Annotated in this window: 56 protein-coding genes (1 of these 56 running past the window's edge); 16 read left to right on the top strand and 40 right to left on the bottom strand. The window is 71.6% G+C overall.

What is annotated here, in order from left to right:
• Positions 1–376 carry the 5' end (the start) of an FUSC family protein gene (locus VMF51_RS14505; protein WP_325475156.1) on the bottom strand. The gene continues 725 nt to the left of window position 1, outside the view, so only the first 376 of its 1,101 coding nucleotides appear in the window; its start codon is at positions 374–376; the stop codon falls past the left edge of the window.
• Positions 377–476: 100 nt separating this feature from the next.
• Positions 477–803 (bottom strand): hypothetical protein, encoded by a 327-nt coding sequence (locus VMF51_RS14500; RefSeq protein WP_325475155.1) that lies wholly within the window; start codon positions 801–803, stop codon positions 477–479.
• A gap of 229 nt (positions 804–1,032) precedes the next feature.
• Between VMF51_RS14500 and VMF51_RS14495 the strand changes: the two genes are divergently transcribed.
• A complete protein-coding gene (locus VMF51_RS14495) occupies positions 1,033–2,430 on the top strand; it encodes a wax ester/triacylglycerol synthase family O-acyltransferase (protein ID WP_325475154.1) in 1,398 nt (465 codons plus the stop codon).
• Here VMF51_RS14495 and VMF51_RS14490 read toward each other — a convergent pair.
• Both VMF51_RS14490 and VMF51_RS14485 read right to left on the bottom strand, forming a co-directional pair.
• Positions 2,399–2,641 carry a helix-turn-helix transcriptional regulator gene (locus VMF51_RS14490; protein ID WP_325475153.1) on the bottom strand — a complete coding sequence of 81 codons (243 nt, stop codon included), beginning with the start codon at positions 2,639–2,641 and terminating at the stop codon, positions 2,399–2,401. The genes VMF51_RS14495 and VMF51_RS14490 overlap by 32 nt on opposite strands.
• Complete coding sequence (locus tag VMF51_RS14485; RefSeq protein WP_325475152.1) at positions 2,641–3,120, bottom strand: DUF2975 domain-containing protein; 480 nt, start codon at positions 3,118–3,120, stop codon at positions 2,641–2,643. The genes VMF51_RS14490 and VMF51_RS14485 overlap by 1 nt, the downstream gene beginning before the upstream one ends.
• Before the next feature lie 86 nt (positions 3,121–3,206).
• Between VMF51_RS14485 and VMF51_RS14480 the strand changes: the two genes are divergently transcribed.
• Positions 3,207–3,701 carry a SigE family RNA polymerase sigma factor gene (locus VMF51_RS14480; RefSeq protein ID WP_325475151.1) on the top strand — a complete coding sequence of 165 codons (495 nt, stop codon included), beginning with the start codon at positions 3,207–3,209 and terminating at the stop codon, positions 3,699–3,701.
• On the top strand, positions 3,698–4,591 hold the full coding sequence (locus VMF51_RS14475; RefSeq protein ID WP_325475150.1) for a hypothetical protein: 894 nt from the start codon (positions 3,698–3,700) through the stop codon (positions 4,589–4,591). The genes VMF51_RS14480 and VMF51_RS14475 overlap by 4 nt, the downstream gene beginning before the upstream one ends.
• Here the strand turns inward: VMF51_RS14475 and VMF51_RS14470 are convergent.
• The 3 genes from VMF51_RS14470 to VMF51_RS14460 form a co-directional block, all read right to left on the bottom strand.
• Positions 4,572–5,771 (bottom strand): site-specific DNA-methyltransferase, encoded by a 1,200-nt coding sequence (locus VMF51_RS14470; RefSeq protein ID WP_325475149.1) that lies wholly within the window; start codon positions 5,769–5,771, stop codon positions 4,572–4,574. The two genes, VMF51_RS14475 and VMF51_RS14470, sit on opposite strands and share 20 nt — an antisense overlap.
• A 29-nt stretch (positions 5,772–5,800) precedes the next feature.
• Positions 5,801–6,229 carry a hypothetical protein gene (locus VMF51_RS14465; RefSeq protein WP_325475148.1) on the bottom strand — a complete coding sequence of 143 codons (429 nt, stop codon included), beginning with the start codon at positions 6,227–6,229 and terminating at the stop codon, positions 5,801–5,803.
• A 353-nt stretch (positions 6,230–6,582) separates the two neighbouring features.
• Entirely contained in the window at positions 6,583–7,140 is a 558-nt protein-coding gene (locus tag VMF51_RS14460) for a DUF6318 family protein (RefSeq protein WP_325475147.1), read from the bottom strand.
• A 143-nt stretch (positions 7,141–7,283) separates the two neighbouring features.
• On the opposite strand from VMF51_RS14460, the gene VMF51_RS14455 reads away from it, so the two are divergent.
• The 3 genes from VMF51_RS14455 (at position 7,284) to VMF51_RS14445 (ending at position 10,059) form a co-directional block, all read left to right on the top strand.
• The gene (locus VMF51_RS14455) at positions 7,284–8,171 is read left to right on the top strand and encodes a matrixin family metalloprotease (RefSeq protein ID WP_325475146.1); all 888 of its coding nucleotides are present in this window, start codon (positions 7,284–7,286) and stop codon (positions 8,169–8,171) included.
• A gap of 69 nt (positions 8,172–8,240) precedes the next feature.
• Positions 8,241–9,443 carry a phosphodiester glycosidase family protein gene (locus VMF51_RS14450; protein WP_325475145.1) on the top strand — a complete coding sequence of 401 codons (1,203 nt, stop codon included), beginning with the start codon at positions 8,241–8,243 and terminating at the stop codon, positions 9,441–9,443.
• Positions 9,444–9,447: 4 nt separating this feature from the next.
• Entirely contained in the window at positions 9,448–10,059 is a 612-nt protein-coding gene (locus VMF51_RS14445) for a mismatch-specific DNA-glycosylase (protein ID WP_325475144.1), read from the top strand.
• A 229-nt stretch (positions 10,060–10,288) separates the two neighbouring features.
• On the opposite strand, the gene VMF51_RS14440 is transcribed toward VMF51_RS14445, so the two are convergent.
• A complete protein-coding gene (locus tag VMF51_RS14440; protein ID WP_325475143.1) occupies positions 10,289–11,539 on the bottom strand; it encodes a glucose-1-phosphate adenylyltransferase in 1,251 nt (416 codons plus the stop codon).
• Positions 11,540–11,575: 36 nt separating this feature from the next.
• On the opposite strand from VMF51_RS14440, the gene glgA reads away from it, so the two are divergent.
• Positions 11,576–12,763: a glycogen synthase gene (gene glgA, locus VMF51_RS14435; protein WP_325475142.1), complete on the top strand. Its 1,188-nt coding sequence runs from the start codon at positions 11,576–11,578 to the stop codon at positions 12,761–12,763.
• Here glgA and VMF51_RS14430 read toward each other — a convergent pair.
• A complete protein-coding gene (locus tag VMF51_RS14430; protein ID WP_325475141.1) occupies positions 12,745–13,200 on the bottom strand; it encodes a hypothetical protein in 456 nt (151 codons plus the stop codon). The two genes, glgA and VMF51_RS14430, sit on opposite strands and share 19 nt — an antisense overlap.
• Before the next feature lie 161 nt (positions 13,201–13,361).
• Between VMF51_RS14430 and VMF51_RS14425 the strand changes: the two genes are divergently transcribed.
• Positions 13,362–14,048, top strand: coding sequence for a hypothetical protein (locus VMF51_RS14425; RefSeq protein ID WP_325475140.1), 687 nt, complete (start codon positions 13,362–13,364; stop codon positions 14,046–14,048).
• Here the strand turns inward: VMF51_RS14425 and VMF51_RS14420 are convergent.
• The 12 genes from VMF51_RS14420 to VMF51_RS14365 form a co-directional block, all read right to left on the bottom strand.
• Entirely contained in the window at positions 14,024–14,869 is an 846-nt protein-coding gene (locus VMF51_RS14420) for a hypothetical protein (RefSeq protein WP_325475139.1), read from the bottom strand. The two genes, VMF51_RS14425 and VMF51_RS14420, sit on opposite strands and share 25 nt — an antisense overlap.
• Positions 14,870–14,873: 4 nt before the next feature.
• Complete coding sequence (locus VMF51_RS14415; RefSeq protein WP_325475138.1) at positions 14,874–16,262, bottom strand: gluconate:H+ symporter; 1,389 nt, start codon at positions 16,260–16,262, stop codon at positions 14,874–14,876.
• Positions 16,259–16,720 carry a gluconokinase gene (locus VMF51_RS14410; protein ID WP_325475169.1) on the bottom strand — a complete coding sequence of 154 codons (462 nt, stop codon included), beginning with the start codon at positions 16,718–16,720 and terminating at the stop codon, positions 16,259–16,261. The genes VMF51_RS14415 and VMF51_RS14410 overlap by 4 nt, the downstream gene beginning before the upstream one ends.
• 75 nt (positions 16,721–16,795) lie before the next feature.
• On the bottom strand, positions 16,796–17,269 hold the full coding sequence (locus tag VMF51_RS14405) for a DUF4234 domain-containing protein (RefSeq protein WP_325475137.1): 474 nt from the start codon (positions 17,267–17,269) through the stop codon (positions 16,796–16,798).
• A 39-nt stretch (positions 17,270–17,308) separates the two neighbouring features.
• Entirely contained in the window at positions 17,309–17,935 is a 627-nt protein-coding gene (locus VMF51_RS14400) for an alpha/beta hydrolase (RefSeq protein WP_325475136.1), read from the bottom strand.
• A 1-nt stretch (position 17,936) separates the two neighbouring features.
• On the bottom strand, positions 17,937–18,611 hold the full coding sequence (locus tag VMF51_RS14395; RefSeq protein ID WP_325475135.1) for a hypothetical protein: 675 nt from the start codon (positions 18,609–18,611) through the stop codon (positions 17,937–17,939).
• Positions 18,612–18,652: 41 nt separating this feature from the next.
• A complete protein-coding gene (locus VMF51_RS14390) occupies positions 18,653–18,868 on the bottom strand; it encodes a DUF2945 domain-containing protein (RefSeq protein WP_325475134.1) in 216 nt (71 codons plus the stop codon).
• A 136-nt stretch (positions 18,869–19,004) separates the two neighbouring features.
• Positions 19,005–19,334, bottom strand: coding sequence for a TraR/DksA family transcriptional regulator (locus VMF51_RS14385; RefSeq protein WP_325475133.1), 330 nt, complete (start codon positions 19,332–19,334; stop codon positions 19,005–19,007).
• A complete protein-coding gene (locus tag VMF51_RS14380; protein WP_325475132.1) occupies positions 19,331–20,149 on the bottom strand; it encodes a hypothetical protein in 819 nt (272 codons plus the stop codon). The genes VMF51_RS14385 and VMF51_RS14380 overlap by 4 nt, the downstream gene beginning before the upstream one ends.
• Positions 20,150–20,236: 87 nt before the next feature.
• On the bottom strand, positions 20,237–21,673 hold the full coding sequence (locus VMF51_RS14375) for a circularly permuted type 2 ATP-grasp protein (RefSeq protein WP_325475131.1): 1,437 nt from the start codon (positions 21,671–21,673) through the stop codon (positions 20,237–20,239).
• A gap of 30 nt (positions 21,674–21,703) precedes the next feature.
• Positions 21,704–22,816, bottom strand: coding sequence for a 23S rRNA (uracil(747)-C(5))-methyltransferase RlmC (rlmC, locus tag VMF51_RS14370; RefSeq protein WP_325475130.1), 1,113 nt, complete (start codon positions 22,814–22,816; stop codon positions 21,704–21,706).
• Between the two features lie 13 nt (positions 22,817–22,829).
• The gene (locus VMF51_RS14365; protein WP_325475129.1) at positions 22,830–23,819 is read right to left on the bottom strand and encodes an aldo/keto reductase; all 990 of its coding nucleotides are present in this window, start codon (positions 23,817–23,819) and stop codon (positions 22,830–22,832) included.
• A gap of 136 nt (positions 23,820–23,955) precedes the next feature.
• On the opposite strand from VMF51_RS14365, the gene VMF51_RS14360 reads away from it, so the two are divergent.
• Positions 23,956–25,143 (top strand): ScyD/ScyE family protein, encoded by a 1,188-nt coding sequence (locus VMF51_RS14360; protein ID WP_325475128.1) that lies wholly within the window; start codon positions 23,956–23,958, stop codon positions 25,141–25,143.
• A gap of 88 nt (positions 25,144–25,231) precedes the next feature.
• Here the strand turns inward: VMF51_RS14360 and VMF51_RS14355 are convergent, their stop codons facing one another.
• Positions 25,232–25,387 carry a hypothetical protein gene (locus VMF51_RS14355; RefSeq protein WP_325475127.1) on the bottom strand — a complete coding sequence of 52 codons (156 nt, stop codon included), beginning with the start codon at positions 25,385–25,387 and terminating at the stop codon, positions 25,232–25,234.
• Positions 25,388–25,417: 30 nt separating this feature from the next.
• Here VMF51_RS14355 and VMF51_RS14350 point away from each other — a divergent pair, with 30 nt between their 5' ends.
• A complete protein-coding gene (locus VMF51_RS14350; protein ID WP_325475126.1) occupies positions 25,418–26,035 on the top strand; it encodes a hypothetical protein in 618 nt (205 codons plus the stop codon).
• A 7-nt stretch (positions 26,036–26,042) separates the two neighbouring features.
• Here the strand turns inward: VMF51_RS14350 and VMF51_RS14345 are convergent, their stop codons facing one another.
• Positions 26,043–26,369, bottom strand: coding sequence for a hypothetical protein (locus tag VMF51_RS14345; protein WP_325475125.1), 327 nt, complete (start codon positions 26,367–26,369; stop codon positions 26,043–26,045).
• 219 nt (positions 26,370–26,588) lie between these two features.
• On the opposite strand from VMF51_RS14345, the gene VMF51_RS14340 reads away from it, so the two are divergent.
• Both VMF51_RS14340 and VMF51_RS14335 read left to right on the top strand, forming a co-directional pair.
• Positions 26,589–27,047: a hypothetical protein gene (locus VMF51_RS14340; RefSeq protein WP_325475124.1), complete on the top strand. Its 459-nt coding sequence runs from the start codon at positions 26,589–26,591 to the stop codon at positions 27,045–27,047.
• Positions 27,044–27,328 carry a transcriptional regulator gene (locus VMF51_RS14335; RefSeq protein WP_325475123.1) on the top strand — a complete coding sequence of 95 codons (285 nt, stop codon included), beginning with the start codon at positions 27,044–27,046 and terminating at the stop codon, positions 27,326–27,328. The genes VMF51_RS14340 and VMF51_RS14335 overlap by 4 nt, the downstream gene beginning before the upstream one ends.
• A gap of 17 nt (positions 27,329–27,345) precedes the next feature.
• On the opposite strand, the gene VMF51_RS14330 is transcribed toward VMF51_RS14335, so the two are convergent.
• A complete protein-coding gene (locus VMF51_RS14330; RefSeq protein WP_325475122.1) occupies positions 27,346–27,477 on the bottom strand; it encodes a hypothetical protein in 132 nt (43 codons plus the stop codon).
• Positions 27,478–27,589: 112 nt separating this feature from the next.
• Complete coding sequence (locus VMF51_RS14325; protein WP_325475121.1) at positions 27,590–28,267, bottom strand: SprT-like domain-containing protein; 678 nt, start codon at positions 28,265–28,267, stop codon at positions 27,590–27,592.
• A gap of 89 nt (positions 28,268–28,356) precedes the next feature.
• On the opposite strand from VMF51_RS14325, the gene VMF51_RS14320 reads away from it, so the two are divergent.
• Positions 28,357–28,764: a VOC family protein gene (locus tag VMF51_RS14320; RefSeq protein ID WP_325475120.1), complete on the top strand. Its 408-nt coding sequence runs from the start codon at positions 28,357–28,359 to the stop codon at positions 28,762–28,764.
• A gap of 18 nt (positions 28,765–28,782) precedes the next feature.
• Here VMF51_RS14320 and VMF51_RS14315 read toward each other — a convergent pair whose 3' ends face one another.
• The 5 genes from VMF51_RS14315 to VMF51_RS14295 all read right to left on the bottom strand — a co-directional run bounded on the left by VMF51_RS14315 (position 28,783) and on the right by VMF51_RS14295 (position 36,515).
• Positions 28,783–30,285, bottom strand: coding sequence for a flotillin family protein (locus tag VMF51_RS14315; RefSeq protein ID WP_325475119.1), 1,503 nt, complete (start codon positions 30,283–30,285; stop codon positions 28,783–28,785).
• A 10-nt stretch (positions 30,286–30,295) separates the two neighbouring features.
• Positions 30,296–30,799 carry a hypothetical protein gene (locus tag VMF51_RS14310; protein ID WP_325475118.1) on the bottom strand — a complete coding sequence of 168 codons (504 nt, stop codon included), beginning with the start codon at positions 30,797–30,799 and terminating at the stop codon, positions 30,296–30,298.
• A 131-nt stretch (positions 30,800–30,930) separates the two neighbouring features.
• Positions 30,931–32,088, bottom strand: a complete 1,158-nt coding sequence (locus VMF51_RS14305) for an acyl-CoA desaturase (protein ID WP_325475117.1) — start codon at positions 32,086–32,088, stop codon at positions 30,931–30,933.
• Positions 32,089–32,171: 83 nt separating this feature from the next.
• Positions 32,172–35,918, bottom strand: a complete 3,747-nt coding sequence (locus tag VMF51_RS14300) for an HtaA domain-containing protein (protein ID WP_325475116.1) — start codon at positions 35,916–35,918, stop codon at positions 32,172–32,174.
• A gap of 141 nt (positions 35,919–36,059) precedes the next feature.
• Complete coding sequence (locus tag VMF51_RS14295; RefSeq protein WP_325475115.1) at positions 36,060–36,515, bottom strand: hypothetical protein; 456 nt, start codon at positions 36,513–36,515, stop codon at positions 36,060–36,062.
• A gap of 421 nt (positions 36,516–36,936) precedes the next feature.
• Between VMF51_RS14295 and VMF51_RS14290 the strand changes: the two genes are divergently transcribed.
• On the top strand, positions 36,937–37,341 hold the full coding sequence (locus VMF51_RS14290; RefSeq protein WP_325475114.1) for a hypothetical protein: 405 nt from the start codon (positions 36,937–36,939) through the stop codon (positions 37,339–37,341).
• 1 nt (position 37,342) lies between these two features.
• On the opposite strand, the gene VMF51_RS14285 is transcribed toward VMF51_RS14290, so the two are convergent.
• From VMF51_RS14285 to VMF51_RS14275, 3 genes are all read right to left on the bottom strand, one after another.
• The gene (locus VMF51_RS14285) at positions 37,343–40,615 is read right to left on the bottom strand and encodes a DEAD/DEAH box helicase (RefSeq protein WP_325475113.1); all 3,273 of its coding nucleotides are present in this window, start codon (positions 40,613–40,615) and stop codon (positions 37,343–37,345) included.
• A gap of 69 nt (positions 40,616–40,684) precedes the next feature.
• The gene (locus tag VMF51_RS14280) at positions 40,685–41,149 is read right to left on the bottom strand and encodes a TspO/MBR family protein (protein ID WP_325475112.1); all 465 of its coding nucleotides are present in this window, start codon (positions 41,147–41,149) and stop codon (positions 40,685–40,687) included.
• 1 nt (position 41,150) lies between these two features.
• A complete protein-coding gene (locus VMF51_RS14275) occupies positions 41,151–41,717 on the bottom strand; it encodes a hypothetical protein (RefSeq protein WP_325475111.1) in 567 nt (188 codons plus the stop codon).
• Between the two features lie 52 nt (positions 41,718–41,769).
• Between VMF51_RS14275 and VMF51_RS14270 the strand changes: the two genes are divergently transcribed.
• Positions 41,770–42,159 (top strand): DUF2237 family protein, encoded by a 390-nt coding sequence (locus VMF51_RS14270; RefSeq protein ID WP_325475110.1) that lies wholly within the window; start codon positions 41,770–41,772, stop codon positions 42,157–42,159.
• A 282-nt stretch (positions 42,160–42,441) separates the two neighbouring features.
• On the opposite strand, the gene VMF51_RS14265 is transcribed toward VMF51_RS14270, so the two are convergent.
• Together VMF51_RS14265 and VMF51_RS14260 are read right to left on the bottom strand one after the other, a co-directional pair.
• Entirely contained in the window at positions 42,442–42,981 is a 540-nt protein-coding gene (locus VMF51_RS14265; protein ID WP_325475109.1) for a C40 family peptidase, read from the bottom strand.
• A gap of 284 nt (positions 42,982–43,265) precedes the next feature.
• Entirely contained in the window at positions 43,266–43,937 is a 672-nt protein-coding gene (locus VMF51_RS14260; protein ID WP_325475108.1) for a maleylpyruvate isomerase family mycothiol-dependent enzyme, read from the bottom strand.
• 71 nt (positions 43,938–44,008) lie between these two features.
• Here VMF51_RS14260 and VMF51_RS14255 point away from each other — a divergent pair, with 71 nt between their 5' ends.
• Positions 44,009–44,455, top strand: a complete 447-nt coding sequence (locus VMF51_RS14255) for a MarR family winged helix-turn-helix transcriptional regulator (protein ID WP_325475107.1) — start codon at positions 44,009–44,011, stop codon at positions 44,453–44,455.
• Between the two features lie 308 nt (positions 44,456–44,763).
• Here the strand turns inward: VMF51_RS14255 and VMF51_RS14250 are convergent, their stop codons facing one another.
• The 5 genes from VMF51_RS14250 to VMF51_RS14230 all read right to left on the bottom strand — a co-directional run bounded on the left by VMF51_RS14250 (position 44,764) and on the right by VMF51_RS14230 (position 55,717).
• A complete protein-coding gene (locus tag VMF51_RS14250) occupies positions 44,764–46,881 on the bottom strand; it encodes a hypothetical protein (RefSeq protein ID WP_325475106.1) in 2,118 nt (705 codons plus the stop codon).
• Between the two features lie 388 nt (positions 46,882–47,269).
• Entirely contained in the window at positions 47,270–48,553 is a 1,284-nt protein-coding gene (locus VMF51_RS14245) for a TIGR02679 family protein (protein ID WP_325475105.1), read from the bottom strand.
• A complete protein-coding gene (locus VMF51_RS14240; protein ID WP_325475104.1) occupies positions 48,550–52,797 on the bottom strand; it encodes a TIGR02680 family protein in 4,248 nt (1,415 codons plus the stop codon). Before VMF51_RS14240 ends, VMF51_RS14245 begins: the two co-directional genes overlap by 4 nt.
• Positions 52,794–54,098: a TIGR02678 family protein gene (locus VMF51_RS14235; RefSeq protein WP_325475103.1), complete on the bottom strand. Its 1,305-nt coding sequence runs from the start codon at positions 54,096–54,098 to the stop codon at positions 52,794–52,796. The genes VMF51_RS14240 and VMF51_RS14235 overlap by 4 nt, the downstream gene beginning before the upstream one ends.
• Positions 54,095–55,717 carry a DUF2397 domain-containing protein gene (locus VMF51_RS14230; RefSeq protein WP_325475102.1) on the bottom strand — a complete coding sequence of 541 codons (1,623 nt, stop codon included), beginning with the start codon at positions 55,715–55,717 and terminating at the stop codon, positions 54,095–54,097. Before VMF51_RS14230 ends, VMF51_RS14235 begins: the two co-directional genes overlap by 4 nt.
• Positions 55,718–56,153 lie beyond the last annotated feature (436 nt).

Genomic DNA, 56,153 nt, shown 5'->3' with positions numbered 1-56,153 from the left:
TGACCAGCAGCTGGCCGCCGTCGAGCAGGAAGGCGCTCGACATCGCGAGCGCGACGATCAGGGCGATCTGCCACCCGCCGGTGCCGAGCTCCAGGACCAGCAGGTCGGCGATGAACACCCCGACCGCGACCCCCACGGTGATCTCGGCGACCCGGCGCAGCCGCTGGCCGTAGGACGTCCCGAGGGCCACCACGGCGGCGACCGGCGCGAAGAACGGCGTCGGGTGGTCGAACAGGTCCGCCGCGATCACCCACGCGACGCCTGCCGCCACCGCGCACTGGGCGATCTGCCAGCGCTTGGAGCTGAGCCGGGCGATGCGCGCCCGCATGGACAACCGGCCGCGACTCCACATCCTGTCGAACGGCCCGGCCTCCATGGACCGATCGTGCCAGAGGTGGTGGTGGGGGCTGCTGCTCGGCTCTCGGGGTTTCGAGGCTCGCTTCGCTCGCACCTCAACCAGCGTCAGTCAGCGCCGGTCACGGGTGAGCGTGCGCCCACTCGAGGGCCTGGCGGAGGTGGCCGAGGTCGCGGTACCAGGTGCGGACCTCGGTGCGGCAGCGCACGCGGGCGACGCGGGTGTCGTACTCGCCGCACTCGGCGCGGGCCTCGGAGTCGGTGGGCGGGTAGAGGGCGGAGCCGTCGTAGTAGTGGATCTCGAAGCCGTTGGCGGCGTCGCCGGTGACCTCGACGATCGTGTCGGGCGCGGGCGCCTGGGTGGTGGTGCTGCTGGCGGACAGGCTGCTGCCGAGCAGGAGCAGCAGGGCGGCTCCGGCCGCGACGGCCAGGGCGAGGAGCTTGGGCATGGGTGGACCTCCGAGAGGGTCGGTGCGCCGGCGAGTTCCGGCGTACCGACGACGCTAGGAACGGCCGGGGACGGTCGGCCGCGACCGCGGTGTGCCTGGGGAGAACCCGTGCGCGAACCGGCCCTGCGGACGGAAGAGGGCCCGTCGCCCCTTGTGGCCGACCTCACCATTGGCGATAGTCGCCATGCGTCGCCCCGCGTCCCCGACAGCCGCCAGCGAAAGGCCCTCCGTGGTCACTCCGATCGACCCCACCTCGGCCGGGTTCCTGCTCGCCGAGAACCGCAGCCAGCCCATGCACGTCGGAGGCCTGCAGCTGTTCGAGAACCCGGAGGGGGCGGGTCGGGGCTACACGCGGCGGATGTACGAGGCGATGACCGACGTGGCGGAGGTCCGCCCGCTGTTCCTCAAGCACCCGTACCGATCGCTGTCCACGGCCGGCCAGCTGGTGTGGCGCGAGGACGAGCAGTTCGACCTCGAGCACCACGTCATGCACAGCGCGCTGCCGAAGCCGGGGCGGATCCGCGAGCTCCTCGACCTCTGCGGACGGCTGCACAGCACCCGGCTGGCCTGGGAGCGGCCGCTGTGGGAGTCGACGGTGATCGAGGGGCTGCGCGACGGCCGGGTGGCGCTGTACACGAAGACGCACCACGCGCTGCTCGACGGCATCTCGGCGATGCGCCTGATGCAGAGCGTGCTCAGCACCGACCCCGACCAGCGCGACATGCCGGCGCCGTGGGGCGTCCGCCCCGAGCCGGGCGAGCGGCAGGACGCCGTCGACGACGTACCGGCCGAGCTGTTCCGCCACGCGCTCTCCACCGGCCTGGGCCTCACCGCGGAGGCGGCCGGACTGCCCGCCGCCCTGATCCGGACCCTGAACGCCGGCATCCGCAACGAGACGTCGGCGGTCTCCTTCCACGCGCCCCGCACCATCTTCAACGAGCGGATCACCGGCTCGCGGCGCTTCGCCGCGCAGGACTGGCCGATCGAGCGGCTGCGCGCGATCGGCAAGGCGAGCGGCGCGACGATCAACGACGTCGTCCTGGCGATGTGCTCGGGCGCGGTGCGGCAGTACCTCCTCGAGCTCGGCGCACTCCCCCAGGCGCCGCTGGTCGCCATGGTCCCGGTCGGGCTGAACGCGAAGCAGTCGCACCTCGCCTCCGCCGACGGCGGGAATGCCATCGGGGCCGTCATGTGCAAGCTCGGCACCGACCTCGACGACCCGGCCGACCGGCTCGCGACCATCCACCGCTCCATGGACGAGGGCAAGGTCGCGCTCTCCAGCATGACCCCGCTGCAGATCGTCGCGATGAGCGCGCTCGGCCAGGCGCCGGCGATCCTGCCGCCGCTGCTGCGGATGCAGGGCATCGTGCGGTCGCCGTACAACCTGGTGATCAGCAACGTGCCCGGCCCGCGCACGACGCACTACTGGAACGGCGCCAAGATGGTCGGCACCTACCCCCTGTCGATCCCGATCAACGGGATGGCGCTCAACATCACCTGCACGTCGTACGACGGGAAGATGGGCTTCGGACTGACCGGCTGCCGACGGACGGTCCCGCACCTGCAGCGCCTGCTCGGGCACCTCGACGACGCTGTCACGGCGCTGGAGAGGGCCGCCGGGGTGTAGCGGCGTCGTCGTCGACCCACTCCAGGAGGTCGCCCGGCTGGCAGTCCAGGACCCGGCACATCGCCTCGAGGGTGCTGAACCGGACCGCCTTGGCGCGGCCGTTCTTGAGCACGGCGACATTGGCCGGGGTCAGCCCGACCTGGTCGGCGAAGTCACCCACCGACAGCTTCCGCTTCGCGAGCTGGACGTCGATGCGCACCACGATCGGCATCAGATGACCCCGTCGAGGTCGAGCCGCAGCGCCGTGGCCTGGTGGAGCAGGGCGCGCATCACGACCATCACCAGCAGTGCCACTCCGGCGGCGAGCGTCATGCCGATCAGCAGGATCGGCGTGCCGGGTTCGTCGGACCTGGCGATGACGTACGCCGCGAAGCTCGCGAACAGCGCCCAGCCGGCCGCGAGCGCCGCCACGATCCCGTCGACCCAGCGGAACGCCTCCTCGCTGAAGATCCGGTCGGCCCGCACCAGGGAGAGCAGCCGCCAGGTGCACACGACCACGACCTGCACCGCGAGGACCTCCAGGATCGACCAGACCGTCAGCGGCCAGCGCAGGTACGCCAGGTCCGGTTCCTCGCTGGCCAGGTGGGCGAACTGTCCCGGCAGGCTCACCACCTGACCGAAGACGAGTCCGACGAAGAACACCACCAGCAGGACGCGAAGCGGGAGCATGACGCGATCGAGCAGTTTCATGCATCGAATTTCGCTCGAGAACTATCGATTGTCAATAGATTCATCGTCGTGCGAACCCGCGGGGTGTCAGGAGGCGTAGCAGAGGTGTGACGAGACGCGACCGACGCGAGCCGGAGTTCACCGAGTTCTTCGGCGCGCACGCAGCGGGACTGCGGCGTACGGCGTACCTGGTCGTCCGCGACTGGCACCTCGCCGAGGACCTGACCCAGCAGGCGATGGCCAAGCTGTACGCCGCGTGGGGGCGCACCCGGCCGGCGACGCGGCTGGCCTACGCCCGCCGCATCGTGGTCAACGAGTGCCTCAGCCACCTGCGCCGCCGCCGGCCGGAGACCGCGTTCGAGACGGTGCCCGACCTGGCGGCACCGACCGCGGGCGACTCTCCGCTCGACCTCGGCCGGGCGCTCGAGCTGCTGCCGCCGCGGCAGCGGGCGATCGTCGCGCTGCGCTTCCTCGAGGACCTGCCCGTCGACGAGGTCGCGCGGGTGCTCGGCGTCGCGAGCGGCACGGTCAAGAGCCAGACGTCCCGCGCGCTCGACACACTGCGCCGTCACCTGCCCGATCTCGCCGAGGAGCTGTCATGACCGAACGCGACCTGACCACGCTGCTGCACGACCACGTCACCCACGACGAGCCGCCCACTCCCCTGCCCACGCGCGCGATCGCCGACGGCCGCCGCCGGATCCGTCGCCGCCGACTCGGTCTGGCCGGCGGGGCGCTGGCCGCGATCGCGCTCGCCGGGGCGGTCGTCGTACCGCTGCGATCCGGGGACGAGCCCCGAGAGTCCGTCATGGACCCGGCCTCCGTCGACGCCCTCGCGGAGTACGACGCCCTCCGGATGCCCGAGCTGATGGACGAGCACGTGCGCCGGGTGCTGGAACGCAGCGTGCCCGACCTGGGGCCGTCGACGTTCATCGCGCGCGACGACCAGTGGACGCCCATCCCCCGTCGGCACTGGGACAAGGCGAGTCGGCTGTCCGTCTCCTACGGATCGCGCGAGCACGAGTGGGAGGTGTCGATCAGCCACGCGCGAGGTGAGGCGGAGGGCGGCGCGGAGACCTACTGCGCGAGCGAGCTCGCCGGCGGCTTCGCCCTGGAGTGCACGGTGGAGCGCACCGACGACGGGGACGTCGTGATCAAGCAGCTGCAGGCGCTCACGCTGCACCGGACGTTCGGGAGATTGGACCCCAACATGCCCTGGGGTGTCGTCCGCGCCGAGCGGATCGCGTCGACACGGCTGGACGAGCTCTGGTTCGAGCGCCACGTCAAGGTGATCAAGTCCGCGACGTTGCTGACCTACGTCGAGGAGAGGGTCAAGGTGACCGACCGGGACCCGGAGGCGGCGCCGTTCCGGACGTCGTACGACGACCTCGTCGAGATCGGGACCGACCCGACGATGGTGATGCCGCGCCCGCCGGACGAGAACGGCTGCGGGTGGACCTGGAAGATGGAGGTCAGGTGCATCCGGCGCTGAGCTCCTGGTAGCCGCCGCCCACGGTGTCGGCCACCGCCTGCAGCCGCGCCCGGGTGATGTCGGCGACGGTCGCGTAGCCGGCCACCTGGGCGTTGGAGCCGACCCGCGTGGGCTCGGCGGAGTTGATGCTGACGCAGCGGCGGGTGCCGCCGTCGGCGGCGTTCTGGAGGGCGACGGCGTGGCCCGTCGTACCGCTGCCAGCGAAGAAGTCGAGCACCCGCGCGTCGTCGGGCATCGTGCCGAGCAGCCGGCGCAGCAGGCCGGTGGGCTTGGGCGACTCGAAGACGTGGCCGACGATCTGCTTCAGCTCAGCGACCGCCGTGTCGGTCGAGCCCACCTCGGCGGCGAGCCAGATGGTGGTGAGCTTCTTGCGGCGGCCGCCGGTCTCGTCGCGATGCAGCCAGTCGCGCTGGAAGATGTCGACCCGCTCCCCCGCCCGGCCCTTGATCCGGCGGCAGACGAGGTCGTCGGGACGCTCGTCGATCCGGGGGCGGCTCCAGCGCCAGACCGCCGGGGTGCCGTCGCCGAAGACCGGTGCGACCTCCACCGCGGCGCCGAAGGGCTCTCCTCGAACCTCACCCGTCTCGGGGTCGCCCCAGACGCTGAAGTGGAGGGTCGGGGCGGTGACGGGGTTGAACTTCTTGTTGGTGTTGCGCAGCGGGAGGTGGCGGAACCGCCGGCCGTCCGGGGCGGTCTGCGGGAAGTCCCGCTCGTCGACGGTCTCGGCGCTGCTGGCGTCGAGCACGCAGCGGCGGGCGTCCTTCGCGTAGACGAGGAGGTACTCGTGACTGGTCGCGAACCCCTTCCCCAGCTGGCGTCCCTTGGGGTTGAGGTTGACGACGACCTGGGCCAGCCGCTGCCCCTCGCCGTACACCTCGTCCATGAGCAGGCGCAGGTGGGCGGCCTCGTTGTCGTCGATGCTGACTGCGATCGCGCCGGTGTCCGCGAGCAGCTCGCGGGCGTGCTCGAGCCGGGGGCGCATCATCTCCACCCAGGCCTGGTGGCGGGTCGTGGTCGCGTCGCCGCGGATGTCGTCGCGGTAGGCGAAGTCGTTGCCGGTGTTGTACGGCGGGTCGATGTAGACGAGGTCGTACGCCACCTGCTCGCCCGTGATCTGCGCCAGGCGAGGCAGCACGTCGAGGTTGTCGCCCTCGACGAACGTGTTCCACGGCTCGGCCACGCGCCGACCCTAACCGGGCGCTCCTCCGGTCAGCGGTACCCGACCAGCGTCGGGCTCGCCGTCCGCACCTGCAGCGCGACCGGCTCTCCCACCATCGTCACCGTGCCGACCACCGGCTCCCACGCACCGCCGTTGACCCGGAACTCCGCGCTGTAGGTCGTGTCGACGCTCGGTCCGACCTGCCCCGCGCGGGTGTACTCGTGCGTGACGTCCAACGCTGGGTACGCCGCCCCCGGGCTCGTCGTGGTCGTTGCCGCGCCGTCGCCGAAGCTCCACGCGAAGCCGCTCGGCCGGATCCGCAGGTCCACCCGCTGCCCCACCAGCGTCACCGAGCGCTCGAACGGCGCCGCCTCGGTGTAGAAGTTCGTCGCGAAGTTCACCAGCGTCTCGCCGCCCGGGGGTTGGACGACCAGCTCCGAGGCCGGGAGTGGGATGCGCTTGAAGGCGCGGGCGACCATGGCGTTGGTGATCGCAGGGGGCGCTGCTGGTTCTGACTCTGTTGGGCACACGAATCCCAGCTCCGTGATGGATCCGTCGTTGTTCTCAAGCCAAGCTTCAACCATTTGAGATCCATCGGAGCAATAGCGAACCTCCGTGCATGTGGCAGATCCACCGAAGCTGCATACAGGATTCTCGTGATATACCCCTGGCGTCCCGTCGGCGGTTGAAACGGAGTCGGTTGTTTGACTGGCACTGTTCTGGACATCAACGACGTATTGGCTCGGTTCGGGTCGTACGTCGCTATCGGCCAATGCCTTCGACGGAACGAACGCGACCGCAGCTGAAGCGACGATTAGTCGAGCCAACGATCTCACTGGTCGACATCCAGACGCATGACGGACCAAATCCCATCCTGGTTACGCACGATGAACTGGAACTGAACTGGCCCGCCTGCGAACCTTCGGGGCTCCTCGTTTGGTTCCGATATCTGTTGAGGGCTCACCTCGGTGGACACTTGGACGGTGAAGGCTCTGCCTTCACGCGATGTGACTTGCTCGGCCCTCGCACTAGAAACGCTTACGTCACCGCCCTCGATGCTGCCGCCGGCGCTGTGGACTTCCTCAATGCCTTTGAGGCCCGCGAGGCAGGCTTCGCATGTCTCGGAGGCAACTTCGCGCAGGGCACCAACGTCACCTGTCGCCTGCGCGTAATTAACCAGGTCCCAGTAGAACCGCACGAACGCCTCAGCAGCGGCGGCGTCATCCCCCTCAGCCTCAGCGGGAAGCGTGGGCTCGACCGGACCGGTCGGAGTGGGCGTAGGCGTGACGGAAGAACTCTCCGTGGGCGACACCTTCGGCTCGGGATCGGCATCGCTCCGACAACCCGCGAGCAGCACGGATCCGACCACCATGCCGACCACCAGGGTCACGGTGACGAGTCGTCTCATATGAGTCCTTCCCGAGAGCCGCGGCATCCAGACCCGAGACGCCAAACCGGAAACTACCCACATCCTCGGAGGTCACGCACCACCGAAAGTGAAGCCTGTGGACAGCGACCAGGAACAATGGAGGCGTGAGCTTCGCCGACCGACGTGCGCAGCGTCGGTGGCGACGCGAGATGGAACGACGCCTGCGCGAGCTCGACCGGCTCGACGACCGGCATCTCCACCAGCACCAGGTGCACCGCCCGCTGGGCTCCCCCGGACCGACGACGTCGCGACGACGAGAGCGCAAGCAGCGCGGGCCCGTCGTACCCGGCCTGCTCGTCGTGCTGGTCATCATGGTCGGCGTCTTCCTCGTCGACCCGTCGGACTCCGGGCGGCGGCTGCGGGAGTTGGCCGGGTTCGACGGGCGGTTGGGCGAGCTGGTGGGGGTGCCGGAGGAAGGTGGCGAGTACGCGTTCGTGACGACCCAGCCCGGCAGCGACGAGCCGGTGAGCTGGAACCCCTGTCGCCCGATCCGGTACGTCGTCAATCCCGACAGCGCGCCCGACGGCTGGGAGGACCTGGTCACCGAGGCGACGTCGGACATCGCGGACGCGACCGGGTTCCGGTTCGAGGACGAGGGCACCACCGACGACCGCGACTTCGAGGACCGCATCGACGGGCTGAACCGCGCGAAGCCGGTGCTCATCGGCTGGGCCGACGACACCGAGGTGCCACGCCTGGCGGGTGACGTGGCGGGCCTCGGCGGGAGCACGTACGTGGAACGCCAGGGGCGCCGTACCTACATCACCGGCTCCATCGCCCTCGACACCGACCTGTTCGCCGAGCTGGACGACAAGCGGGGCGGCGACGACCTGATGCGCGCGATCATCACCCACGAGCTCGGCCACGTCATCGGCCTCGACCACGTCGAGGACCGCAGCGAGCTGATGTACGAGGGCAACATCGGGCAGACCGAGCTCGGCCCGGGAGACCGCGAGGGCCTGGCGAGGCTGGGCTCCGTCGAGTGCGGCTGAGCGCCTCCGAAGCGGACACACGAACCCGCCTGGCCGAACGGGGCCGCGCGCCCGTTTAACCTTGCGCAGGTGACCAAGCGCCGACTGACCCTGACCGCCGGCCTGCTGGGTGGTGCCCTGATGATCCCCGGCACCGCGTTCGCCGATTCCACGGGGCAGCCGTACCCCCGGCACTCCTCCGACGGGGTCCGCGGACCGATCGCGCGCGACCTGCCGTCGTACGCCCGCAGCGCGGCACCGCGGAGCACGACGCCGACCGGGTACACCGTCGCGCCGGGAGTGACGTACTCCTCCTGGTCCGAGACCAACGCGCGCGGCCCGATCAAGGCCCACCTGCTGCGGATCAACTACAAGCAGCCGGGGCTCCGGCTCAACTACGCGAACCCGGGCCGGATCGCGAACACCCAGCGCGTCCGCGGGATGCTCGACCGCAAGGCCGTCGCCGCAGTGAACGGCGACTTCTTCGACATCGGCGACTCCGGCGCCCCGTTCGGCATCGGCGCGGAGCGGGCGAAGGGGTTCCTGCACGGACCGAGCCCGTCGTGGAGCGCCGGCTTCACGGTCAGCAAGAGCAAGAAGCCGTTCATCGGCCCGATCCAGGTCCGCACGCGCATCAAGCAGCACCGCGACTGGCCGCTGACCAACATCAACTCCCCCAGCATCCCCGACGGCGGCATCGGCCTCTACAACGCCCGCTGGGGATCGACGCCCGGGTACGGCGTCACCGACGGCCAGAAGAGCCGCGTCGTCCAGGTCCAGGTCGTCAACGGGAAGGTCGTGCGGAAGAAGGCCCGGCTCCGCGCCGGTCACCGGATCAAGGGCTTCATGCTGGTCGGGCGCGGCTCCGGTGCGCGGCTGCTGCGTCAGCTGAAGTTCGGCGACCGGATCAGCATCGCTCGCGGCATCACCGGCCGTCCCGGGATGGCGATCACCAGCAACAGCTTCCTGGTGCGCAACGGCGTACGCACCGTCACCGACGACCGCGAGATGCACCCCCGCACCGCCATCGGGATCAGCCACGACACGTCCGAGATCCTGATGCTGGTCGTCGACGGGCGGCAGGCCGCGAGCCGTGGCTACACCATGGTGGAGCTCGCCGACATGATGCTCCGCCTCGGCGCCGAGGAGGCGCTGAACCTGGACGGCGGTGGCTCCTCCACCCTCGTCGCCCGCCGGCCCAACGGGGTGAACCGGGTGCTCAACAAGCCCTCGGACGGCCGTCCGCGCAAGGTCGCGAACGCCATCCAGGTGCTCTACTCCGCGCCGCGGTAGCCGCATGACGACCGACGCCCCGCGCCGTACCTTCACGCGCGCCGAGCTCGAGTCCTTCCGCGACGCGGAGGTGCCCGACCTGCTCCCGGGACCCGACGACCCGCCGCTGCGGCTGCTCTTCGTCGGGATCAACCCGGGGTTGTGGACGGCCGCGACCCGCACCCACTTCGCGCACCCGGGCAACCGCTTCTACCCCGCGCTGCTGCGCGCCGGCATCGTCACCCGGCCGATCGACCCCGCTGCCGGGATGACCGACGAGGACCGCGACCACCTCCGCGCCCGCGGGATCGGGATCACCAACGTCGTACGGCGCGCCACGGCCAAGGCGTCCGAGCTCAGCGTGGAGGAGTACCGCACCGGCGGCGCCGCGCTGGTCGAGACGGTACGACGGGTCCGGCCGGCCGTCGTCGCGATCGCGGGCATCACGGCGTACCGCGCCGCCTTCGGCCTCCCCAAGGCCGTCCCGGGTCGCCAACCGGAACCGCTCGCGGACGCCGAGCTCTGGGTCGTCCCCAACCCCAGCGGCCTGAACGCCCACGAGACCGTCGCCTCCCTCGCCGACGCCTACGCCGCCGCGGCCCGCGCCGCGGGCGTCCTGCCGCCAGACGCTGGTTGAGGTGCGAAGGACGAACAGCCGCCGCACGCTGGTTAAGGTGCGAAGGACGAACAGCCGCCGCACGCTGGTTGAGGTGCGAAGGACGAAGTCCTGAGCCTCGAAACCCGGTGACCCGAAAGACGGCGTCAGTCACCGCCGCTTCTCGGCAAGACAGGTTTCGAGGCTCGCTCCGCTCGCACCTCAACCAGCGTCACGAAAGCTCCGCTCGCACCTCAACCAGCGTCAGGCCTCAACCAGCGTCGGGGAAGGACTGGTCCTTGCCGAGCACGGTGAGGCCGTCCTCGACGAGGAAGCCGTTCGCGCGGTCGGCGTCGTGGTCGACGCCGATCTGGGCGCCGGGCGGGACGATGACGTTCTTGTCGAGGATCGCGTTGCGGACGATCGCGCCGGCGCCGACGCGGACCCCGCTCATCAGGACCGATCCCTCGACCACCGCGCCGGGGCCGACGCCGACCGCGGGCGAGAGCACGGAGCGGGTCACGACGCCGCCGCTGACGACGACGCCCGGCGAGAGGACGGCCTCGTCGACGCGGGAGTCGATGCCCTCGCCACCCTGCACGACCTTGGCCGGCGGCTGCGGGCCGTACGACGTGTAGATCGGCCAGTCGAAGTTGTAGAGGTTGAAGACCGGCAGCGGCGAGACGACGTCCATGTGGGCCGCGTAGTACGACGACAGCGTCCCGACGTCGCGCCAGTAGCCCCGGTCGCGGTCGGTCGCGCCGGGCACGACGTTGTCCTTGTAGTCGTAGACGCCGGCCTGCGAGCGACGTACGAACGACGGCACGATGTCGCCGCCCATGTCGTGCTTGGACCCGGTGGTCGTCGAGTCGCGGGTCACCGCCTCGACCAGCGCGTCGGCGTCGAAGACGTAGTTGCCCATCGAGGCCAGCACCTCGCCGGGGCTGTCGGGCAGGCCGACGGGGTCGGTGGGCTTCTCCAGGAACTCCCGGATCCGCCGCGGCTCCTCGGGGTGGACGTCGATGACGCCGAACTGGTCGGCCAGCCCGATCGGCTGCCGGATCGCGGCGACCGTGCACGCCGCGCCGCTCTCGACGTGCTGCTCGACCATCTGGGCGAAGTCCATCCGATAGACGTGGTCCGCGCCCACGACCACGACGATGTCGGGCTCCTCGTCGCGGATCAGGTTGAGCGACTGGTAGATCGCGTCGCCGCTGCCGAGGTACCAGTGCTTGCCGACCCGCTGCTGCGCGGGCACCGGCGCGACGTAGTTGCCGAGCATGCTCGACATCCGCCAGGTCTGGGTGACGTGCCGGTCCAGGCTGTGCGACTTGTACTGGGTCAGCACGACGACCTGCAGGTAGCCGGAGTTCACGACGTTCGACAGCGCGAAGTCGATCAGCCGGTAGATCCCCGCGAACGGCACCGCCGGCTTGGCCCGGTCGGCGGTCAGCGGCATCAGCCGCTTGCCCTCCCCACCCGCGAGGACGATGGCCAGGACCTTCTTGCGGGCGGCGCTCATGAAGGCAACCTAGCGCGGCCGGAGTAGGTTGCGGACGTGCGAGTCGACGTGCTGAGCAGGGAGTACCCGCCCGAGGTGTACGGCGGTGCCGGGGTGCACGTCGCCGAGCTGGTGCGGGCACTGAGATCCCGCGGCGACCTCGACGCCCGCGTGCACGCGTTCGGCGCGCCTCGGGCCGAGGCCGGCACGTCGTCGTACGCCGATCTCGCCGAGCTCGCGGGCGCCAACCCGGCGCTGCGGACCCTCGGCGTCGACCTCGCGATCGCGGACGCGTGCGGCGGCACCGACCTCGTGCACTCGCACACCTGGTACGCGAACATGGCCGGCCACCTCGCGAGCCTGCTCCACGGCGTCCCGCACGTCGTGAGCGCCCACTCGCTGGAGCCGCTGCGGCCGTGGAAGGCCGAGCAGCTCGGCGGCGGGTACGCCGTCTCCTCGTGGGCCGAGCGGACCGCGTACGAGTCGGCCGCGGCCGTCATCGCGGTGTCCGAGGCGATGGGCCGCGACGTGCTGGCGTCGTACCCCGCGGTCGACCCGGCGCGGGTGCACGTCGTCCACAACGGCATCGACACCGAGGACTGGCAGCCGATCGTCGCGCCGGACCGGGTCCGCGAACTGGGCGTCGACCCGGACCGTCCGTCGGTGGTGTTCGTCGGCCGGATCACCCGGCAGAAGGGGCTGCCGCTGTTCCTGCGCGCCTGCGCGCAGCTGCCGCCGGAGGTGCAGGTCGTGCTCTGCGCCGGAGCCCCCGACACCCCGGAGATCATGGCCGAGGTCGAGGGCCTCGTCGACGACCTCCGCGCGACCCGCACCGGCGTGGTGTGGATCGCCGAGATGCTCCCCCGCCCCGACGTCGTGGCTCTGCTGACGGCGGCCACCGCCTTCGCCTGCCCGTCGATCTACGAGCCGCTCGGCATCGTCAACCTCGAGGCGATGGCCTGCGAGACGGCCGTCGTCGCGACCGCCACCGGCGGCATCCCCGAGGTCGTCCAGGACGGCGTGACCGGGCGGCTGGTGCCCATCGAGCAGGCCACCGACGGCACCGGCACGCCGCTGGCTCCCGAGCAGTACGTCGCCGACTTCGCCGCGGCCCTGAACGAGGTCGTCGGCGACCCGGACCGGGCGGCCGCGATGGGACGGGCCGGACGACAGCGGGCCATCGAGGCGTTCAGCTGGGCGGCGATCGCCGAACGGACCGTGGAGGTCTACCGCTCGGTGCGGTGAGCCCGGTCGGTCCGCAGCTCGACCACCTCGCCCGGGCCGGCGCGGCGCCGGTCCTCGGCGGCGAAAAGCTCGTCGTCGAGCCGCGTCGTGCTGACCCGGCTCGCCCGGACGGCGATCAGCACCGGCGCCGGGAGCTCGACCAGGATCCGCCCGTCGACCCGGTGCTCGTGCAGCCCCACACCGGCGGCGCGCTCGCGCGCGACCCGGGCGCGCGGGCTGAGCAGCTCCCGCAGCAGGAAGCGCAGCCAGTCCTCGGCGTCTCCCGCGCACGCGCCCTCGACGAGCTCGAGGCAGCAGCCGTCGGCGCACAGCGCCCACGGCGAGCGGGACCGCGGGCGGCCCGGCCACAGGGCGAGCGAGGCGAAGAGCTCGCGCTCGGAGTCGTCCAGGGGCGGGCTCACCACGAGCCGTTGCGGCAGCGCGAACGGGTCCGACACGACAAGCACCTCCGGTCCGAGAAAGCGGGATGGCACTCGTCACTCTTCCGGACGCGCTCCGCGTCCGTCACCCGGGGTCGCCGTACCTGTGGAGAAGGCCGGCCACCCTGTCAGTGGGATCCCGCTCGCCGCGGGCGGCGCGGCGACCTAGGTTCCGACCCATGCACACCGCGTCGACCGGCAAGCTGATGTTCGCCCTGTGGGGTCCCGACCACTCCGCGCTGCGCGACGGTGCCCTGCACGCCGCGCTCGCCCAGGCCGGGGTACGCCGCCTGCAGCTCAACCTCGACGACGCCGACGTCGCGCCCGCGCTGCGCATCCCGACCGGGGAGCCGATCGGCGCCGTCGTCAGCCTCTGGACCGACGGCCCGGCCTCGACTGCCGGGCTCCTCGACGCGACCGCCGCCCGGGTCGCGGGATGGCGCGTCGACGAGCACCGCCGCCTCGACCCGCCGGAGGTGGCGGACGGCGTCCGGGCCGACGCGCTGGCCAACGTGGCGGTGCTGCGCAAGCCGGCCGACCTGGAGACGGCCGAGTGGCTGCGCCGCTGGATGGTCGAGCACACCCCGGTGGCGATCCGGACCCAGGCGACCTTCGGCTACGTCCAGAACGTCGTCACCGAGCCGGTCACCGCCGACGCGCCGTACGTCAGCGCGTTCGTCGAGGAGCTCTTCCCCAGCGCGGCGCTGAGCGACGTGCACGCCTTCTACGGCAGTGGTGGGGACGACGCCGAGCTCGGCCGCCGGGTCCAGACGTTGATGGCGAGCGTCGCTCGGATCGGCGCGGACCGCGACCTCGACCTGGTGCCGTCGAGCCGCTACACCTACGGGCTGGGGTCCGAGCGGTAGACGACGGTCCCGTCGGCGGTCGCGCTCACGTACGCCGACTCGCCGTACTCGTTGCTGGCGTAGACCTGGAAGACCGCCCCGTCGTCCTCGTCCGGCGCGTGCACGATGGCGTACCAGGAGGTGGGGTCCTCCACCCGCCGGCGCACCTGGCCGACCAGGTCGACGACGACGGCGTGGTCGATCGCGGCGAGGTCGAAGCGCGGGTCGTCGCTGGTGCCCTTGGAGCCCGGCTCGTCGAGGTCGCCGTCCCAGTAGTACGACTGCTTGCGGTGGGTGCGGTCGTCGACCGGCACGTCGAGAGAGGCGTACGTCGGGTACAGCACCGCCTGGAACAGCTCGGTGCCGCCGATGCCGTCCTCCAGGTCGGCCAGCAGGTCGCGGAAGTCATCGCGTCCGAAGAGGTCGACCTCGCCCTCCGCGGGTTCGCCCGAAGGCTCGACGGTCGCGGTGGCCACGTCGTCGTCACCGCCGATCGCGCTGACCAGGCCGCCGACCGCCACCAGCATGACCACCAGCGCCCCGATCGCGACGCCCACCGGGAACCGGGATCTCGCCACCGCCGGGCGGGAGGGTGCCCCGCTCTCCGGACGCGCCGGGCTGCCGGGGCTCGCGGCGGGCACGGGGTCGTACGACGGCGCCCGGAGCCCGTGCACGACCAGCCGGATCTCGCCGAGCGTCTCGGCCCGTCGCAGCTGGTCCACGCGCAGGTCGCGATCGGCCTCCACGATCTGACCGGCCGCCCAGGCGCTCTCCACCTGCCGGATGGCGACCTCGCGGTCGCGCCGGGTCGCGGGCCGGGCGGGTTCGTCCACGGCCGTCATCTGATCAGACGAACAGCGAGAGCACCAACACGAACCCGAGACCGCTGACCGACAGCACCGTTTCCATCAGCGACCAGCTCTTGACGGTCTGGCCGACGCTGAGCTTGAAGTACTCCTTGACCAGCCAGAAGCCGGCGTCGTTGACGTGGGAGAAGAACACCGAGCCCGCGCCGACGGCGAGGACCACCAGCGAGGTCTCCGCGGTGGACATGCCCTCGACGAGGCCGACCATCAGCGAGGAGGCGGTGATGGTGGCGACGGTCGCCGACCCCGTGGCCAGCCGGATCAGCACGGCCATCACCCAGGCGAGCACGTAGACCGAGAAGTCGGCGTCCTTGGCCCAGTCCGCGAGCAGGGTGCCGACGCCTGTGCGGACCAGGACCTCCTTGAACCCGCCACCCGCCGCCACGATGAGCAGGATCCCGGCGATGCCCGGCAGCGCGGACTCGACGGTGCCGCTGATCTCCTTCAGCCCCATCCCGGACCCGCGCCCGAAGGTGAACATCGCGACCAGGACGGCGATCAGCAGGGCGACCATCGGCTCGCCGATCACCACCATCACCTGCTGGAGGCGGCTGTCCTCGTCGTCGACGACGATCTCGGTGACCGCGCGGCCCAGCATCAGCACGACCGGCAGCAGGACCGTGGCCAGGGTGACCACGAACGAGGGCCGCGGCCCGGAGTCCTCCTGCTCACGGCCCTGGAACGTGTCGGGAGCGGGTACGTCGACCCACCGGCCGGCGAGCGCTCCGAAGAGCGGACCGGCCACGACGATGGTCGGGACGGCGACCAGCAGGCCCAGGCCGAGGGTGATGCCGAGATCGGCGCCGAGGGTGCCGATCGCCACCACCGGTCCGGGGTGCGGCGGCACGAAGCCGTGCATGGCCGACAGGCCGGCCAGCGCGGGGATGCCGACGGTGATCAGCGAGACCTGTGCCCGCCGGGCGACCAGGTAGATCACCGGCATCAGCATCACCAGGCCGATCTCGAAGAACATCGGCAGGCCGATGATCGCTCCCACCAGGGCCATCGCCCACGGGAGGGCGCGCGTCGACGCCCGGCCGACGATGGTGTCGACGATCTGGTCCGCGCCGCCCGAGTCGGCGAGCAGCTTCGCGAACATCGCCCCCAGGGCGATCAGGATGCCGACGCCGGCGGTGGTGCTGCCGAAGCCCTCGGTGAAGGTGGTGAGCACGTCGCCGACGTTCTGCCCGGCCAGGATGCCGACGGTCAGGCCGCCGAGGATCAGGGCGAGGAAGGGGTGCAGCTTGACGGCGGTGATCAGCAGGACCAGCAGCGCGATGGCGCTGAGGGCCGCGACGACCAGCTGCCAGCCCGGCGCGACCGGCTCGTAGATGTCACCCGTGGCCAGCGGCAGGACGGCGAAGGTCATGCCCGGACGTACCCCTCCACGATCTCGTCGACACTCTGGTTCACGTCGAGCACCAGTCCGCCCTCGTCGGGCTCGAGCGGCTCGAGGGTCGCGAGCTGCGAGGTGAGCAGCGACGCGGGCATGAAGTGGCCGGGGCGCGAGGCCTGCCGGCGCTCGATCACCTCACGGTTGCCGGCGAGCAGCACGAACTCGGTGCCGGGCGCGTGGTGGCGCAGCTGGTCGCGGTACTTGCGCTTGAGCGCCGAGCAGCTCATCACGCCACCGTCGGGGTGCTCGGCGAGCCAGGCCCCGACCCGTTCCAGCCACGGGTACCGGTCGTGGTCGTCCAGGGCCTCCCCCCGGCTCATCTTGGCGATGTTGGCCTCGGGGTGGAGGTCGTCGGCGTCGGCGAAGGGCACCCGGAGCCGCTGCGCGAGCGCGGCCCCCACGGTGGACTTGCCGGAGCCCGAGACCCCCATGACGACGATGGGGTGGTGGGTCACCCCGACACCGTAGACGACCGGTGCCGAGGTGACCCGGGGGTCAGGCTCGGTTCAGGCGGTGGCGCCCTGCGAGACCCAGTAGTCGTTGAGCGCGCCGTTGGTCTTGACGAACCAGATGATCGGGCCGACCAGGATGAACATGCCCGGGAAGAACCACAGGCCGGTCGCGCCGCTGACCCGCTGCTCCTGACCGCGCAGACGGCGTACGTTCCCGACCTCGGCCGAGAGGAGGTACGGGTTCACGATGTTGATGAAGATCGCCAGGATCAGCGCCACCACGCCGCCGATGCCCTGGCCGGTGTGCTGCTTCAGCTCCTCGTGGGTCTTGTAGTAGTAGTACCAGCTGTAGATGCCGAGGGTGACGATGTACAGCAGGATGCAGATGCCGGTGCTGCGGACCTTGCCGACGGATCCGGTGACGGGCACGCCGCCGTAGGCCGGCGGCGGGGCGGCGGCATAGGCCGGTGGCGGGGCGGCCGCGTACGGCGGGTCGGCCTGGGGGTCGGGCTGCGGGGACTCGGTCATGCCTGCTCCATGGGATCGCGGGTTCGAGACGGCCCGAACCTAGGGCACCCGACCCCCCAGCAGCACCCCCACCACGAAATCGGCTGCGGCGCGCTCGAAGTCCGCGCCGTGGCGCAGCATCGCGTGCTTGCCGCCGGGCACCGTGCGCCACTCGACCTCCGTGGTCCTCGAGAGCCGCCGTGCCACCTGCTGTGCCCGGCTCGGCACGGCGACCCGGTCGGCGTCGCCGTGCACGATCAGCACCCGGCGGCCCGAGAGGTCAGCGCCGTCGGTCGGGTAGACCCACGGGTTGAGCGCCACCACGCCCACGACGTCGGGCTCGGTGCCGGCGAGCAGCGCGGCCCGTCCCCCGAGGGAGTGACCGACCAGGCAGGTCGGAAGCCGCCGCCCCTGGCGGTCGCGGACGCGGTCGAGCGCCCAGGTCGTGTCCTTGACCGGGGTGTGCTCGGTGTCCCAGCCGCGACGGGAGTTCAGCAGGCGGTAGACCGCGACCCGGCCACGCGTGGCGCGGGCGATCCGCCGGGCGACGGGGATCATCCGGAGCACCGAGAGCTGGGTGGGCCGGACCATCGGGTTGCCGGGCCGGGACGCACCCCCGTGCAGCACCAGGACGACGCCCTCCGGACGGCGGGGCTCGGCGACGGGGACCAGCCGGGGCTCGGTCATCTCAGCCCCGGCCGCGGTCGGCGCGGGCCTCGTCGTACGCCGGCTCGCGGAGCCGCTCGACCCAGCCGTACTGGTCGAGACCGGGCAGCCGGTTGAGCACCGGGTCGAAGGAGATGTCGGCGTCGCCCTCGGCGTACTCCTGCGCGTCCTTCCCGGAGAGCCGCAGGTCGGCGAAGCGGCGCCACGCCCCGTCGCGCACCGAGCAGGACAGCTCGATCGTGTCGTGCCCGTTCGTGCGAGCGCCGAGCACGACCGGGCCGGCGGCGGTGCGGTAGGGCAGCAGCGTGGTCATCGGCCGGCCGTACGTCGACCGGCTCGCGGTCAGCACGAACCGGCTGACCCGGCCCCATCCGGTGGTGGCGAGGAGCAGGTCGCCGTGGCTGCCGTCGGCGTTCGGGACCCGGATCGCCAACCCGTGGATGTCGGGCAGCGCGTGCGGGAGCCCGATAGCGCGCGACTCGCGGACCACCACCTCGTCGATGCCCGCGGCGTCGAGGAACTCCACGCCGATCGCCGGGTCGACGCCGGTGCGGTAGAGGCAGGCCCGGCGTACGCCGCCGCGCGGGTGCAGCGGCTTCGCGGCCGGGCGGATCGCGGACGTGGCCCGGGTCGCCGTCGCGAGCAGCGACCCCCCGAGCGTGGCGGCACCGTGACGGACCGGGGCGAGGAGCGACATGCGGTGTCGGTACCCACTCGGCTGCCGGTCAGGAGGCGCGCTCAGGAGCGCTTCCGCAGGGCCTCGGGCTTGTGGACGGCGGTTCCGCCGGAAGTGTCGCTGCGGACGAGGTACTGCGGCTGGTCCTCGCTCGCGACCACCTTGCGGCCGCCCGCGTGGGTCTCGGTGGTGATCTTCTCCTCGACCCGCCCGACGGCGGTGCCGCCGTGGCTGTCCCACTCGACGCGGTCGCCCTTGCGGAAGCTCTGGGTGCTCATGGGGGCCGGTACCCCTGGCTGCTGCTTCATCACGGTATGCAGACGAACTGGCACCTCCCACGGTGGGTACGCCGTGGGAGGGCGAACTCGTCTGCATACCGTGATGAACCTGGGGCGCCCGTGACGACCACACCCCTCACGAGCACCCCACGCACGCGGCGGCGGTGGGGCGGGCGGCCAGTCGCTCGGGCGGGATGGGCCGGCCGCAGACCACGCAGGTGCCGTAGCTGCCGTCCGCGAGCCGCGCGAGGGCGGCGTCGACCTCGGCGAGCCGGGTCTCGGCCTGCCGGATCAGGGTGTCGAGCTGGGAGCGCTCGAAGGCGATCGTGTGCCCCTCGGGGTCGTGCTCGTCGTCGGCGTTCGAGTCGCGGGAGGCCTCGACCATCCCGCTGAAGTCTCCGCGCAGCGCCGCGAGGCGTCGTACGACGACCGCACGCGCCTCCCGGAGTCGCTCCGCGTCGCTCACCCGGCGGGCGCGCTCGCGGGGTCGGACGGAGCGGCGGGCGGCGGCTCGGTGGTGCTGCCCGGGTTCTCGGTCGGCGCCTGCGACGGAGTCTCGGAGGGCGTCGGCGACGGGCTGGGGGTCTCGCTGGGCTGCTGGGTGGGCTCGCCCGACGGGCTGGGTGCCGGGTCGTCCTGCTGATCCCGGTCGTCCTGCTGCTTCTTCCCGTCGTCGGAGTCGCGGTCAGGGGCGCGGTCGCGGTCGTCCGACTGGTCCCCGGTGCCGCCCGAGCCGCCGAGCCGGCTGATCGACGTACCGCCGCTCCCCGAGGTGCCGCCGGTGTACGACGAGACCGGCTTCCCGCCGATCGCCTCGAAGGCGAGCAGGACTACCATCGCGGCGACGAAGGTGCCGCCCGCGAGCAGGGCGACCCGCCGCCAGGGCAGCGTCCGCCACGGGCGGGCGGCCGGCTGCTGGTCGAGTTCCTCCTGGGCCTCGGCCAGCTGCTCGTCGGCGTGCTCGAGGTGCGCGTCGAGGGCCGCGGTGTCGTCGCTGCGGCGGACCGCGCGGCGTACCTCGGCCTGGGCGACGCCGACCTTCAGCAGCGCGTTGTCCTTCGCGACCTTGGCGACCTTCTGCCGGCTGGTCGCGAGGCCCTGGCTGTAGAGCGCGGTCGCGATGGTGGCGGCCACGCTGCCGACGGCGGCGCCGATGAGCGTCCCGGCCGCGCCGAGGGTCGAGAGGAGCACGGCGGTCGTGACCGCCGCGAGCGCGCCGGCGAGCGTCTTGAGCCAGTCGATGTCGAGCTTGGGCTGCGGGTCGGGTGGGGCGTCAGTCATCCCTCTCGACGGTACCGACCCGCTCCCCCGTTTCCCGAACCCGAGCGACGTCATCCTCGTCACCCTGGGCTGCCCGAGACCCGCGGATCAGCCGACCCAGGTCGCCTTGGCCCCGCCCCGGCGCGAGGAGTTGACCACCATCGAGCCCTCGTCCAGGGCGACCCGCGTCAGGCCGCCGAGGGGTACGACGACGTCCCGGCCGTCGAAGACCCCGAACGGACGCAGGTCGCAGTGCCGGGGGGCCAGCCTCCCGTCGGTCACCACCGGGACGGTCGAGAGCGCGACGAGCTCCTGGACGATCCAGTCCTCGGGCGCGGCGCGGAGACCGGCGACGGCGCTGTCGAGCTCCGCCGGGGAGGCGGTCGGCCCGACGACGACGCCCTGCCCGCCGGAGCCGTCGCGCGGCTTGAGCACCAGCTCGCCGGCCCGTTCGAGAGCAGCGGCGTGCTGGCGGGGATCGCGCAGGTCGTACGTCGGGACCGCGGGCAGCACCGGCTCCTCACCCGGCAGGTGCCGCACGACCTCGTCGACGAAGGCGTAGACGAACTTGTCGTCGGCGACGCCGGCGCCGAACCAGTTCGCGAGCCCGACCGACCCGGCTCGCAGCGGCTCCAGCAGCAGCTCGGCGACAGGCGTGAGCGCGCCCGACGAGGTCCGCACCCGGTCGTCGTCGGTGCGCCGGTAGACCGAGCGCACCGGCCGGCCGTCGGTGAGCAGCAGCCGGTCCCCGGAACGGCGCAGGTCGGCGGGGGTGACGAGCACCAGGCCGGCCAGCTCGGCCAGCCGCCCGTGCTCGTACGAGGCGGAGTTGGAGGTGCCGTCGGTCAGCAGCACCAGCTCGCCGTCCAGGGCGGGAGCCGCGGCCTCCAGCGCCCGGCTGAGCGCGGCGCCGAGCTCGCTGCGGACGTCCTCGCGGGCCGGGCGGACGCCGAGCACCTCGGCCACCGCGTCGGAGGCGGCCATCGCGTAGCCGAGTCCGGACGGCGTCCGCACGTTGTCCTCCAGGACCCGGAAGCCACCGTCGGAGCCGCGCACCAGATCCAGTCCGGCCACGCTGATCCAGGCGCCGCCGACCGGCCGCATCCCGATCACGTCCTCCTCGAAGTACGACGACCCGGTCAGCACCGCCTCGGGCAGCACCCCGTCGGCGACGAGCCGCCGCTCGCCGTACGCGTCGGCCACCAGGGCGTCGAGCGCCCGCACCCGCTGCGCGACCCCGGCCTCGATCCGCGCCCACTCCTCGCCGCTGAGCACCCGGGGCAGCGGGTCGACGCGGAACTCGTGCCCCTCCTCCCCGCCGAACCGCACGCCGCGCTCGGCCAGCAGCGCGTTGACCTCGACGGTGAGCGCGTCGAGGTCGGCACCGTCGAGCCGGTCCAGCAGCCGCCGGTACGCCGGCCGGGGCGTCCGGCCGTCGAAGGCCTCGTCGTAGGACTCGGCGTAGGACTCGGCGTGGGAATCGGCGTCGGGACGCTCGGAGGTCTGGGGCGTGGTCTGCTGACGGGATCGTGTGTCGTCCTGCACCGTTCGTTCGGTAACCGGACGTGCGACCGGCTACTCGCGGGCCAGCAGCGTGACGACCTCGAAGTGGGCGGTCTGCGGGAACATGTCGAGCAACCGCGCGGTGACAGGCCGGTACGACGGCATCGCGGCCAGGTCGCGCGCCAGCGTGACGGCGTTGCAGCTGGAGTACAGGACGTGCGGGACGCCCGACGACTCCAGCCAGCCGGCCAGGTCGGGGCCGATCCCGCGTCGGGGCGGGTTGACCACGACCAGCTCCGGCGGCGCGGGCTGCTCGGGCGCCCAGGTCGTCGCGTCGGCGGCCACGAACGAGACGTCCGGGAGCCCGACCGCACTCCGCCGGGCGCTGGCGATCGCCTCCTCGCTCACCTCCACGCCGACGACCGTCCGTCCGGGCGCGGCGAGGTGCAGGGCGAAGCCGCCGACCCCGCAGTACAGGTCCCACACCGAGGCGGGCGCGAGCTCCGCCACCCAGGCGGCCGCCTGGCGGTAGAGCTCGGCGCCGACGTGCCCGTTGGTCTGGAAGAAGCTCTGTGGACGCAGGTGCAGCACCACGTCGCCGGTGCGCATCGGCAGGGTGTCGCCGAGCAGCACCTCCTCGCGCTCGCCCTCCAGCACCGCCTTGTGCGCGGGCTGGAGGTTGACCGACACCACCGCCAGCGGCAGCCGCTCGGCGAGCCAGGGCAGGTGCTTGCGGATCCGGGCGACCGACTCGGTCGAGCGGAGCACGAGCCGCACCAGCAGCTCACCGTCCGGCGAGACCGTCACGATCAGGTGCTTGAGCTCACCGCGCCGCTGCGGGACGTCGTACGGCGTGAGCGCGGCGCGGGTCACGAACTCCGCGAGGACCGGCAGCGCGTCGGCCAGGTGCGGGTCGTGCAGCCCGCATCCGCGCAGGTCGACCCCGCCCCCGGCCGGGTCGAGGATGCCCAGCGTGGGCGCCTCCACCGTGCCGGCGACGACCATCTTGGCCTTGTTGCGGAAGCCCGACTCCGGGCTGGTGACCGGCGGCAGCCACGCGATCCCCGGCCAGGGCGCCAGCAGCGCCGCGCACCGCACCTGCTTCGCCGCGAGCTGCTCGTCGTACGCCTGGCCCATCCACGTGCACGAGCGGCACACCCCGGCGTCGAAGTAGTCACACTGCATGCTCAGCGCCCGCTCACCACCGGTCGTGGACCGCCTCGCGGAAGGTGGCGTCGTACAGCCGGACGATCCCGTCCAGCAGCTCGGGCGCGAGCGGCGGGAGCGAGCCCGCGGCCGCGTTCGCGCGTGCCTGCTCGGCGTTGCGGGCGCCGGGGATCACGGTGCTGACGCCGTCGAGCTGCGCCACCCAGGCCAGCGCGACCTGCGCGGGCGTCGCGCCGGACGGCCCGTGCTCGGCGACCAGCCGGGAGAACTCGCGGGCCGCGGCCACGCCGGTCGCGTAGTCGACCCCGGAGAAGGTCTCCCCCACGTCGAAGGCGCTGCCGTCGCGGTTGTAGGTGCGGTGGTCGTCGGCCGCGAAGGTCGTGCGCTCGTCGTACCGCCCGCTCAGCAGGCCGGAGGCCAGCGGCACCCGCGCGACGATGCCGACGCCCGCCTCCCGCGCGGCCGGGAGCACGGCGTCGAGCGGCTTGAGCCGGAAGGCGTTCAGGATGATCTGGATGCTCGCGACGTGAGGCCGGGCGATCGCGCTGAGCGCCTGGTCAGCGGTCTCGACGGAGACGCCGTACGCCGCGATCGCCCCCTCGGACACCAGCGTGTCGAGGGCGTCGTACGTCGCGTCGTCGTCGATCGTCGCGCTCGGCGGGCAGTGCAGCTGGACCAGGTCGAGGGTGTCGACGCCGAGGTTGCGGCGCGAGCGGTCGGTCCAGGCCCGAAAGTTGTCCAGCACGTAGTTGGCCGGGACCTGCTCCATCCGTCGGCCCATCTTGGTGGCGACGGTGATGTCGCGGCGGCCCGCGACGAAGCGGCCGATGACCTGCTCGCTGCGGCCGTCGCCGTACACGTCGGCGGTGTCGAAGAAGGTCACGCCCTCCTCGACACTCGCGGCCAGCACGGCGCCGGCCTCGTCCTCGGTGACCGCGCCCCAGTCGGCGCCCAGCTGCCAGGTCCCGAGTCCGATGACCGAGACGTCACGGCCGGTGCGGCCGAGGGTCCTGCTCTCCATGGGTTCGTCGCTTTCGTCGGGGGGACACCATTGTCACCGCTCGGGTAGGGACTGGTCACAAGTGGTGATGACGAACCGGTTCGCCCGGGCTTTCGTGGGAGGCGGCCCTGTCCCCCGACCCCGGAAGGTCCCCCTCATGCACCGCAAACTCGCAGTGATCGCCCCCGCGGCCGCGGTCGCGCTCGTGCTCTCCACCCTGGCCCCCGCGACCGCCGGTGGCGGGCACGGCCACCACGGTCACCACGGCCACTCGTCCGGCCTGAAGACCGTCACCGCACTCGACGGCCCGCGCGGCGTCGACGCCCTCGGCGACGGCCGGACCCTGGTCGCCGAGTCCGACGGCAGCTTCAGCCTCGTCGTGGAGCGCCGGCACAAGCCGGCCAAGGTCATCCCGCTCGGCAGCGTGGCCGGAGGGTTCGCGCCCGCGGTCGCCGCCGGCAAGAACGGCACCGTCTACATCGTCACCGGTGCGGGCGGCGAGCCCGGCGGTCCGCCCACCCCGGGCGCCGCCACGCTCTACAAGTGGCGTTGGGGGTACGACGCCCCGAAGGTCGTCGCCGACATCGCGGCCTACCAGGCCACCGACCCGGACCCGTACGACCTCGAGGGTCTGCCCGCCGAGAGCAACCCGTTCGGCCTCGCCGTGCTGCGCAACGGGTCGATCCTGGTCGCCGACGCCGCCGGCAACGACGTGCTGAAGGTCTCGAAGGACGGCAAGCGCATCACCACCGTCGCGCGGCTCAAGCCCCGCACCGTGGAAGTGCCGGAGGGCCTGCCGGCCACCGACCCCGAGGGCAACCCGACCGAGTTCCCGCCGGCCGGCACCCCGATCCCGTCGGAGGCCGTGGCGACCTCGGTCGCCGTCGGTAAGGACGGCTCGATCTACATCGGTGAGCTGCGCGGCTTCCCGGCCACTCCGGGCACCTCGCAGATCTGGCGGGTCAAGCCGGGCGCGACCGGTGCCCTGTGCGACCCGGAGGCGCCGTACTCGGGCTCCTGCAAGCGCTGGGCGGACGGCCAGACCTCGATCGTCGACCTCGCCGTGGACAAGAAGGACACGGTCTACGCGCTGTCGCTGTCGAAGCTCAGCTGGTTCGCCTTCGAGCTGGGCGTGCCCGGCGCCGAGGTCGGCTCCCTGACCGCGCTCACCCGCTCGTGGCACGGCGTGAAGTCCAAGGAGCTGGCCCGCGGCAAGCTCATCAGCCCCGGAGGCGTCGACGTCGTCGACCACACGGCGTACCTCACCGGCCCGGTCTTCGGCCCCGGCTCGCTCAGCAAGCTGGCGCTCGACCACCACCACCGCAAGGGGCACCACCGCCGGTAGCGGCGAGCCGGGTGGACCAGCGGAGGTAGCGGCGTCCCACCGCTCCCCGCTGGTCCACCCGGCCGGTCCCCGCTCGATGGTCGTCCGCTCAGCGCTCCCGCGGCTCGGCGAGCCGCTCCTGCAACCGCGCCCGGACCTCGTCCGGCGTGACCTCCGCGCGTTGACGCTGCCCGCGCGCGATGATGGCACCGGTGGCGGCGACCCCCGCCACCCCCGCGACCCCCAGCACCTTCCACAGCTTCACCAGGAGACTCCCTTCGATGCACGAGCGCCCGTGACCGACCTGTCCCTCGACGAGGCCGTCGACCTGACGCGGACCGGCGATCTGTGGCTGTTCCGGGGCCGTTCCGCTGCCGACCACGCTATCCGGGTGCTGACCAACGCGCCGGTCAACCACGTCGGCATGGCCATCGTGCTCGACGACCTGCCCCCGCTGATGTGGCACGCCGAGCTCGGCAAGGGACTGCTCGACGTGTGGACCGGCAGCCACCACCGCGGCGCCCAGCTGCACGACCTGCGCGAGGCGGTGGTGCAGTGGACCGGCCGCTACGAGCAGCGCGGCTGGCTGCGCCAGCTCGACGTGCCGCCGACCGGCGAGGTCACCCGCGAGATGGAGGACGCCGCACTGCGGAGCGTCGCGCGCCTGAACGGCACGCCGTTCCCGCCCACGGCCGCGCTCGCCGGTCGCTGGCTGCGCGGGCGCGCTCACCTGATGGCGTCGGCGGAGACGACCTACTGCGCCGAGGTCGTGGCGGCGGCGTACGCCGCCATGGGGCTCCTCGACGACTGGCCCCCCACGAACTCCTACGACCCGGGCCGGTTCTGGTCAGGTGACGACCTGGACCTGCGACGGGGTGCTCGGCTCGGCGCGGAGCTCCGGGTGCGGACCTGAGCCGAGCTCAGTCCGGCGGGAGGACCGTGCTCCGGCCCAGGGCGCTGAGCCGCCAGACGCCGGGGGCCGTCTCGAGCAGCCCGTCGTCCATCAGCGACTTCCGCGCGCGGCGGGCGGCGGCGCGCCAGCGCAGCTCGCCCTGCGGGTTGGTCTCGCGGTCCCCCGGGCGCAGCCGGTCGCCGATGCGCACCTCGAGGTGCACGAAGATCTCGTCGGCCTCGAGCTCGCCGTCCGCGTCCTGCAGCGCACTCAGGATGGCCGGGCGCAGCTCCTCGGGCGAGGTCCACTTGCGCGGCGCGCTGCGCTTCACGGTCGGCGTGCTGCTGCCGGGCACGCGAGGCGGCGCCTTCACCCGGGGCGTCCGCGGAGCCGGCGCGGGTGGCGGCGGGGGAACCGGTTCGGGTCGCCCGTGCACGCACTGGCTCAACGGGAGGTCACACAGCTCGCAATAGTCCGCATCAGCCACGAGGACGACGGTACGACGTCACCGGAGCGGGCGCGCCAGCAGGTCCGTCACTTGCCACGATGGAAAGTGACGAGTTAGGTTTCCGGCATGGAAAGCGATCGACTCGACCCCCGCGAGGCCCGCCGGATCGCCGAGCGCGCCGAGGCCGCGCCGTTCGTCGACTACCCGCCGACGCCCTGGTGGTACGCCCCGGCCGCCGGGCTGTGGGCCGGGTCGTTCACCCTGCTCGCCGGCGTCCGGGAGCACGGTCTGGCGGTCCTCGGGCTTCTCGCCCTGGTCGCGGTGGAGTCGGCCTTCCTGGCCTGGTACTCCCGCTACCACGGCGCCTTCCCCTCGCTGCGGCGCGCGCCGCGCGAGTTCCGTCCCGCCTTCGCACGGTACTTCGTCGGCCTGGCGCTCGTGCTGCTCCTCGTGGTCGGCGCATGGGTGGCGTGGGGGGTGTTCGTCGCCGCGGTCGTCGCGGCCGTGTCCGTCGCGGCCGGTCTCGCCCTCTACGAGCGGACCTACGCGCGGGCCGCGGCGCGCACCCGGGACCGGCTCGCGTGATCGACGACCTCGACCCGGTCATCCACGCGCCGAAGCGGCTCGCGGCGATGGCCGTGCTGTCGAGCGCGACGACCGTGACGTTCCCGTTCCTGCGCGAGCACCTCGGCGTCTCCGACTCCGACCTCTCCAAGCAGATGGCCACCCTGGAGAAGGCCGGCTACGTGGCCGTCAGCAAGTCCGGCCGCGGCCGGGGCGCGACCACGACGTACCGGATCACCCGCACCGGCCGGACGGCGTACGCGCAGCACCGCCGGGCGCTGGCGGCGATCCTGGGCGACTGAGCCGGGACTGGGCCGGGTCAGCGCAGGCTGCGCGCGTCGCGCTCGAGCTCGACCTGGTAGCGACGCCGCAGGTCGGCCAGACGCTGCGCCTTCTCCTCGGAGGTGAGGGCATGCGTGGCCCGGCGACGGACCGTGCGCTGCTGCTTCATCTCGATGACCTCCGGGAGCTGACTGACCGTCACAACCGTAGGGATCGGCCGCCCCTTCCCGCATCCGACTTTTGTCTGGACCAGACCTGCTGGGAGGTGTCTTTCGGCGGGGTCAGCCGACCCGTTCGACGAGCGCGAACGGCACCGTGAGGATCCCCTCGGGGATGCGGAGGTGGTAGCGGGTGCGCCCACGCTTGACCAACGTCCCGACCGTGCCGTGGTAGCGGCCCTGCGCCAGCACCCGCGCCCGCTCCCCCGGGCTGAGCACGACCGGGGCTCCGGCCGCCGGGCGCGCCCGGATCCGGCGCAGCTGGGTCTCGTACGCCGCGGACATCGGCACGGTGCGCCCGTGGTGGGTCCAGGTCAGCAGGTGGGCGAGGTCGAACGACGGCCCGCACTGCCGGCACGCGGCCGGCCGGTCGGGCCGGCGGTGTCGAGTGACCCGGTGGCCGGCGGCGCACTCCCCGACCCACGCACCCTCCAGCTCGGGCGCCTCCCGGCTGACGCAGCGCTCGCCGCTGCAGCCGATCCGCCTGGCGGTGGCGCGCCAGACCGCGTCGTGTCCGTGCCGGGCGCCCACCAGGGCGTGGGCGATCTCGTGGAGCACCGTGTCGCGCACGTCGGCCTCGTCGTGCAGCAGGGTCAGCGGCGCGCTCAGGCCGATCTGGCGCCGGTCGTAGCGACAGATCCCGGCGCGGCGCTTCGCCCGGTCGAAGACCAGGGTCCAGTCGCGCAGGCCGTGGGCGGCCATCAGTGCCCGGGCCATCCGGGCCGCCTCGTCGAGATCCACGCCCCGACGTTAGCCGCGGTCGCCGACATCCGGCCGACCCGTCGGACCGGGGGCGATGAGTTCACGCCGTACCGGCGGTCTGAGCTGCCATGACGACGATCCTGAACCCCTACCTGCACTTCGACGGCACCGCGCGCGAGGCGCTGACCTTCTACCACTCGCTGTTCGGCGGCGAGCTCAGCATCATGACCTACGGCGACATGGGCATGGAGGGCGAGCAGGCCGCCCAGGTGATGCACGGGAGCATCACCAACCCCGGCGGCATCACCCTGATGGCCTCCGACGGCGCCCCCGGCGAGAAGCTCGTCCGCGGGAACGCCTCGAACCTCAGCCTCAGCGGCGAGGACGACGCCGGGCTGCGCGGCTGGTTCGAGGCGCTCTCCGACGGCGGAGAGGTGCACGTCCCCCTGGAGAAGCAGATGTGGGGCGACGTCTTCGGTCAGGTGCAGGACCGATTCGGCGTCATCTGGCTGGTCAACATCACCCAGCCGGCCTGAGCCTGACGGCCGCGGGGCTCACTCGGTGGCCGGGACCTCCGGCTGCGTCCCGTTGCCCCGGCCGATCGCGCCCTTCACCAGCGCCTCGAGGTCCAGCCCGGTCGAGGTCTTCAGCATCGACAGCGTCTGCACGATGTTGTCGTTGACCTGACGCGGGAGCGCACCGGCGCCGTCGGGCGAGATGACCGTGAGCTGCTCGATGGCGGAGATCGGGGCGGCGACCTCCCGCGCGATCTGCGGCAGCATCTCGATCAGCATCTGCAGCACCGCGGCGTCGTTGTAGTTGGCGAACGCCTCGGCGCGCTTGTCCATCGCCTCCGCCTCGGCCTGGCCGACGGCGAGCGTCGCGGCCGCCTGGGCCTCGCCCTCGGCGCGGGTGGCGTCGGCCTCCGCGGTACGACGGGCCTTCTCCGCCTCACCGCGCTTGGCGCCCTCGATCGCCTCCGCCTCGGCGAGCGCCGCGCGGCGGGACTTCTCCGCCTCACCGGACAGGCGGACCTGCTGCGCCTCCGCCTCGGCGGCGGCGATGGTGGCGGCCTTGCGCGCGTCGGCGGCCGCGATCTCTGCCGAGCGCTTGGCCTCGGCCTCCTGCTCGACCCGGTAGCGCTCGGCGTCCGCCGGCTTGCGCACCTCGGTCTCCAGCGTGCGCTCGGTCAGCGCGGCCTGGCGTACGGCGACCTTCTCCTGCTCGGTCAGGATCGCCTGGTCCCGGTCGGCCTGGGCGAGCGGGCCGGCGGCCGCCGCCTGCGCGGACGCGGCGTCGGTCTCGGCCTTGATCTCGGCCTGCTTCAGCGCCAGCGTCCGCTGGGCGACGGCGATCTCCTGCTCGGCGGCGATCTGGGCCTGCTCGGCGGCCTGCCGGGCGTTGGCCTCGGCGATCCGTGCGGTCTGGCTGACCCGTGCGGCCTCCGGGCGACCGAGGTCGGCGAGGTAGCTGCCGTCGTCGGTGACGTCCTGGATCTGGAAGGTGTCGAGGATCAGGCCCTGACCGGTCAGCGAGTTCTCGGACTCGTCGGCGACCCGCTGGGCGAAGGCCGCCCGGTCCCGGATGATCTGCTCGACGGTCAGCCCGCCGACGATGGAGCGCAGCGCACCCGCGAGCACCTCCTGGGTGAAGGGCTCGACATCCTGCTGCTGGCTCAGGAACCGCTGGGCGGCGAGCCGGATCTGGTCGGCGTTGCCGCCCACCTTGACGATCGCGACGCCCTCGACGTTCAGCTTGATGCCCTGGCCGGAGACCGCGCCCCGGATCTGCACCGAGATCCGCCGCGAGGAGAGGTCCATGGTGGCGAGCTTCTGGACGAACGGGATGACGAAGACGCCGCCGCCGAGCACGACCTTCTGCCCCGACAGGTCCGTGCTGAGCTCACCGGTCTCGGGGTTGAGCACCGCCTTGCCCTTGCGGCCGGTGACGATGAACGCCTGGTTGGGTCCGGCCACCTTGTAGCGGCTGGTGACCAGCAGGACCAGCAGGACGAACAGCAGGACGAGTCCGCCGATGGGGATCAGCAGGTCGGGCATGAGGTGCCTTTCAGGAGAGAGGTCGCCACACGGGCGCGACCTCGACGGCCGTCGGTGAGAGGACGGTGGTGACGAAGACCTCGGCGCCGGCCTCCAGGGACTGCTCGGCGCGGGCGTTGAGCCGGATCCGGTTGCCCCCGACGAGGACGGCGACGACGCCCAGCCCGTCGGCCGGGATCGCGGTGACGACCCGTCCACTCTGGCCGACGGTGTGGTCGGCGGACGGCGTCGCGTCGCTGCCGCCGTCGCGGATCAGCCGGGTCAGCCAGGCGGCGAACCAGCCGAACACCACGCCGGCGACGAGGCCCACGGGCAGCGACACCGCCAGCGGGGCGCCCGCCGCCTCGGCGGTCGCGCCGCCGAAGCCGGTCGCGGCGACGAACGCACCGATCACCGCGGTGGAGAAGACGTCACCGGGGAGGATGTCGGCGAATCCGTCGAGCAGGTCGCCGAGCACGAGGCCCACGGCGAGGAGCACCAGACCCAGCACCCCGATCACGAGGAAGGTGGTCACGCTGGGATCTTCTCCTGCCGCCGACGTACCCGGCGCCCCGGGGTGGACCCGGATCATGTCCCAAGAGGCGTGCTTGAAACACCCGCGGTCTAGTCCGTACCGCCAGGTGAGCCGGTACGGCGAGCGCGCGACTATGCGGGCGCGGCCGCCAGCCGACGCAGCTGGGGCAGCAGGTTGCGCCGATGGGTCTGGGCCAGCCAGCCGTTCGGCAGCGAGAGCCGGACCACCTTGTGCCAGGCGCTGGCGACCTGCCGCACCAGCGGGCGGGAGCAGTAGTCGAGCCCGAACTTGTCGAAGACCTCGCGCACCCGCGGTGCGATCTCGCCGTACCGGTTGCTGGGAAGGTCGGGGAAGAGGTGGTGCTCGATCTGGTGCGAGAGGTTGCCCGCGAGCAGGTGCAGCACCGGCGGACCGGCGATGTTGGCCGAGCCGAGCATCTGGCGGAGGTACCACTCGCCGCGGGACTCGTCCGGGTCGAGCTCGGGCAGCTCGAACGCCTCGACGCCCTCCGGGAAGTGACCGCACATGATCACCGAGTGGCTCCACACGTTGCGGACCAGGACCGCGGTGGCGTCGGCGGCGAGCGTCGCCCGCCAGCCCGGGCCGGAGAGGGCGGGCCAGACCACGAAGTCCTTGGCCGCCTGGCGCAGCGCCCGCTTCAGCGTCACCATCGCCTCGGCCCGTTTCTCCGGCGACAGCGTGCGTCCGGACCTGATGTGGTCACCGAGGTCGAGGTCGTACATCGCGATGCCGTACTCGAAGATGCACGCGGTCACCGCGTTCCACAGCGGCTGGACCAGGTAGCGCGGCTTCCACGGCTGCGCCTCGTCGACGCGCATGATCCCGTACCCGAGGTCGTTGTCCATCCCGATGATGTTCGTGTACGTGTGGTGCACCTGGTTGTGCGCGCGCTGCCACTGCTCCGGCGGGGTCGCGTGGTCCCACTGCCAGGTCGAGGAGTGGATCTTCGGGTCGCGCATCCAGTCCCACTGGCCGTGCAGGACGTTGTGCCCGATCTCCATGTTGTCGAGGATCTTGGCCAGGCTGAGCGCCGCCGTACCGGCCACCCAGGCGACCTTGTTGCGCCCCGCCAGCAGCACCACCCGGCCGCCGAGCTCCAGCCCGCGCTGCACGCGGATCAGTCGGCGGATGTACGCCGCGTCGCGGCCACCGCGGTCGTCGAGGACGTCCTGGCGGATGGTGTCGAGCTCCTGTCCGAGCAGCTCGACCTCGGCCGCCGTCAGCCCGCCCGGGCGGAGGTCGCCGGCCGGCGTCGCCGTGGTCGTCATGTCCCCACTGTGCCGGGTGTCCATGACCTCCCGGTGCCCGGGGCGTGACGAATCAGTCGTCGTCACACCCCGGGCCGCGGCACTCACCGCCGGACGCGGACGCTCACGATCTCGCTGACGGCCCGACGGGTGTGGGCGGTCGGGTTGGCGATCGCGGTCAGGAAGTGGGTTCCGGGACGGAGCCTGCCGATGTCCCTCTTGCCCAGCCTGATCGTCCCCTTGCCCTGCCGCACCTTGCCCACGGCCAGGATCCGGCCGCCGTCCTTCAGCACGACCTGGCCGGCGAACTTCGCTCCGCTGCGCCCGGGGATGGTCACGACGACCTTCGCCCGGACCCGCGTGGCGCTCTTCCCCCGCCCGATCGTCGACGGGACCTTCAGCCGCACCGACGGCGCGGTCTTCGTCACCGTCAGCGTGGTCCGGCCGCTGCCGGCGTTCACCCGGCCGTCACCCGCGTAGGTGACGACGACCGGGTGCCGGGCGACCGGGAGGTTCGCCGGCAGGGTCACGCTCGCCGTACCGCGCACCAGGGCCGCGCCGAGGGTTCTGGTGCCGACCTTCACGTCGACCCGACCTGTCGGAACGGTGCCGGGTGCGGTCACCCTGACCGTCGCCGACGTCGCGGTCCCGAAGGCCACGCTGGTGTCGCCCAGGACCACCGACACAGCGGGGTCGACGCTCACCGGAGTCTCGACCTCGACCGCGTCGGTGAAGTCGATCGTCATCGGCGCGGCGGGCTTCACCGAGTCCGCGGCACCGCCCGAGGAGTACCAGTACGACGACAGGCCGGTCGCGATGTGGAAGTCCACGAACTCCTGCGGCCACGCGCCCCACCCGGCGGCGGTGCGGTTCTGCGGGGTGTACCCAGCGGGCACCTCCACCTCGACCCCCGCGTAGTCCGGGGTGATCGCGAACCGGCCGGTGGGGTCGATCTCGACCGCTTCGAAGGTGCCGATCGGGACGTCCTCGACCAGGTCCAGGGGGGTCCTGTTGTTCGGGTTGCCCATCGACGCCCCGTAGCCGTCCAGGTCGGCGGTCAGCTCCGCCGTACCGTCGGCCGCGACCGTCAGGACCGGGTCGGAGAACCAGAACGGCACCAGCCCGTCGTAGAAGTTCACGCTCCACGCGCCGTCCCACTCGACCGTGGCGGAACCGTCCGCCGCGACCTCGGCGTCGCCGCCCGCGAACCGGACCCGCTGCTCGACCCCACCCTGGGTCTGCGCGCCTCGCGTCGCGTAGCTGGGCGCCGACACCGAGCCATCGGCGACGTGGACGACCGAGACGTCGCCGTCGGTGACCCGGTACGTCGCCTCCTTGCCGTCCGAGATCCCGGCCGAGAAGTAGTTCGACGAGCCGAACGGCGGCCTCGCCTGCATCTCCCCCGAGCCCGCCCACTCCAGGACGACACCGTCCAGGTCCAGGCCGCCGTCGGGGATGGTCCCGCTCGGCGTGACCGTCAGCTCGGCGGTCGCGGTGGAGACGCTGCCGAGCTCGTTGGCGAACCTGGCCCGGAACAGCGACCCGGACTGGTCGACGTTCGTGTCGGTCACCGTCAGCGAGGACGACGCGCCGTCCGCGGCGACCGTGAAGTTCTCGTCGTCGGGCGCGATGTTCTGCCAGTAGCCGCTCACCCGGCGCTGCCAGGTGACCGACGGGACCGGGCTGCCGGCACCGGCCGTGGTGAAGGTGACGTCCGTGCCCTCGACAGTCGTGACGTCCCGCAGGTCCGACTGCACCACCGGCCGGTAGCGGACGGTCAACGTCGCCGGCTCCGAAGCCACGTCACCGGCGGCGTTCGAGGCGATGACCCGGTACTGCGACCCGTGGTCGCTCGGCCTCGCGTCGACGGACAGCGTCGCGTCCGTCGCGCCGGCCAGGTCGACGAACCTGGTCGCGCTCGGCGTCCGCACCTGCCACCGGTAGGTGGGCGCCGGCGAGCCGTCGGCCGCTGCGGCGAAGCTCGCCCGAGCCGGCGTGGTCGCGTTCGCGAGCTCGACAGTCACGGGCTCCGGGTGCGTCGTCAGCGTCGGCGCCACCCCGAGCAGGTCGTAGCGGCGCAGCACCACCTCGCCGGAGTCGCCGGCTACCTGCGTGATCAGGTCGCCGTCGCGGGCGACGGAGAACGGGAACAGCCGGGTGTCGCTCGGCCGGAGCTCCGGCATGGGGATGCTCGCGAGGGCGGCGGGGCCGCGAAGGACGTGGACCCTCGCCTGGGTGGCGTTCACGGCGTAGTCGAGGCCCAGGGAGGCGTCGGCGGCGACGTCGTGAACGGGGGACGGCTCGCCGCCCGCCGTGACGGGGATCAGGTCCGCAGCGACCTGGCCGTCGACGACGTCGACGACGGCGACCCGCCCGGAGTCTGTTCCTCCGTCGCCGTACCCCAGCAACGACCCGTCGGCCGTCACGGAGATCCTGCCGAACGACTTGGTCGCTCCCGAGTCGGGGTGGACCGCGACCGTGTCGTCGACGAAGGCAGCGGTCCACGCGCCGCCGGCACCGCGCACCATCCGCATCAGCGGATTCTCGTACCGCACGTTGTCGCCGTCGGTGTGCTGGGCGCCCGAGGCGAAGACGTAGCTGCCGTCGCGCGCCACCGCGACGTTGGCGGTCGTGAGCCCGCCCGTCGCGTTGCCGAAGGCGTTGACCGTGCGGCCGGCCGCCGTGGTCGCGAAGATCGCGGGCAGGGCGACGGGCCGGACGTCGTGCGTCCAGCCGTCCTCGGCGGGCGTCAGGGTGTGGACCTGGTGAGCGGTCCGCTCGTCGGGACGCACCGTCACCCACAGCAGCTCGCCGGCCACGGCGTTCCAGGTGAGCGCCGCGGAGTGCGGCGTGCGGTTGTCCGTCGGGTTCGCGCTCACGGACGCCACCTGCTGCGACTCGAACTCCGAGGTGGCGGGGTTCCACGACGCGGCATGGAGGACGACCCGCCGCACACCGTCGACCACCTCGTCGGACAGGGAGAAGATGGTGTCGCTCTCGGGGTCGAACGCGGTCGCCAGGTAGCGGGTGGTCCCCTGGAGGAACTCGGTGGCCCCGACCGGCTCGAGCGTCTGAGCGTCGAGGGCGGTGAAGGTGTAACGCTGCCTGCCCTCGCTCGGGCCGGGCATCTCGACGAGGTAGACCAGGTCGTCGTTCTCGGCGATGTAGACCCGGCGGAACTGCTCCGTTCCGGTCGTGACCGGCCGTTCCGCAGCGGGTGCGAACGCGGGCAGGCCCTCAACGGCCCACCGCTCGCTCAGGTCCGGCTTCCCACCGGGGCCGGCGTAGGAGATCGTCACCGGGTCGATGGGCGTGCCCGGCGCGTAGATCGCCAGGTAGTCGCCGGCGACGCTCGGCACCCCGGTCCAGGTCGTCGTCCCGCCGGCGACCTCCGGGTCCGAGTCGCCGAGGTCGAAAACGGCGAGGACGGCGTCCTCGAAGCGCTCCATCGGACTACCGGGGTCGTTGCGCGGACGACCGACGTAGGTGCCGCGGATCACCTGCTGCTCGGCGCTGATCTCGACGCTCAGGTCCTCGAAGGTGGAGTCGAGCTGGCAGAAGCCCGGGGCGTCGCAGTAGATCGCGTAGTGGATGGATCCCGCCAGGTCGAGCCGCAGTGCTCCGGTCTCCTCGTCGAAGGTGCCCTGCTCGACGGGCCAGCGGTAGCGGCCGTCGGCGAGCTGCTCGACTCCGCCGGAGAGCGTGCCGCCGCCGGTGTAGGTGCGCCACGACTCCTTGATCCCCCAGACGACGTGGCCGTCCGTGATCGTGGTGGCGTCGGCTCCGTCCGCCGCATGGGCCGGTCCGGTCGGCGCCAGGAGGGCCAGGGCGAGGGCGACGACGACACTCACGTGCCGCCAGCGGGGATTCCTCCGAGGGAGGAGTGTCTGTGGGGACTGCATTCGGGTGTGACCTGCGTTCTGGGTGCGTGAGACGGGATCGGGAAGCGAGGGTGGGGGCGGAGGCCTGGCGGCCTCCGCCCCCGTGAGCTGCTAGCGCAGGGGCTCGGACTCGACGGTCACGGAGCTCGAGCCGCTGTGCCGGGTGATGACCACCACGCAGTCCGTCGGGTCGTCGCAGTCGAAGTCCGTCGGCTGGCCCGGCGGCATCCCGGGTACGCCGAAGTGCGCGTTGACGTTGCCGAACTCGTAGACGGCGGGGGTGACGACTCCGGTCAGCTGGCCGCCCGCGAAGCCGGGCACGTTGGTCTGCGCCCCGCACGCGGGAACGCCGCTGAAGGTGGCCACCGTGCAGACGCCGACGCGGTAGGTGCCCGCCGGCAGGGTGGTGCTGGTGGAGGTCACCGTGATCGGGTTGCCGTCCGTGAACGGGTCGGGGCTGTAGGTCAGCGCGCTGGCGGCGACCGAGGTGCCGACCACGAGGCCGGCCGCCCCGAGGGTCACGCCCGCCGTGGCGAGGGCGCTCCTGAGCTTCGTCGAGATCGTCATGCTTTCTCACTCTCCTTTAGAGTGTGGCGAGGCCGTTTCCGGCTTCGCCGTCTGTGGATGCACGCGACGTCTGTCGCGTGCCCCTGAGGCCGAGCGGCCTGGCCGAGATGACTCATTGACGTGGCTCATCTCGGCCCCCTCCGCCACGGCCGTGCCGCGGTGGAGAGAGCCCGGCGCCCAAGACTGTGGATGGGTTCCGTCGTGCCCGGGCTTCCCCGGGGATGCCGGTCTGCTGGTGGCGACCGGCACTAAAGTTAAGGTTAGGCTTGCCTAATTCGAGATGGTTTTAGCAGAGCGCACGTTTCAAGGGCAAGCACCCTGCCCGCCAGTTGGTCGATCACCTCGACGCCCCTGCCCCTCTCACAGGGAGTCCACAGTCCGGACATGCCCGGCTCCCAGTCACTCGGCCCACCGTGGTGCCATGACCCAGAACCCGTCCCTACCGCCGACATCGCCCGCACCGCCCGCACCGCCCGCACCGCCTGAGCCGTCCGCCGACGACACGACCGCTCCCCGACGCACCCACCCGCTGCGCAGGGTGCCCCGGGCCGCGTGGCTCTCCGCCGCCGCGGTCGTCGTCGTCCTGGGCGTCGGCCTGGGTGGCTTCTTCGTGGGCCGGGCCACCGCGCCCGACGACCCCCGTCCTCCCTTCGACCGCGGGCAGTTCCCGGGCTTCCCGAACGACCGGGGCCAGGGCGGACCCGGACAGGGCGGACCCGGACAGGGCGGTCAGGCGCCGGCGCAGCCGGGCGACAGCACCGAGGGCAGCACGCAGGGCAGCTCGGCGGACACGACCGCCTGGTACGTCGTACCGCGGGCGGCGTGAGTCAGCCGCCGAGCAGCGCTCGCACGTCGTCGGCGGTGACGGCCGTCGCCATCGCGCCGTCACCGTCGACGACCTGGGCGAAGAGCGCGGCCTTGCGGGCCTTCAGCTCCATCACCTTCTCCTCGATGGTGTCGGTCGCGACCAGGCGGTAGACCATCACCGGCTGGTGCTGGCCGATCCGGTGCGCCCGGTCGACCGCCTGCGCCTCGGCCGCCGGGTTCCACCACGGGTCGAGGACGAAGACGTAGCTGGCCTCGGTGAGCGTGAGCCCGACCCCGCCGGCCTTCAGGCTGATCAGGAACGCCGGAGCGTCGCCGTGGCGGAACTCCGAGATCGCGGCGTCGCGGTCGCGAGTGCGCCCGTCGAGGTAGGCGTGGCCGATCCCCTCGGCGTCGAGGCGGCGGCGTACGCGAGCGAGGAAGCTGGTGAACTGGCTGAAGACCAGCGCCCGGTGCCCCTCCGCGGCGAGCTCGCGCAGGTGGTCGACCAGGACGTCGATCTTGGCCGACCCGAGCGTCTCGTGCTCGGCGTCGACCAGGGCCGCGTCGAGGCTGAGCTGGCGCAGCTTGGTCAGCGACCGGAAGATCGCGACCCGGTTGGCGTCGAAGTCGCCGATCAGACCGAGGATGTGCTGGCGCTCGCGCTGCAGGTGGGTGTCGTAGACCCGCCGGTGCTTGGGGGTCAGCGCGACGTCGAGCACCTGCTCCTGCTTGGGCGGCAGGTCGGAGGCGACCAGCTCCTTGGTGCGGCGCAGCAGGAACGGTCGGATCCGGGTGCGGAACCGGGCCAGCGCCCGCTCGTCGCCCTGCTTCTCGACCGGCGTCGCCACCAGCTCGGCGAACTTCCGCGGCCACGGGTAGAGCCCGGGCGCGACGATCGACAGCAGCGACCACAGCTCCATCAGCCGGTTCTCGAACGGGGTGCCCGTGAGGGCGAGCCGGAACGGCGCCTCGATCCGTCGGACCGCCTGGTACGTCTTGCCCTGGTGGTTCTTCACCTGCTGGGCCTCGTCGAGCACCAGACCGCCCCAGGGCAGCGCGACGTAGTCGTCGGCCTCGAGCCGCAGCAGGGTGTACGACGTCACCACGACGTCGGAGCCCCGGGCCAGCTCGGCGAGACTCGTCCCGCGCCGGCTCCGGCCAGCGGACACCGACCGGACCACGAGCCCCGGCGCGTGCTGGGCGGCCTCGCGGACCCATCCCGGCACCACGCTCGTCGGCGCGACGACCAGGAAGGGGCCGGCACCGCCACGGCGGGCGTGGGTGATCAGCGCCAGCGCCTGGAGGGTCTTGCCGAGGCCCATGTCGTCGGCCAGGATCCCGCCGAGCCCGGCGTCGTGCAGGAAGGCGAGCCAGCGGAACCCCTCCAGCTGGTAGTCGCGCAGTCCGGTCGCCACGCCGACCGGATCGGCCTGCGGCAGCTCGGTCAGGCCGCTGAGCTGCCGGGCGGCGGTGACCCAGCGCGATGCCTGCTGGTCGACGAGCCCGATCTCGGCGAGCTCCGCCCACACCCCGAGGTCGTGGGTGCCGACCCGCAGGCCGCCGTCGTCGTCCTGGTCGCTCAGCTCGGAGGCCGCCCGGACCGCGTCCGCGAGCCGGGCGAGCGCCGGGTGGTCGGCGGGGAGGTAGCGGCCGCTGGGCAGGAACACCTGCTCCTGGTCGCGGGTCAGCGACTCGAGGACGTAGGCGAGCGGGACCTCCTCGCCGTCGACGTCGATGACCACGCGCAGGTTGAGCCAGTCGACCGGGCCGGCGGCGTCGTCGGCGTCGTCGTCGGGCAGCTCGAAGCGGATCTCGGGGGCGCTCTCGGCCGGGCGGTAGTCGAGCTGCACGCCGACCTCGTCGACCTCGACCAGCGGGTCCTCGCGCAGGCCGGGCAGCACCTCCCCGACGAACTTGAGCAGCCGGTCGCCGCGGAGCTCCTGGTGGGCGCGCAGCCCGCCGGTCTCGTCGCGCAGCAGCCGGTCGCCGTCCTCGCCGAGCCGGAGCCGGTCGAGGTGGGCGCGCTCCCGCTCGGGACGGCGCAGGTCGCCCCGGGTCCCGCTCAGCTCGTAGGAGTGCGCGTCCTCGCCGACGCGGTAGCGCCAGGACCACGTGACCTCGGCGATGCCCGGTCCCTTCCAGCCGACGGTCAGCACCAGTGCCGGCAGCTGCTCCTGAGGCAGCGGCACCGACCCGTCGGCGGACCGGACGGCCAGGTGGCGCCGCAGCCGCGGGAGGTAGTCGCGCACGAACTGCTCGCCCTGACCGGCGGGGATCCGCAGCGGCTCGGCCCCCTCCACGAGCCGACGCACGGGCTCGGCGATGATCCGGTCGAGCGGCGCGAGCACCAGCTCCCCGGAGCCGGCGTCGAGGAGCGCGACGCCGTGCCCCTGACGACCGACGACGATCAGGTCCGGGCCCGCCCACCAGCGGCCGTCGTGGTCGACACCCACCTCCAGCCGGGCGGCACCGTCGGCATCGGCGCGCAGCTCCGCCCGCAGGGCGAGCGGCTCGTCCTCCAGCCGCACGGACGCGACCTCGGCTCCGCCGATCAGCTCGACGCCGGCCTCCCGGGCCCGGGCCAGCATCGACCACACGCCCGACCCGAGGTCGTCGAGCGGGGTCTCGCCCCGGTAGTAGTGCGGCGAGCGACGAGCGGCCGCGAGCTCGGAGAGCGCGGCGAGCTGGGCCGGGTCGTGGCTGTGGGAGTACGCCGCGCGCGGCAGCTCGTCCCAGCCGATGCCGCGCTTGATCCAGGTGCCCTTGCGACCGGTCGTGACCGGGGTGATCCGCACCGTGGGCTGCATCGCCCGTACCTGCCAGGACGGCACCCGGCGCGCGCCGTCGCCGTCCGCGCCCGGCCGGTCGATGCTCACCTCCAGGGCGAGCGGCTTGAGGGTCTCCGGTTCGGCGGCCCGGCCGAGCTCGTCGAGCACCTCGTCGAGGCGCTTGCCCCAGTCGGGCTCGTCGTCGTCGACCACCCCGGCCTGCCCGGCGAGCAGGACGGCCGCGGCGTGCTTGCAGCTGCGTCCGACGAAGCACGAGCAGCGGCTGCGCACCAGGACCGTGCGTGCCGAGCGGACGAGCGTCACGGTGACCGAGTACGGGTCGGGCTCGCCGCCCTGGACCTCTCCCTCGAGGATCACCTGGTCCCGGCCCGAGCTGACCACGTCGACCCACTCGACCCGGCCGTCCGCGACGTACGCCTGGGCGCGGCCCAGAGTGCCGGTGTCGAAGGACAGCCCGAGGGCGGCGTCGTCGAGCAGACGCAGCAGCGGCGAGGAGTCGGGCATCCCCCGATCATGCCGTGCGCCGGGGACGCTCACGCGGGTGCGTCGGCCGTACCTGTGGAGGAGGCGGTCTCAGCGGGCGCGGTTGCGCCACCAGATCGAGGCGTTGAGCGCGGTCGCGAACCCCGTCCACACGACGTACGGCGTCAGCGCCGCGGCCGCGACCCGGTCGTGCCGGGCCGCCTCGCGCACCAGCGCGACGTTCAGGACGTCGAGGACCGCGATGACACCGAGCCCGGCCGCGGGCGACTCCTTGGCGAAGAACGCCCAGCACCAGCCGGCGTTGGCGGCCAGGTCGGCCGTGGTGAGGGCGAGCATCCGCGCGTCGCCATCCGGGCCGGCCCGCTCGGCGGCCCGGCCCGTGCCCCAGGCGATCAGTCCGTAGAGCGGCGTCCACACGAGCGGGAACGCCGCGGCCGGCGGCTCCCACGGCGGCTTCTCGATCGAGCGGTACCACGGACTGTCGGGGCGGGTCCCGACGAAGCCGGCCCCCGCGGCCGCCGCCGTGAGCGCACCGGTGAGGACCGTGCGGCGCACCTCAGGCCCCGGGGCCGGACGGCGCGTAGGAGAGGACCCGCCGGGTGAACCGCTCGGGGCGCGGCGCCCAGTCGGCCGCCGACGCGGGGTCGCCCTGGCGGAAGGATCGCGCCGCCACCGCGAAGGCGCGCGACGGCCCCAGGCAGTCGGGGCGGAACCGCACGATCGCGTTCCGCTTGCGCATCGTCAGCGAGAAGCACTGCTTGTCGCTGATGTCCCGGCCGTGCCGCTTGAAGGACCGGGCGCGGAAGACGACGTACTCGGAGTAGGCCATGCCGGTCAGGTAGACGTCGGGCACCCGGTCGTTGTCGAGGTCGAACCACAGGTCGATGCCGTCCCCGGCGCGGACCCGGCGGTCGTGGGTCACGACGACCCGCGCCTTGCGGCCCGCCTTCGGCGCCGACGAGAGGACGGTCCGCACGATGTCGTACGACGCCCCCGCGTCCACCGGGTCGACCACGGTCCGCTCCCGTGGTGGCGCGGCACTCGCCTCGGGGGCGGCTGCCACGAGGGCGAGCGCGGCGGTGGTGGCGACTCCGGCGGCGAGCAGGCGGCGTGAGGTCATCATGTGGCCTTCCGAGCGAGGTCAGTGGGTCCACCTGTACCCCTATCCTCGAATCGTGACCGAGCGCAACGTCCTGGGCGGCGCCCTCGAGCCGTGCGGCACGGACCCGCTGACCGGGTTCTACCGCGACGGCAGCTGCTCCTGCGGCCCGGACGACGTGGGCCTGCACGCCATCTGCGCGATCGTGACGCGGGAGTTCCTGGACCACCAGGCCTCGGTCGGCAACGACCTGACGGCGCCACGACCGGAGTACGGCTTCGCCGGCCTGCACCCGGGCGACCCGTGGTGCGTCGTCGCGGCGCGCTGGCGGCAGTCCTACGAGGCGGGCGCGGCGGCTCCGGTGGTGCTCGCGGCAACGAACTACCGGGCGTTGGAGATCGTGCCGATCGAGGTGCTGCGCGAGTACGCCGTCGACGTACCGCCCGACCTCAGCGGCCTGGACTGAGCACCGCCCGGGAAGGTTGCCCGGAAATAGAGTGACCCCGCTGGCGTCTCGGGTCACCAGCGGGGTCGAGTAGAACTTTAGGGCGCCGGAACCCCGGCGCGGAAGCGAAATCGGGGTTCTTGCGGAAGCCTTGAGGAAACGTTGAGGATTCACCCATCCGGGTGGTCCGTGCACGCGGCGCCCGCCCTGCCGTACGGCCGGCCGCAATTGCAGCCGTACGGCAGGCTCAGCCGACGTTTCCACGTCCGGAGGCCGCAATTGCGGCCGGAGGGCGGGCCTGGGTCAGCGGACCCGGCCGAAGAAGACCGAGCCGGTCCAGATCTTGGCCTTGCTGACGCTCTTGCCCGAGCCGGGGGCGTGCCAGACCTGATTGCCGCCGGCGTAGATGGCGACGTGGTAGACGCCACCGCCGCCGGTGAAGAAGACCAGGTCACCGGGCTTGGCCGCGCCCCGGCTGATCCGCTTGGTGGCGCCGGCCTGGGCGCCGCTGGTGCGCGGCAGGCTCTTGCCCGTGGCCTTCTGGTAGACGTACTTGGTCAGGCCCGAGCAGTCGAAGCGGTTCGGGCCGGTGCCACCCCAGGCGTACGGGTCGCCGGCCTGCGCACGCACGGTGCGCATGACCCGCTCGCCACGCGACGGGAGGGGCTTGGCGTTCATCTGCTCGACCTGCCGGCCCTCGTGGCGCTTGCCGACAGCGGCGTCGGCCGTGGCGGTCGGGGCGAGGGGGCTGATCCCGAGAGCGAGACCGAGAGCGAGCACGCCGGTGGCGGCTCCGCGCGTGATGCGGGCGCGCAGCGGCGCGCCGGGAGAGGCGTGGTTCAACGGTGTTTCCTCGGCGATCGCCTGCGAAGGATGACCTGTCGGATTCGGACGCCGTGCCCGGCCGAGCTCTGCTCGGCTTCACCCCTAGCCCTGACGGGCGTACTGCTGGGTCCCCCGTGCCCGTCTCTGCTTCCTGATGTCGATGACCACCTGGCGACGTGACGGGCCTCGGCGCGGTCCAGGCTCTTCGTATGTGCGCCGATCGGGCGAGGGCCACGACCGGATCCTTTCCACCGTCGCACAGGAAACGGCGAGCACCAAAAGCCCGCACGGGGTGACGATGGTCACCCCGCGCGCGGCTCGCGGCGTACGTCGAGGCGGTCGGCGAGCCGGGCGACCCCGGGGCCGTGCAGCATCGGGAGGGCCGCGGCGGTGCGTCCGGTCATCAGCAGAGCGAGCGCGGCGGGCGTGCCTCGGACCTCGGGCCCCTCCCCCGCCGCCCAGCCTGCCGGCGTCTCCGGAGCGGCTCGGAAACGCACCCCGGCGAGGCGCCGTCGCGCATGGAAGGGCCAGCCCATCGACCAGATCCGCTCGAGGGTGAAGGCCGCGGCCGCGGCAGGCACGGGCCGGTCGACCCCGAGGGGCACCGCGACGTCCTGGCCGTGCACCACGAGGTCGAGAAGGATGTTGGCGTCGTTGACGAAGAGCGGCTTCCGTCGCGAGTCCGCGGACCGCTCCAGTGACGCCACCAGCTCCGCGGTGGGGCGGCGCGCATAGTCGCGCGCGACGTCGCGGCCGGCGCACCACAGGTGGCCGCGCGCCCGCACCAGCGCGACGGCCATCGGCCACGGCCGGGGCTCCCCCGCCGGGGTCATGGCGAGGTGCGCGACCACGTCACGCACCGTCCACTCCGCACACAGCGAGGGCGTCGCCCACTGCTCGGCGGTCAGCGGGGCGAGCATGCGCGCCAGGGACAGGCGTTCTTCGCGGATCCGTTCCCAGATGTTCTCGTCCACGAGAGACTCCAAGGTAGTAAAAGTCTCTGACTATCTTCGCGCGCACTCCCGCGCCTGACAAGGGGGTCCCCGTGACCGACGAGCCCGCGGGCACGCCGATCAGCATCGGCGTCCTGCTCCTGATTCCCTACCGGCACATGGAACAGCGGATCCTGGCCGCCGTGAACGCCGGTGGCTACCCCGTCACCCTCGCCCAGGCACGGGTCTTCCAGCGGCTGGACCCGGACGGCTCGCGCCTCACGGACCTGGCGGCGGCCGCGCAGATGAGCAAGCAGGCGGCGGCGTTCCTGGTCGACGAGCTGGAGCGTGGCGGCTACGTCACCCGCTCCTCCGACCCCCGCGACGGTCGCGCCCGCCTGATCCGGATCAGCGACCGGGGCCGGGAGGCGATCGCCGTCGCCCTGACCGAGCAGCGCCTCATCGAGGCCGAGTGGGAGGCCCATCTCGGGCGTGCTCGCCTGGCCGAGCTCCAGCAGTCGCTCGAGGTGCTCCGCGAGATCACCGATCCCTGGCGGTGAAGGTGGCCGAGACGCACGAAGGGACCGGGATCCTTCGGATCCCGGTCCCTTCAGGCATGCGTTAGGCGATGACCTCGATCAGCTGTGAACGGTCATCCAATGTCCGTCCAACGGTCACCCGGACATTCTGCGTGCCAACGCAGATTCTCGCTCACCCGGATCGCAAGGCTCGGCGAAGGGGCCGGATCGGCCATCGGATCGCGCTGGATGTGTACACGACCAGCGCTGGAAACGTCGACATCAACATGAGCCAGTCAGCAGGTGCCAGTCCCCACGTGGGTCCAACCGACGACTGACCGCGGCAACGGTCAGTTCGTCTGCTCGGTCGTCAGGTGCGGCCCGATGTAGCCGACGTACACGTTGCCGGTGCCGGACGTGTCGTCGTGTAGGTGCATCCGCGGCGACACGATTCCGAGCGTCCCGAGTTTGAAGTGCGCCTCCATCAAGACGGTCCCGTCGGGGCACACGGCAGGGGGGACGTCGAAACGGCGTTCCTCCCCGAACTTGTTCATCGTCGAAGTCGACTCCTTCGAAGCGAACTTGTTCCGCGAGACGACCGAGTAGCCGGCCGGAGCATCAGTCAGGTAGCCGTGCAGGCCCAAGGTGCAGGCACCGTCCTTCTTCGCTTGGACGTATCCGGCGAGTGCCGTGAGGCACTCCCAAGTGGAGCGGACAAGGCGCCCTGTGCTGTCTTGAGCGTCCAATCCGCTGACCACGTCACCGTCGCCAGTAAAGATAACGCCGCGTGCTTCGAGTTCATCGTTCATGCGTCCGAGAAGATCTTCGAACGACTCCGGATACGTGCCGAACGCCTCTTCGGGCACGGCCCCGTAGGCCACGTCGTACTGATGGGCAGCGGCCAATTGCTTGCGGAGGTACTGCGCTTCTTCAGCGGCGCGACGGGCACGGATCTCGGCTTCGTCGCGTTGCTCGTCGGCGAGGAAGGCGTACTCCCTATGGAACAGGACGTCGTCCTCGAGCTGCTCGACCTTCTCCTGTTGCTGCTCAAGACGAGCGCGCGCGAGCTCGGCCATTTCGGTGGCATACGCGGCCTTGATGGTCGCGTTCGCGGCGGCCTCGTCGAGCCGACTGCGACTGGCGGCGAGCGTCTCGGTAGTCACTTCCTCGAGCTGCAGGGCTGAGCGGACGAGGTCCAACTGCTCCTCGAGCTCGAGAACTCGCGCCGAAAGGCTGTCGACGTCAACACGTGTAAGAGCTTCCTCGAGGACGGAGGACGAGGCAGCATCTTCCTCGACGAGTGCGGGATCCTCAGTCCCGACCGTGTCGACGGTCTCGACGACTGACGCGGCCTCGGGCGGGTTGGTGACCCTGTCGGGAACCTGGGTTTCGATGTCGGGCATCGCGGTAGCGACGGTCGAGGTGGGAGTCCGCAGATCGTCACGCTCGGGCATCGCGAAGATGCCGTCGAGAATGAGACGGTCGGTGGCGCGTCTGAGGTCTCGGTCGGCGCTAGCGACCGAAGTCGGCAGCCGACGGTCGGCGGCGTGCGCACGGGCTGAGAAGCCGAGGATGCGCCCGATTTCTCGATCGTGGGTCGCACGCAGCCGCGCAGCGGAGAAGATTCGGTGCCGGCGCGCGTCGGCGCCCCACGCGGGGTCGGGTTCGGGCGCGTAGGTGCGGATGGTCCACGGGTCGACGCCGTGCGTTGCGCCGATGCCTTCGTTGAAGGCGGCGGTGGCGAGCGGATCGAGGACCACAACCTGGCCGAGCCCGACGACGTCGCGCGACCAGACCGCTGCGCGCTTCTGGAACTCGGCGAAGGTGGGACCTCCTGCCGGAACCACATCAGCGGTCCCAACGACGAACATGAGTCCGTGGCGCTCGGCTCCGCAGATGGCCTCAAGGAGGTCGTCGACGTCAGGAGTGGGAGTGGTCGTTGCTTCGCTGTACAGATGCAGGGGACCGTCGTAGGCATCGACCACGTCGAGAATGCGGCGGACAAGGCGTGGCGGGGCCGCAACGATGCCCTGGTCGTTCGAGACGTGAATGGCCAACCAGCCGGCATCACGCTCGGGCATGTGCATCGTGACTTCGGTTTCCCAGGTACCCGTGTTCGTGTTGGGTTCCGTCAGCAGGAGCCGCAGGTCGTGACAGTGGGAGGAGCGTCGATGAACGACGGTCAAGATTCGGCCGCCCGCGGCGTGGATACGTGACTCGTCGAGTGATACGTCGAAATTCTTCTCGCGCAACCACCGATTCGTCTGTTCGAGGACGAGGTCCAGGGCGTCCGGGGAGTTGTCGAAGGTGAGGAATGATCGGTACTCGCCACGCCTTCGCGCGCGTCGGCTTCCCGGTGCGTCGCCGTCCGCCGGCGGGCCGTGAGGGTCCTCCGATGTTTCTCCCTCGGCACCGCCTCGGGGCCGCCGCCGCGCGGTCAACTCAGCAACGACCGCGGGCGTGGTCATCGCGTCACCGTGCCCCGCCGCGTGTGATCGCGCTTGCGCGGATGCCGGTCGCCCGACACCTGAATCTGCGCGTAGTGATGGGCATGAGCGTGATGACCCGGCATCGCATCCCCCTTGGACGTCGCGGCTGAGAAGAGCAGTCTGCAACGAGCCACCGACGCACGTCCGACGAACTGTGGGACGAGTGCGGACGGCCACCGTGACGACGTCCGCACCCGCGGGCTTTCGGCGTCATCCTTCCCAGCGCCCGACTACAGCGCTCTTCGACGCGAGTCGTGGCACGACGCCTCCTAGTGGCTTCGTCCTGGACGACGTCCAGGTTCTTGGGACGGTCCGGGGCCCCTGACACGGTCTGTCAACGTCACGAACGTCAGCTAGGGGTCCACCGTTAGAGGTCGGCGAGCAACACGCCGAGGAGGGCTTCCTCGTGTACCGCAACTCCGAGACGCGACATCTTCGCCGCCAGTTGCCGGTCCCAAGGGGTCGGGACCGGGCTACCAGCGAGCGGAAGTGTTTCGGTCGACCTGGCCGACGCGACAGCGTCCTCGTAGTCGCCGGCGCTCATCCGCCACGGCTGAACCCCCGAGGCCAGGATGCGGCCGGCGATCGCGACGCCGGGCCAGTCGAAGTCTCCGTGGTAGCGGACTATTGCACCTTGCTTGACCAGGCCACGAATGAGCACCCACCCGACGCTTGCGGGGTTGCCCGACGTGCACATCAAGACTCCGGCCTTCCCTGCCCTTGCGGCCGCTTGGAGGACCTGCGGGTTCTCGCAGACCGACACTGTCGTCCCGGCGGCTGACCAGGCAGCGGTCGCCGCAGCGCCGTGCAACTCGTGCAACGTCAGATGAGTGACCAACCCGAGGTCGGCTCGAGTCCGCATCATCACCGACCAGGGGTCGTCGTCCGGTGGCCGTAGCGACCAGACCAGCACCGTTCCGGAAAGCTCATCAGGCACCACGCCGAGGAGCGTCCACAGATTCCGCACCTCGGCCGCCGACTCAGGCGGACGGAGATCGTGCGCGGCGGCCGCAGCGCGCAGTACAAGGGCCGCTGCGACTCGTCCTGAGTCGAGACCGTGTGCGTCGCCGGTGCACCGGGTCGCCAGTTCGGCCAGGCCCCATCCGGATGTCCGTTGGGGGGTCCTGGTTGGGTCCAGCGCGCCGGTTGCAGCGAGCTCGGACAGGACGGCGCCGGCATGCCCGACAGCAGTGGCGGCGCCGTCTCCGGCCTTGGTGAGGATGCCGGCGAGCCGGGCTCGTTCTACGAACCTCGGCACCCACTCCTGGTCACCGATTCCTGCGTCGGCGAGAGCGGCGTCCAGCAGCGCGCCTCTGCTCGTCCGCGCCTCCGTCCGAGCCGCACGGGCGGCCCTGCGGTCCACGAGCGGACCATGGAGCGCCTCGATGACCGTGACCAGGCCCGTCGCCGCGGCGGACCGTCTCAGCGCCGCGTCCACGTCTGTGAGCCGCACCCGAGCGGGGCTCGTGGCCCGTCGGCCGAGGAGCCCACTGAGCCGGTCTGCGCCTTGCTCTTCTAAAAGAACAGTCACGATGCCAGTGACCTGGATGCCGTTTCGTTCGAGCCTGCCGCGAACGGCATCCCACAGAGGTGCCAGGTCAGGGTGGAGCAGGTAGTCGCGCGTCGCCGGCGGGAGGACAGGTTCGGTCATCGAGGCGCTGCCCGGAGGTGTCGGGTGTGTCCGTCCCAACGGACGTGGGTCGTCACAGCGGCCGAGCCTTCGACTCGGCGGACTTCGTAACAGTCCAGCGCCGGCACCTGCGGGTAGTCGCCCCATAAGGCGTGCCCGGTCATCGCGAAGTCGACGTCTAGCCGTACCAGCAGTCCCATGAGCTCACCGATGGTGCGGTTGTCGACCTTGGCGAACGCGTCGTCCAGTAGCAGCAGCCGCAGCGCGCGGCCGGTGTCGGGCAGTCCGGACAGATACGCGTCGATGGCAGCGAACAAGGCCACGTACGACACGAATCGCGTCTCGCCCTGTGAGAGTCGCGCCTTGCGGCTAATGCGTCGCTCCTGGCCCGGCTTCGGACCGAGAATGATTACCTCGACTGTGTGCCAGGACCGATAGTCCAGTGCGTCACTCAGGTGTGTTGCGTAGCCCGCGGACTCGTCGAGCTCGAACGCGTCGTTGACTCGATCCTTGAGAAGCTCGGTCAGTTCGACCGTCTGGTCGGCAGACCTCACCGCACCGGCGGTGGACACAAGTTCCTTGATGCGCACGACGGTCGGGTCGGAACTCTCCGACACCCTCCACCGCAGCTTGACACCGATGCCGTGCGAGGTGCGAATGGTTGCCAGCGAGGCGTTCATCGCGGCGATGAGCTCGTCGGCCTGGTCCAGTCGACGGCGCAGCTCTTCGGCGACGCCACCGAGGACGAACTCGGTGAAGACGCTCCGCTCACGCTCACTGAGCGCGTTCCGGCCCTCATCGACCGTCCGGGCGAGCTCGGCGGCAGCCTCGGCGAGGCTGCGGCGGCCGGTCGCGTCCGACAGTTCGACGAGGCGGACACCGTCCCGGATCTCGGTGATGACGTCGTAGGAGCCCGACAGGTCCCGCTCCAGGGTGCGCTGCGGACCGAGCAGCGTGTTCTCATCGGCGCCCTGGCTGTGGCGGCGCAGGCCGGCGGCCGTGCGGGTCACCGCCTTACGCACGGCCGCCGGGGTGACCTCGGCGAGCTCGATAGTCTCCGGCGGCTCGGCGAATGCTGCGGCTGCGATGCCTGGCATGGCCAGCCGTCGGCGGAACTCGTCGAAGGCGGCAACAAGGTCCCCGTGGTTTGTTGTGACTCGTTCGGCCGCGGCCCGAGCCTCAGCTTCGGCGGTGCCGACCTCCACACCAAGGCGTGAGTCCAGTGTCCGTGCCCTGTCCAGCTCGTCCTCCAGGGTCTTACGGCTGGTTTCGCACTCGCGCAGTTCAGCCTTCGCTGCCGCCGCCTCCTGCCCGATGCTGGAACGGACCGACTCGAGCTCGGATGCCTCACGGTGCCAGGTCGTCCACTCCTTCCCGGCGCGCGACTCGTCCTCGACCCGTTCGCCGGTGCGGTCGCTGGCCTTTATGACGGCGTCGGCATGGTCGGCGACCGCGGTGATGAGCTGGTCGAGCAGGTTGCTGAGGTCTCGACATGTCGTTTCCGCTTCGCCGGTTGCTTGGCGGACGACTTGGAGGTCGTCGGCGCTGTGCGGAAGGCTGAACTCGGAGCAGATCGCGCGGTGTTCACTGACGTCACGGAACCAGGTCGTGCGCAGCTCAGTTGCTTCCTTCGCAACTTCGTAGGCTCGCGACCGTTCCTTCGCGGCTCGGCCAGTCGCGTCGGCGGCGCGGACCCTTGCTGAGGAGACTGCCTGCGTTCGCGGAGCGTTGCGTGTCACGGCGCCGAGCCGGTCTCGGGCAGCACGCGCCTCGGCCCGGGCAGTGGCACGGACTTCGGAAGCGTCCTTGAGTTCGGCGAGCTCGACCTCGATGGCTGCCAGTCGCACCCGCCGCGCTTCTGCGCGGGCGGTAGCACCAATGTGGCTGGCCACGGCCGGCATGTGTCGACCGGTCAGCGGACCTGAGCCCCACGACCCGTCTGGGGCCACCCACACCCCGGCGGGAGTCGTGGCAGCGCCTCCGCGGCGGTCGCCGAACCCGATGCGCGCAAGGACCGCTTCCACAACCTCGACAGGCATCGGGCTTGCCGGGTCGGCGACCAGCCTGTCGGTCACAGGGGTCTCGTCTAGCGGACCGGTCGGGGTGAGGAGCAGCTGTCCGTCCTCGGCGCGCAGGGTCCCGTCACGGTGGAGGTCGGCAAGGAGGAGTCCAGACGCCAGGAGCGCACCTTCGAGGCCAGCGCGGTCAGTCGCGGCGAGGTCTTCGCCGAAGTCGATGGCTCGCCACAGCGGGACGGAGTCGACGACGCTTGACCGGACCCAGGTCGGCATGGTCGGGCTCGGGTCGACCGCGGACTCCAGCTGGGTACGCTCGGCCTCCAGGCTGTCGCGGAGCGCGTTGTCGACCTGCTCAGCGGCGTCGAGTTCAGCGAGGGTGCGCGTGTGTCGTTCGCGCACGGGCTCGGCGAGCGACCCTGCGACGTGGTCCAGCTCGGTCAGGTCATCTTCGCTGAGATCGCCGATGACAACAGGGGCTTCGGCAAGCACCGCATCGATGCCCGTGCCGGTCAGGTCGGGCTCGGCGCCGAACGCAGCGACCGTCGCGTCGGACGACACCCAGTCGCGCCACCTGGAGGCGTACGTGTCGGCGGCCGTCATGAGCTCGACCTGACACTCAAGCTCGACGTCTTCGGCCTCCCGTGCCCGCTGGTCGGCTTCCTCAGCCCGTCGCTCCGCGCTATCGACGTTCCCGCGCTGCACGTCGAGCTCCTTCGCCTTGCCCAGACGCCCGCCAGCCTGGCGGCCACGCTCGGATGCGCTCACCTGCACCAGACGCACCTGCTCGACCGCACCGCCGAGGTCGTCTGGGGTGACGGACAGCTGGACCGGAACAGGGCGGTCCAACGGGGTGGGGTCTCCGTCCCGGGTGAGGCGAACCGGCTCAGTAAGGGCACCCGCTGGAGCGGTCGTAGCGGCGACGCTCGCCGGTAGCGCACCAGCGACGCCAGCGGCCTCGATCTTCGCGCGGGCCTTCTCGACGGCTGCTGCGGCACGCCCACTCGTGCTGACAACCTTGGCGGCTGCCTCGTCGGCGGCGCGGACCTCACGATCCTCGGCGCCGCGTGTGCGTTCTGCGGTGCCAAGCGCAGCGTCGGCGGCTGCGCCGAGAGCCTCGACCTTCTTCTCACGCTCGTCGAGGTCGCGGGCGTCGGCATACGCGGAGGACTGCTTGATGCCGGCGATGGTCCCGCTGAGGTCGGCGAGGGACTCGTCGACTTCGCCCATGCGTGCCTTGTTCTCGCCACGTGCCTTGTCGAGGTCGGCGTGAACTCGTGCGCGGTCCTTGGCGTCCTTGACCGCTGCCTCGGCGGCCGACGCAGCCTTCGTGGTGTTGTCGGCGCTCTCGGCGACCGCGGTCGCCGCGTAGCGACGGTAGGTGCCGAAGAACGTGTTCACGTGACCCAGGGCGGCTTCGAGCCGGGCCTGTGCGAAGCGGGTTTCGGACAGTCCGTCGAGCTGCTCGCCGGCCGCGTTGAGGGCTCGTTCATCCAACGGCGGGAGCGCATCGGACAAGATCTGGGGAAGGCGACCTTCCTCGATGCGGTTACCGACGTCGGGTGAACGCAGCGTGTGTAGCAGTTGGAGCAGCCCGGCGTACCGTTCAGCACCTGAGTCGCCGGTGAGGGTGAAGACCGTCGCGCGGACTCGGTCGCGGTGGGTTCCCGGTGACGGCGTGATGCGCTCGGCGCCGATGAGGTCGGCGAGTTTGTCTCGCGGAAGCGTCTCCCGTGTCGGGGACAGGAGCTTGAGGTCATACCCGACACGCAGGTCGGTCGTGAAGTAGTGGACCTTCGCTTCTCCGGTCGAACGGGAGAACCGGATATGTGCGCCGATGGTGGTGTACTGCTCCGTCGTTCCGGACTCGTGAAGCTCGGCATCTGCGGGGTCGGTGCGGTCGACGGTGCGGGCTAGTTCGAGCCACACGTAGCCGGCCCTCGTGGTGCGGTCCTCTGCGCCCGCCTTCATGAGCTCGACGAGGCTGACCTTGCCGGACCCGGTTGCGTCCATCTTGCGGCGGTCAGCGTCGAGGACGAACGGCAGGAGGAGCTCGAGGGCGCGGCTCTTGCCGGATCCGTTTGTTCCGCGCAGGACGAGCCGGCCGCCGGAGAGGTCGAACTCGGCGTCGTAGTAGTACCAGACGTCAACCAGCCCAGCGCGGTTCATGCGCCACCGGTACGGATGGTGCTTTGGCGGTGTCTGGTCCGCGGTCTCGATGCCCTCGGTGGGGGTTTGCGCGAGTGTCACGACTGCTCCTGGTTGTGCCGATCTGCGTCGGTGTCTGCTTCGGCGGAGAGGGGTCCGTCTGCGGCGTCAATGGGCAAGTCGTCGTCGGCGAGTCGGCGTTGGGCTCGCGTCCGGGTCGCTGTGCGGACAGGTTCGGGCCGGTAGCGGCTGCAGGCGGGATGGAGAACAAGCCCATCATCGGTGGGGGTCGCGAGCGATACCGCCCACAGGACCTGAGCCACTTCGTCGGTCAGCCTGCCCAGGTCGCCCGCTACCTCAGCACGCCAGGCCTTCGAGTTCTGATCGCAGAGAAGTTCGACGTTCTCGGCTACCACGTCCCACGACGCGAGGACACCAGGGACCGGGGCGCCGTCGACCAGCACGGTCGTGCCGGCAGTGGGGTTCAACGTGTCCACCAGTGCGTCCAACAGCAGAAGAGCGGCCTGGCGGACTGTGCCCTGCCCTGGGAACTCGACGTCGGTGAGCTCGTCATCCGGGTCGTAGGCCAGAGCACCCTCGAGCCGAACTTCGAGCGCGAGGCCGAACGCATCGTCGAGGGCCCTCGTGACGTCGCGCCGTTCACGCGACAGCGCGTCGGCCTCGGCCTCGGTGAGCGTCTCACGTCGAACGAGTGGGTGCTCGGTCAGACGGCGACGCAACGCGGGCCGAGGCTGCTCACGCTCGGCCGGGTCAACCGACCACATGTCCTTCGGGCCGTCCATCCCAGCGAGCGGGCGTGCGACAACGTGCGGCAGAAGGGACTGGTTGACGGTCAGGAGCGCCTCCTCGCGGCGCTCACCCCAGCCCGCAACGCTGCCATCGGTCTCGACCAGGACACCCCACTCGATCAGCTGGTCGATGGCAACGACCAGCGCTCGCCGTTCTCGGAGGGTCTCGTCCATCGTGATTCCGGCTGTCGCCGCGTCGGCCCGGAGCTGCTCGACGAGGGCCGACAGGAGGACCTGCTCACCCGCACCAGGAGCCATCAGGCCGGCGCACACGAGTGCCAGGTACGTGTAGGCGCGAGGGGTGAACTCGCCACCGTTCCCGCGTCGCGCGCCGCGGGCGGGCACGTCGACGGGCGGGACTGCCTTGACCAGTCGAGCGAACGTCGGTTCGACGACGAGTGGGTACCCGAGGAGCGTCTGGAAGGTCTGCCGGAGCGCGACCTTATGCCGACGGACCAGCTTCAAGTCCTCAGCGTGCCCTGCCGCCGCAAGGATGGGTGTGGCCAGCAGTGCTCGTGCGGCGGCCCGACGTTCGGCGGCGGCGTGCTCGCTAGTGGTTGACGTCAGAGCCGAACGGCCCTCAGGCGTGCTCATGCCGTGGTCTCGGTCCACTCGTGGTTACCGACACCGTCGGGTCCGTCGACAACGGTGTTCGCGCCGGTGTCGGCCGGGTCGGCACGCAGTGCAAGGTCGTGCACGGTGAGGTCACCGTCGGAGCAGTGGACGACGGTGCAGGCGCCAGCGACCGGGGTGGCAGTGACGATGAGGTTCGCGTCGGTGTCCGTCGAGGTCGCCGGTCCCTCGAGGAGCTGGTCGATCGCGATGACGTCGGCGAGCCGGTCGAGGAGCAGCTCGCGAGCCGCCGGCGACAGGTGTGCGCCGCGAAGGTCCCCGGCAGCAGCGAGCTCAGCTGCTGCAGCACGCTTGTGGTCAGCTTCGGCCTGCGCCTCGGCGAGGAGCCGCTCGCGGTCCAAGCCAGGGTCGGGAACCCGCGACGTACGACCACGGGCGGTGCGGTCGCCCCGCTCTCGCAGCGCTAGCGGCACGTCGACAGGGTCACTGTCCCACCACGACGTCGTGGCGCCGGCTCGCCCGGAGTCCTCGTCGGGTCCGCCGAGAAGGTGACGGGCCGGGTACGCCCCGAACGCCGCGTCGAAGATGCGGTGTGCGGTCGCCGTGTCTGCTTCGTCGAACCAGACGGCGAGGCGCAGCAGGTCCGCGCGACGCGAGACGCCGGTGCCGGCTGCGGCGAGCATCCGCTTGGCGTTCGCGATGAGCTGGCCCAGAGCCTGGTCGGCGGCTGCACGCAGTTGCGTCGGCCCAGACCGGCCACGCCGACCGGTGTACCAGGCGGTCAACTCTTCCCAGTCTGCGCGGGTCCGGCCTGGGGAGCGTTCTGTCTGCTCGTCGGTACCGGTGAGGCCCGGGAGCGAGTCGAGGGTGCCGAGCAGGAGATCGAGCCGTTCCTCGATCTGCTCGAGGAGCGCAGCCACTGCGGGCGCATGGCGGGCCACGTCGGCCGAGATGAGGTCGACGTAGGTCAGCAGCATCGTCTTGAACGCGGCGTACTCGGGTCCGCCAAGGTCGTAGCGCGAGATGCGGCTCTGGACGAACGCGTAGAAGTCTGTTGCGGACTCGGCGAAGAGACGCTGGTTGTTGAACACGGTCGTCACGTCGCCGGCGAGGGCATCACCGTCGACTGGCGTGCCGTCGAGGTGGGCGATGATGCGTTCGAGGGTCTGGACGGTGCCGCCGAGAAGTTCACGCGCGACTTCGCGGGCGCCGTCGGAGGCACGGAGGAGGTCGTCGATCTGGCGGTGAACGCGACCGCCGAGCTTGGATGCCTGATACCGAGATCGGGAGCGAAGCCACTCGCCGACCGTGGCGACGCGGGCATCGCGGACGGACGGGACGAGGTTGCCCCAAGTCACGAGCTGTCGGCAGCGGTGCTCGATGTCGTCGATGGTCAGCGCCGTACCAGGGGCGTTGCGGAGCAGTACTTCGTGCGCCTCGGCGGCGGACAGGTCGGTGAGGAGGGTCTCGGTGAACAGCCGCATCAACTGCAGGTACTCGGCAGCGTTTTCGGCGCTCACGTACCGGTAGAGCGTAAGCCTCTCAGGGGTCTCTGCCGTATCGCTGGGGCTGGTTCTGGGCGATGGGTCAGCGGTACCGACGACACGCTCGGGCGTTTCCGCGCCGCTGTTCTGCGCCACAGGCGCCCCCTCCTTCTTGTTGACGAGGGGGACCGTGCTACCGACTACTGCGCCGACAATGGCTGAACGACGCTCACGATGTCCTTCCACTGCTTCCTGACCCCCGACGCGACGCACGCTACGTGACCCCACCGACACTCGGGAGGGGTTCAGCAGGACCGGTCCATTTCGCGGTGCCTGCATAGCCGCCCGGCCCTGCGCGCTCCGCATGCTGACCACGTCGGGCTATCCAGCCCGTCGACGAGAACGCGCCCGGGCGCTGACATCGGTGAGATCACCTTCCAACGCCTGCCGCCGCTAGACGGTATGAGGTGACCGCTCAGGGCTTCTGAGGGTTGTAGGCCGGGGCCTCACTCACAAATGGTCGTGGGTTACCGAGTAGGGCTGGCCTGCTCGGCCTATCCAACAGTTGTGGGAGGCCCCGGGTGTTTACCGA

Source organism: Nocardioides sp. (genome assembly GCF_035503875.1).
GTDB lineage: Bacteria > Actinomycetota > Actinomycetes > Propionibacteriales > Nocardioidaceae > Nocardioides.
Note: the sequence above shows the minus strand (reverse complement) of the source record. Positions and strands in the feature narration are given on the sequence as shown.

Coding starts and splice junctions, on each gene's coding strand:
- VMF51_RS14500 (WP_325475155.1), bottom strand. CDS start 803: ATGCCCAAGCTCCTCGCCCTGGCCGTCGCGGCCGGAGCCGCCCTGCTG.
- VMF51_RS14360 (WP_325475128.1), top strand. CDS start 23,956: ATGCACCGCAAACTCGCAGTGATCGCCCCCGCGGCCGCGGTCGCGCTC.
- VMF51_RS14475 (WP_325475150.1), top strand. CDS start 3,698: ATGACCGAACGCGACCTGACCACGCTGCTGCACGACCACGTCACCCAC.
- VMF51_RS14425 (WP_325475140.1), top strand. CDS start 13,362: ATGCACACCGCGTCGACCGGCAAGCTGATGTTCGCCCTGTGGGGTCCC.
- VMF51_RS14235 (WP_325475103.1), bottom strand. CDS start 54,098: ATGAGCACGCCTGAGGGCCGTTCGGCTCTGACGTCAACCACTAGCGAG.
- VMF51_RS14290 (WP_325475114.1), top strand. CDS start 36,937: ATGACCCAGAACCCGTCCCTACCGCCGACATCGCCCGCACCGCCCGCA.
- VMF51_RS14395 (WP_325475135.1), bottom strand. CDS start 18,611: ATGTCGCTCCTCGCCCCGGTCCGTCACGGTGCCGCCACGCTCGGGGGG.
- VMF51_RS14315 (WP_325475119.1), bottom strand. CDS start 30,285: ATGCCCGACCTGCTGATCCCCATCGGCGGACTCGTCCTGCTGTTCGTC.
- VMF51_RS14440 (WP_325475143.1), bottom strand. CDS start 11,539: ATGAGCGCCGCCCGCAAGAAGGTCCTGGCCATCGTCCTCGCGGGTGGG.
- VMF51_RS14365 (WP_325475129.1), bottom strand. CDS start 23,819: ATGGAGAGCAGGACCCTCGGCCGCACCGGCCGTGACGTCTCGGTCATC.
- VMF51_RS14445 (WP_325475144.1), top strand. CDS start 9,448: ATGACGACCGACGCCCCGCGCCGTACCTTCACGCGCGCCGAGCTCGAG.
- VMF51_RS14305 (WP_325475117.1), bottom strand. CDS start 32,088: ATGACGACCACGGCGACGCCGGCCGGCGACCTCCGCCCGGGCGGGCTG.
- VMF51_RS14390 (WP_325475134.1), bottom strand. CDS start 18,868: ATGAGCACCCAGAGCTTCCGCAAGGGCGACCGCGTCGAGTGGGACAGC.
- VMF51_RS14490 (WP_325475153.1), bottom strand. CDS start 2,641: ATGCCGATCGTGGTGCGCATCGACGTCCAGCTCGCGAAGCGGAAGCTG.
- VMF51_RS14250 (WP_325475106.1), bottom strand. CDS start 46,881: ATGACCACGCCCGCGGTCGTTGCTGAGTTGACCGCGCGGCGGCGGCCC.
- VMF51_RS14465 (WP_325475148.1), bottom strand. CDS start 6,229: ATGGTCGCCCGCGCCTTCAAGCGCATCCCACTCCCGGCCTCGGAGCTG.
- VMF51_RS14285 (WP_325475113.1), bottom strand. CDS start 40,615: ATGCCCGACTCCTCGCCGCTGCTGCGTCTGCTCGACGACGCCGCCCTC.
- VMF51_RS14485 (WP_325475152.1), bottom strand. CDS start 3,120: ATGAAACTGCTCGATCGCGTCATGCTCCCGCTTCGCGTCCTGCTGGTG.
- VMF51_RS14380 (WP_325475132.1), bottom strand. CDS start 20,149: ATGACTGACGCCCCACCCGACCCGCAGCCCAAGCTCGACATCGACTGG.
- VMF51_RS14245 (WP_325475105.1), bottom strand. CDS start 48,553: ATGACCGAACCTGTCCTCCCGCCGGCGACGCGCGACTACCTGCTCCAC.
- VMF51_RS14405 (WP_325475137.1), bottom strand. CDS start 17,269: ATGACCGAGTCCCCGCAGCCCGACCCCCAGGCCGACCCGCCGTACGCG.
- VMF51_RS14420 (WP_325475139.1), bottom strand. CDS start 14,869: ATGACGGCCGTGGACGAACCCGCCCGGCCCGCGACCCGGCGCGACCGC.
- rlmC (WP_325475130.1), bottom strand. CDS start 22,816: ATGCAGTGTGACTACTTCGACGCCGGGGTGTGCCGCTCGTGCACGTGG.
- VMF51_RS14410 (WP_325475169.1), bottom strand. CDS start 16,720: ATGGGGGTCTCGGGCTCCGGCAAGTCCACCGTGGGGGCCGCGCTCGCG.
- VMF51_RS14330 (WP_325475122.1), bottom strand. CDS start 27,477: ATGAAGCAGCAGCGCACGGTCCGTCGCCGGGCCACGCATGCCCTCACC.
- VMF51_RS14340 (WP_325475124.1), top strand. CDS start 26,589: ATGGAAAGCGATCGACTCGACCCCCGCGAGGCCCGCCGGATCGCCGAG.
- VMF51_RS14295 (WP_325475115.1), bottom strand. CDS start 36,515: ATGACGATCTCGACGAAGCTCAGGAGCGCCCTCGCCACGGCGGGCGTG.
- VMF51_RS14275 (WP_325475111.1), bottom strand. CDS start 41,717: ATGATGACCTCACGCCGCCTGCTCGCCGCCGGAGTCGCCACCACCGCC.
- VMF51_RS14400 (WP_325475136.1), bottom strand. CDS start 17,935: ATGACCGAGCCCCGGCTGGTCCCCGTCGCCGAGCCCCGCCGTCCGGAG.
- VMF51_RS14415 (WP_325475138.1), bottom strand. CDS start 16,262: ATGACCTTCGCCGTCCTGCCGCTGGCCACGGGTGACATCTACGAGCCG.
- VMF51_RS14320 (WP_325475120.1), top strand. CDS start 28,357: ATGACGACGATCCTGAACCCCTACCTGCACTTCGACGGCACCGCGCGC.